General features: G+C 53.5%; 46 protein-coding genes (1 of these 46 running past the window's edge). 38 read left to right on the top strand and 8 right to left on the bottom strand.

Translation table 11 applies throughout. The features are described from left to right. The 9 genes from A8990_RS22755 to A8990_RS22710 form a co-directional block, all read left to right on the top strand. On the top strand, positions 1 to 170 hold the final stretch of the coding sequence (locus A8990_RS22755; protein ID WP_116191350.1) for a GerAB/ArcD/ProY family transporter. Its footprint begins 928 nt before the window's first position; only the last 170 of its 1,098 coding nucleotides appear in the window; its start codon lies off the left edge, out of view; its stop codon occupies positions 168 to 170. Continuing rightward, positions 167 to 1,261 carry a Ger(x)C family spore germination protein gene (locus A8990_RS22750; RefSeq protein ID WP_116191349.1) on the top strand — a complete coding sequence of 365 codons (1,095 nt, stop codon included), beginning with the start codon at positions 167 to 169 and terminating at the stop codon, positions 1,259 to 1,261. Before A8990_RS22755 ends, A8990_RS22750 begins: the two co-directional genes overlap by 4 nt. Before the next feature lie 153 nt (positions 1,262 to 1,414). Then, positions 1,415 to 3,139 (top strand): sensor histidine kinase, encoded by a 1,725-nt coding sequence (locus A8990_RS22745; RefSeq protein ID WP_116191348.1) that lies wholly within the window; start codon positions 1,415 to 1,417, stop codon positions 3,137 to 3,139. A gap of 7 nt (positions 3,140 to 3,146) precedes the next feature. After that, on the top strand, positions 3,147 to 4,715 hold the full coding sequence (locus tag A8990_RS22740) for a response regulator transcription factor (protein ID WP_181909733.1): 1,569 nt from the start codon (positions 3,147 to 3,149) through the stop codon (positions 4,713 to 4,715). Between the two features lie 805 nt (positions 4,716 to 5,520). After that, positions 5,521 to 6,969 (top strand): ABC transporter substrate-binding protein, encoded by a 1,449-nt coding sequence (locus A8990_RS22730; RefSeq protein ID WP_116191345.1) that lies wholly within the window; start codon positions 5,521 to 5,523, stop codon positions 6,967 to 6,969. Positions 6,970 to 7,054: 85 nt separating this feature from the next. Beyond that, positions 7,055 to 7,927: a carbohydrate ABC transporter permease gene (locus A8990_RS22725; protein ID WP_116191344.1), complete on the top strand. Its 873-nt coding sequence runs from the start codon at positions 7,055 to 7,057 to the stop codon at positions 7,925 to 7,927. Further along, complete coding sequence (locus A8990_RS22720; protein WP_116191343.1) at positions 7,927 to 8,754, top strand: carbohydrate ABC transporter permease; 828 nt, start codon at positions 7,927 to 7,929, stop codon at positions 8,752 to 8,754. The genes A8990_RS22725 and A8990_RS22720 overlap by 1 nt, the downstream gene beginning before the upstream one ends. Positions 8,755 to 8,773: 19 nt before the next feature. Beyond that, entirely contained in the window at positions 8,774 to 9,880 is a 1,107-nt protein-coding gene (locus A8990_RS22715; RefSeq protein ID WP_116191342.1) for a glycoside hydrolase family 99-like domain-containing protein, read from the top strand. A 141-nt stretch (positions 9,881 to 10,021) separates the two neighbouring features. Then, positions 10,022 to 10,978, top strand: coding sequence for a hypothetical protein (locus A8990_RS22710; protein ID WP_116191341.1), 957 nt, complete (start codon positions 10,022 to 10,024; stop codon positions 10,976 to 10,978). 849 nt (positions 10,979 to 11,827) lie between these two features. On the opposite strand, the gene A8990_RS22705 is transcribed toward A8990_RS22710, so the two are convergent. Both A8990_RS22705 and A8990_RS22700 read right to left on the bottom strand, forming a co-directional pair. Then, on the bottom strand, positions 11,828 to 12,835 hold the full coding sequence (locus tag A8990_RS22705) for an NAD-dependent epimerase/dehydratase family protein (RefSeq protein ID WP_116191340.1): 1,008 nt from the start codon (positions 12,833 to 12,835) through the stop codon (positions 11,828 to 11,830). Positions 12,836 to 12,959: 124 nt separating this feature from the next. Beyond that, the gene (locus A8990_RS22700) at positions 12,960 to 14,162 is read right to left on the bottom strand and encodes a ParB/RepB/Spo0J family partition protein (RefSeq protein ID WP_116191339.1); all 1,203 of its coding nucleotides are present in this window, start codon (positions 14,160 to 14,162) and stop codon (positions 12,960 to 12,962) included. Between the two features lie 222 nt (positions 14,163 to 14,384). On the opposite strand from A8990_RS22700, the gene A8990_RS22695 reads away from it, so the two are divergent. The 5 genes from A8990_RS22695 to A8990_RS22675 all read left to right on the top strand — a co-directional run bounded on the left by A8990_RS22695 (position 14,385) and on the right by A8990_RS22675 (position 20,833). Further along, a complete protein-coding gene (locus tag A8990_RS22695) occupies positions 14,385 to 15,218 on the top strand; it encodes a sugar phosphate isomerase/epimerase family protein (RefSeq protein ID WP_116191338.1) in 834 nt (277 codons plus the stop codon). Positions 15,219 to 15,239: 21 nt separating this feature from the next. Next, positions 15,240 to 16,103 carry a VOC family protein gene (locus tag A8990_RS22690; RefSeq protein ID WP_116191337.1) on the top strand — a complete coding sequence of 288 codons (864 nt, stop codon included), beginning with the start codon at positions 15,240 to 15,242 and terminating at the stop codon, positions 16,101 to 16,103. Positions 16,104 to 16,242: 139 nt separating this feature from the next. Then, positions 16,243 to 17,991, top strand: a complete 1,749-nt coding sequence (locus A8990_RS22685; RefSeq protein ID WP_116191336.1) for an ABC transporter ATP-binding protein — start codon at positions 16,243 to 16,245, stop codon at positions 17,989 to 17,991. Positions 17,992 to 18,037: 46 nt separating this feature from the next. Next, a complete protein-coding gene (locus A8990_RS22680) occupies positions 18,038 to 19,882 on the top strand; it encodes an ABC transporter ATP-binding protein (RefSeq protein WP_245996159.1) in 1,845 nt (614 codons plus the stop codon). A gap of 279 nt (positions 19,883 to 20,161) precedes the next feature. Further along, a complete protein-coding gene (locus A8990_RS22675; protein WP_245996157.1) occupies positions 20,162 to 20,833 on the top strand; it encodes a TerC family protein in 672 nt (223 codons plus the stop codon). 100 nt (positions 20,834 to 20,933) lie between these two features. On the opposite strand, the gene A8990_RS22670 is transcribed toward A8990_RS22675, so the two are convergent. Then, positions 20,934 to 21,968 (bottom strand): LacI family DNA-binding transcriptional regulator, encoded by a 1,035-nt coding sequence (locus A8990_RS22670; RefSeq protein WP_116191333.1) that lies wholly within the window; start codon positions 21,966 to 21,968, stop codon positions 20,934 to 20,936. A 334-nt stretch (positions 21,969 to 22,302) separates the two neighbouring features. Between A8990_RS22670 and A8990_RS22665 the strand changes: the two genes are divergently transcribed. Both A8990_RS22665 and A8990_RS22660 read left to right on the top strand, forming a co-directional pair. Then, positions 22,303 to 24,558, top strand: a complete 2,256-nt coding sequence (locus A8990_RS22665; RefSeq protein ID WP_116191332.1) for a hypothetical protein — start codon at positions 22,303 to 22,305, stop codon at positions 24,556 to 24,558. Continuing rightward, positions 24,559 to 25,527: a GNAT family N-acetyltransferase gene (locus tag A8990_RS22660; RefSeq protein WP_116191331.1), complete on the top strand. Its 969-nt coding sequence runs from the start codon at positions 24,559 to 24,561 to the stop codon at positions 25,525 to 25,527. Between the two features lie 4 nt (positions 25,528 to 25,531). On the opposite strand, the gene A8990_RS22655 is transcribed toward A8990_RS22660, so the two are convergent. Then, on the bottom strand, positions 25,532 to 26,524 hold the full coding sequence (locus tag A8990_RS22655) for a LacI family DNA-binding transcriptional regulator (RefSeq protein WP_116191330.1): 993 nt from the start codon (positions 26,522 to 26,524) through the stop codon (positions 25,532 to 25,534). Positions 26,525 to 26,689: 165 nt separating this feature from the next. Between A8990_RS22655 and A8990_RS22650 the strand changes: the two genes are divergently transcribed. The 15 genes from A8990_RS22650 to A8990_RS22580 all read left to right on the top strand — a co-directional run bounded on the left by A8990_RS22650 (position 26,690) and on the right by A8990_RS22580 (position 45,338). Continuing rightward, complete coding sequence (locus tag A8990_RS22650) at positions 26,690 to 27,649, top strand: DUF1861 family protein (RefSeq protein ID WP_116191329.1); 960 nt, start codon at positions 26,690 to 26,692, stop codon at positions 27,647 to 27,649. Positions 27,650 to 27,685: 36 nt separating this feature from the next. Beyond that, a complete protein-coding gene (locus A8990_RS22645) occupies positions 27,686 to 28,693 on the top strand; it encodes a zinc-dependent alcohol dehydrogenase family protein (RefSeq protein ID WP_116191328.1) in 1,008 nt (335 codons plus the stop codon). Positions 28,694 to 28,966: 273 nt separating this feature from the next. Beyond that, a complete protein-coding gene (locus tag A8990_RS22640) occupies positions 28,967 to 29,929 on the top strand; it encodes an MTP-1 family protein (RefSeq protein WP_116191327.1) in 963 nt (320 codons plus the stop codon). Between the two features lie 129 nt (positions 29,930 to 30,058). Then, positions 30,059 to 31,630 carry an extracellular solute-binding protein gene (locus A8990_RS22635; protein ID WP_116191326.1) on the top strand — a complete coding sequence of 524 codons (1,572 nt, stop codon included), beginning with the start codon at positions 30,059 to 30,061 and terminating at the stop codon, positions 31,628 to 31,630. A gap of 242 nt (positions 31,631 to 31,872) precedes the next feature. Beyond that, positions 31,873 to 32,982 carry an ABC transporter ATP-binding protein gene (locus tag A8990_RS22630; protein ID WP_116191325.1) on the top strand — a complete coding sequence of 370 codons (1,110 nt, stop codon included), beginning with the start codon at positions 31,873 to 31,875 and terminating at the stop codon, positions 32,980 to 32,982. Positions 32,983 to 33,047: 65 nt separating this feature from the next. Further along, positions 33,048 to 35,867, top strand: a complete 2,820-nt coding sequence (locus A8990_RS22625) for an extracellular solute-binding protein (protein WP_116191324.1) — start codon at positions 33,048 to 33,050, stop codon at positions 35,865 to 35,867. Positions 35,868 to 35,881: 14 nt separating this feature from the next. Beyond that, positions 35,882 to 36,799, top strand: coding sequence for a carbohydrate ABC transporter permease (locus A8990_RS22620; protein WP_245996156.1), 918 nt, complete (start codon positions 35,882 to 35,884; stop codon positions 36,797 to 36,799). Beyond that, positions 36,799 to 37,671, top strand: a complete 873-nt coding sequence (locus A8990_RS22615) for a carbohydrate ABC transporter permease (protein ID WP_116191323.1) — start codon at positions 36,799 to 36,801, stop codon at positions 37,669 to 37,671. Before A8990_RS22620 ends, A8990_RS22615 begins: the two co-directional genes overlap by 1 nt. A 22-nt stretch (positions 37,672 to 37,693) precedes the next feature. Continuing rightward, on the top strand, positions 37,694 to 39,163 hold the full coding sequence (locus A8990_RS22610) for a hypothetical protein (protein WP_116191322.1): 1,470 nt from the start codon (positions 37,694 to 37,696) through the stop codon (positions 39,161 to 39,163). Then, entirely contained in the window at positions 39,160 to 39,786 is a 627-nt protein-coding gene (locus A8990_RS22605; protein WP_181909731.1) for a YIP1 family protein, read from the top strand. Before A8990_RS22610 ends, A8990_RS22605 begins: the two co-directional genes overlap by 4 nt. Further along, the gene (locus A8990_RS22600) at positions 39,779 to 42,076 is read left to right on the top strand and encodes a DUF5696 domain-containing protein (RefSeq protein ID WP_116191320.1); all 2,298 of its coding nucleotides are present in this window, start codon (positions 39,779 to 39,781) and stop codon (positions 42,074 to 42,076) included. Before A8990_RS22605 ends, A8990_RS22600 begins: the two co-directional genes overlap by 8 nt. 1 nt (position 42,077) lies before the next feature. Further along, the gene (locus A8990_RS22595; RefSeq protein WP_116191319.1) at positions 42,078 to 42,947 is read left to right on the top strand and encodes a carbohydrate ABC transporter permease; all 870 of its coding nucleotides are present in this window, start codon (positions 42,078 to 42,080) and stop codon (positions 42,945 to 42,947) included. A 7-nt stretch (positions 42,948 to 42,954) separates the two neighbouring features. After that, entirely contained in the window at positions 42,955 to 43,953 is a 999-nt protein-coding gene (locus A8990_RS22590; protein WP_116191318.1) for a carbohydrate ABC transporter permease, read from the top strand. Between the two features lie 56 nt (positions 43,954 to 44,009). Beyond that, complete coding sequence (locus A8990_RS22585) at positions 44,010 to 44,243, top strand: DUF1861 family protein (protein WP_116191317.1); 234 nt, start codon at positions 44,010 to 44,012, stop codon at positions 44,241 to 44,243. Positions 44,244 to 44,567: 324 nt separating this feature from the next. Then, positions 44,568 to 45,338 carry a class I SAM-dependent methyltransferase gene (locus A8990_RS22580; RefSeq protein WP_116191316.1) on the top strand — a complete coding sequence of 257 codons (771 nt, stop codon included), beginning with the start codon at positions 44,568 to 44,570 and terminating at the stop codon, positions 45,336 to 45,338. A 62-nt stretch (positions 45,339 to 45,400) separates the two neighbouring features. On the opposite strand, the gene A8990_RS22575 is transcribed toward A8990_RS22580, so the two are convergent. Further along, entirely contained in the window at positions 45,401 to 45,706 is a 306-nt protein-coding gene (locus A8990_RS22575; RefSeq protein ID WP_116191315.1) for a hypothetical protein, read from the bottom strand. 272 nt (positions 45,707 to 45,978) lie between these two features. On the opposite strand from A8990_RS22575, the gene A8990_RS22570 reads away from it, so the two are divergent. Further along, positions 45,979 to 46,269, top strand: a complete 291-nt coding sequence (locus tag A8990_RS22570; protein ID WP_116191314.1) for a MazG nucleotide pyrophosphohydrolase domain-containing protein — start codon at positions 45,979 to 45,981, stop codon at positions 46,267 to 46,269. Positions 46,270 to 46,407: 138 nt separating this feature from the next. Further along, on the top strand, positions 46,408 to 48,873 hold the full coding sequence (locus A8990_RS22565; protein ID WP_147306852.1) for a hypothetical protein: 2,466 nt from the start codon (positions 46,408 to 46,410) through the stop codon (positions 48,871 to 48,873). Between the two features lie 555 nt (positions 48,874 to 49,428). Here the strand turns inward: A8990_RS22565 and A8990_RS22555 are convergent. From A8990_RS22555 to A8990_RS22545, 3 genes are all read right to left on the bottom strand, one after another. Next, complete coding sequence (locus A8990_RS22555) at positions 49,429 to 50,160, bottom strand: Stf0 family sulfotransferase (protein ID WP_116191311.1); 732 nt, start codon at positions 50,158 to 50,160, stop codon at positions 49,429 to 49,431. A 171-nt stretch (positions 50,161 to 50,331) separates the two neighbouring features. Further along, entirely contained in the window at positions 50,332 to 50,598 is a 267-nt protein-coding gene (locus tag A8990_RS22550) for a CD3324 family protein (protein ID WP_116191310.1), read from the bottom strand. A gap of 186 nt (positions 50,599 to 50,784) precedes the next feature. Beyond that, positions 50,785 to 51,618, bottom strand: a complete 834-nt coding sequence (locus A8990_RS22545) for an alpha/beta hydrolase (protein WP_116191309.1) — start codon at positions 51,616 to 51,618, stop codon at positions 50,785 to 50,787. Positions 51,619 to 51,805: 187 nt separating this feature from the next. On the opposite strand from A8990_RS22545, the gene A8990_RS22540 reads away from it, so the two are divergent. The 5 genes from A8990_RS22540 (at position 51,806) to A8990_RS22520 (ending at position 56,547) form a co-directional block, all read left to right on the top strand. Then, positions 51,806 to 52,915, top strand: coding sequence for a Gfo/Idh/MocA family protein (locus A8990_RS22540; RefSeq protein WP_116191369.1), 1,110 nt, complete (start codon positions 51,806 to 51,808; stop codon positions 52,913 to 52,915). 141 nt (positions 52,916 to 53,056) lie between these two features. Beyond that, a complete protein-coding gene (locus A8990_RS22535; protein ID WP_116191308.1) occupies positions 53,057 to 54,112 on the top strand; it encodes an oxidoreductase in 1,056 nt (351 codons plus the stop codon). 65 nt (positions 54,113 to 54,177) lie between these two features. Next, positions 54,178 to 55,011: a sugar phosphate isomerase/epimerase family protein gene (locus tag A8990_RS22530; protein WP_116191307.1), complete on the top strand. Its 834-nt coding sequence runs from the start codon at positions 54,178 to 54,180 to the stop codon at positions 55,009 to 55,011. 233 nt (positions 55,012 to 55,244) lie between these two features. Beyond that, entirely contained in the window at positions 55,245 to 55,574 is a 330-nt protein-coding gene (locus A8990_RS22525) for an MDR/zinc-dependent alcohol dehydrogenase-like family protein (protein ID WP_116191306.1), read from the top strand. Between the two features lie 163 nt (positions 55,575 to 55,737). Further along, positions 55,738 to 56,547: a phytanoyl-CoA dioxygenase family protein gene (locus A8990_RS22520; protein ID WP_116191305.1), complete on the top strand. Its 810-nt coding sequence runs from the start codon at positions 55,738 to 55,740 to the stop codon at positions 56,545 to 56,547. Positions 56,548 to 57,671: the final 1,124 nt, after the last annotated feature.

The following is a 57,671-nucleotide window of genomic DNA, read 5'->3' as shown; positions in this document are numbered from 1 at the left end:
GGGCGATGGTCGGTTTAGCCTTCATCGGCAGCCTTTTCTTCAAGAAACGGAGTACGATTATAAATTTCTCTGACCTGCAGGATATTGGCTCAGTCTTTATGATCATTGCTGTGCCAGCCGTCCTGCTTATCATTTCCGGGCTTCGCGGCGCAGGGAGGAACAGGGCGTGAAGAGAGGATTTGCAGCGCTGATGATGTGTCTGCTGCTTACAGGCTGCTGGGATCAGCTTAGGCTCAAGGACCAGCTGTTTGTCGATATTGTCGGCATCGATTATGTGGGTGACAGCAAGAAGCTCAAGGTAGGCTATGTCATCTCCTCGCTCAGGGAGGCGAGTCAAGGCGGTGGCAAACCGTCCAGCGTTTATATAGAACAACCAGGTGACAGCTTGTACGCTTCGGTGCTTGTGGCCAATAGCTCGATACCCGGATCATTAACGGTTCAGGAAACAAGGCTGTATCTGATAGGCACACGCTTTGCGAAAGATGAGCCGCTGAAATATTTGGATTCCGTGGGCCAGTTCGTATCCAACCCGCTGTATGCCAGCCTTGCGGTTTACGACGGCGATCTCTCGCAGCTATTGTCCAAGAAGAGGATCAAGGACCAGACGACTTCGGATTTCCTGACCGGCATATTAGCCAGTGAGAGGGAGCGGGGGGACATCCCGACGAATAAGCTGCTTCGCTATATCCTTGGGGGAACGGATTATATCAGCGATTTTGCGCTTAATCGATTTGTGCCGGATCAGGAAGGAGCTCGGCTTGCGGGAGTCGCCTTGTTTCATGACGGGAAGTACACGGGCATGAATTTGGATATTAAACAAACCCTGCTGTCCTGCCTAATGGCTGGAACTCCTAGCAGAACCCAGGCTATTACCAGAAAGTTTAACGGTGAAGAATACACGATTCGGATTCGGAACAGCAAGAATGACTATCACGCCATCTATGATAATAAGGGTCTTCGCGAAATGGACATTTCGCTGCGGCTGGATGCCAAGTTGATTGAAAGCGGGCCTTATGTCACGCATACGACTTCAGTGCTGAAGAAAATCGAGAAGCAGCTCAGCGAGAAGCTTACGAAGGAGGCGGAGAAAATCATTGCGACGATGCAGAAAGCGAACTGCGATTATTTTCAACTGGGACATGAGCTTGCAGCCTATCATCCGAACCTGTTCAAAGGGATGAACTGGAGCGAGGCTTACCCGAAGCTTACGATCAACCCGAAGATCAAGGTGACGATCTTGAATACCGGCGTTCTGGATTAGAACTTTATCGACTAGGATATGAAGAGCCTGCGGCGTTACGCGCTGCGGGCTTATTTTGTTTGCACGGACTATTGCATATCTCGGCGTTTATTAGATAATAGAGGCGAACCTCACTATTTAAGCAGCCTAATAACCGAATAGGAGACGTGCTCTATGAAATGGCTGACCACGCATTTGCTTGATCCCATTCGCTCCAGGTTGTTTTATAAGATGCTCATCATTTACTCGCTCCTGACGTTAATTCCGTTAATCATCGTCAGCTCCACCTTCTACATCCGCTCCAGCCACCTTATTGAGAAGAAAGCCGCAGAAGAAGCACAGCAAGGCTTGTCCCGTTCCGCCCAGACGTTCGACGAAGTATTGTATGCCGTGAAGAGCCAGATGCTCCCTATTAGCGAAAATGTGTTCATCCAAGCGATGTTCCGCAATGCGAAGAAGGGCCAGGTGAACGACGCGCTGAACGGTTCCGTAGCCCAGCTGCTCCAGTCGGAGCTTGCGACTGCACGGCTTAAGATCGGCGACTTCGTCGGCACCATCTATGTGCTAGATAAAACCCATGTCCTGTACAGCACCGACCCGGATAAGCGGCTTCTGTACAAAGACGCCTTCTGGAAAATGCCGTTCGAATTCGACCGGATGCCGGAATGGGCGTTCTTCAACGACGATGGGCGGATGGCCTGCGTGGTCAAAATCTTCGACGAGGGCCAGCGTCCCTCCGTCGATTCGGAGATTGGCCGCCTCATTATCACGCTGGATGCCGCCAAAGTGCAGAAGCTCTTCGCCGACTATAACCCTGGCACGTTCTATATTACGAATACCGACAACCAGATCATGACCTCATCCAAGCTCAGCCAGATCGGTCATCTGCTCGACATTCGCGGTCCGCTCAGCGATCTTGTCGTCCGGCAGAAGTCGCGCTACTCGGAGTTTCAATATGTGCTGTTCGCGAACCCGGGCACAGGCGGGCTCGTGCAGAAGCAGGCACTATTCTCCATCGGCGTAACGCTGGCCGCTTGGCTGGCGATCACGATTGTGACGTATGTCATTTTGCGCCGGATTACGATCCCCATTCAGCGGCTAACGCGCCTTATGCGGGCAGCGGAGCGGGAGGAATATCAGCTCATAAGCGGCATTACGTCGAAGGACGAAGTCGCGATGCTCTGCAACAGCTTCAACAGCCTCGTCGCCCGGACGAGCCACCTCATCGAGACGAACTACAAGAACGAGCTTATGATTCGCGAAGCCGAGTTGAAAGCAATCCGCATGTACATTAATCCTCATTTCCTCTATAACACGATGGAGTATATCAGCATCATGTCGCACACGCCGGAGAAGGCAAAGCATATTCCGCAGATGGTGCAGCACTTATCAGGAATATTCCGTTTCTCGATTACCCCTGGCAACGCGTTTGTCGCTTTGGCAACAGAGATGGAATTCGTCCGCAAATACCTCGAGATTCACCGCTATCGTTACGGCGATCGGCTGTCCTATACGATTGACCTGCCGGATATGTACCGCCAAATCGCGGTGCCGAAGCTGCTGCTGCAGCCGCTTGTCGAGAATGCGGTCGTACATGGCATCGATAGTCTGCCGGAAGGCGGAAGCATCGCCATTACGGTAAAGGAAGAGCAGTACGAGCTCGTCATCGAGATCGAGAATAGCTCGCTCGCAGGAAGCTCCTTGCATGAGACGGCAGCAGGGCAAGCGAGTGGCTATCGCCATTCGAAGGGGCTTGGAAGCGGGCTTGAGAATGCGAATGCCAGACTGCGGCTTCATTACGGCAACACGTACGGAGTCACCCTCAGTCACCGCGAATTTACGACCATTACGAAAGTACTTATGCCGATACAGATCTTTCAAGAGAATGAGGGAGGCTGAACAACGCATGCGCCTGATGATTGTAGATGATGAACGCGAAATTCGCGAGTTTCTCGCCTCGATGAGCGGTTGGCGGGAAATCGGCTGCGAGGTGGCATGGACGGCGGCGAATGGCGAGGATGCGCTTGGTTTGCTGCAGCAGGGAGCGCTGCCGGACGTTATTATTACCGATATTCGCATGCCGGTGATGGACGGCCTGACGTTTGCGGAGCGGGTGCGGCAGCGGCATTCGGATATGCCGATTATCTTCCTGACGGCCTATCATGAGTTCGATTATGCGCGGCAGGCGGTGAAGCTCGGCGTGTCGGACTTCCTGACGAAGCCGTTTCTGCCGGAGGAGCTGACGCGCACCGTTGCGACGCTCCGGGTGCATGAGCCGCTGCTCGCAGGTTGGCGCGAGCATGATCAGTTCTTTGAGCTGCTGGCGAACGAGAGGCAGAGCAGCGCGTACAAGCAGGAGTGGCTGCAGGCGCAAGGACTGCGCGACGGCAGCTTCGCGCTGCTGTACGCGGAGCTCGATGCCCCGCGCGCAGCCGAGGGCGAGCACTTCCCGTTCGCGGCGGCGCATGCACGCGGACAGATCGAAGCGGCCGCAGCCCGGAGCGGCCTGCAGGGGCGGACGGCGTCGTCCGCCAGCGGCATTTATTTGTTCGTGCCGCTGCGTGAAGGCGCTGCAGCCGCTGGGCGCGAGCAGCTGCTGGCGTTCGCCAAGGAGCTCGCCGCCGAAGGCGGCGTTAAAATTGCGCGCGAGCTGTCGCTGTCTGTCGGCATCAGCCAAAGCTTCAGCTCGTACTGCCAGCTGCCGGAGGCGCTCGGGCAGGTGAAGAAATGTATGGAGTACCGGATGCTGCTCGGCAAGAATTCGGTCGTCGCTTACGATGCGCTGGAATCGTTCCTGTCCGAGAAGGAGAAGCAAACGGATGCCTCGCTCGGCCAGATCGCCGATGCGCTGCGTCAGGCAGACCACGAGCCCATTCGGGCTCTGCTCAAGGACTCGTACCGCAGCATGCTCTCAGTCGGCGCGAGCAAGAAGGATATGCAGCACTACGCGCTCGGCGTCATCGAGAAGGCGGAAGCGGCGCTGGCGGACTTCGGCATCAAGCCGTCGCACGGCATGAGCGTCGATATCCGCGAGAAGCTGATCCATGCGGTGCTGCTGACCGACATTATGAAGGAGCTGGAGAAGCAGCTCATTGCGTACCAGGAGCTCATGCGTCAGGAGCTGCAGGACTCGCCGCTGCAAGTCATCGCAGGCGTGCGGAAGCTGATCCGCGAGCGGTTCACAGAGGATCTGACGCTGCAATCGGTCGCGCAGAAGCTGAACGTGAACTACTCCTATCTCAGCCGGCTCATCAAGAAGGAGACCGGATACAATTTCACGGACATGCTGTGGGATTACCGCATCGAGGCGGCGAAGAACAAGTTGCTGCGCGAGGACTTGAAGAGCTACGAGGTGGCGTACGCGGTCGGCTTCAAGGATACGGCGCATTTCAGCTTCATGTTCAAGAAGAAAGTCGGCCTCTCGCCAAGCGCGTACCGGGCACAGGTTAGAGGCGGAAGCGGGGCCGGCGAGTAGGAGTAGGAGTTGGAGCTGGCTGGTTTGAGGAGCTGAGAGAGCAAATTAAGCTCTCTCGTTGCCAGAAACGCGTGAAATGGTGGGTGAGAGAGCAAATTGGGATCTCTCAGCATCATGGTGGCGGGTAACTGGCTGGTTTGGAAGCTGAGAGAGCAAACTGGGATCTCTCCGCATTAGATACGCGTGAAATGGTGGGTGAGAGAGTAAATTAGGATCTCTCAGCATCATGGTGGCAGGTAACTGGCTGGTTTGGAAGGCTGAGAGAGCAAATTGGGATCTCTCAGCATTAGATACGCGTGAAATGGTGGCTGAGGGAGCAAATTGGGATCTCTCAGCATCATGGTGGCGGGTAACTGGCTGGTTTGGAAGGCTGAGAGAGCAAATTGGGATCTCTCAGCGTCAGATACGCGTGAAATGGTGGGTGAGAGAGCAAATTGGGATCTCTCAGCATCAGATACGGGCGAAATGGTGAGTGCGAGCACATAGGTGTGCTTTCGGTATCGTGCCTAACATGTAACTGGATGGTGTGTGGGATTCTCTACATATATTGGTTGGCTGTAAGCGAGAAAAGCCTCTCTCGGCGCACGGAACCAGCCAAAGTCGAGCTGAGAGAGGGAACCCCTCTCTCAGCTGCGCAGAAGGTGGACAATCCTCCCGCTACGGCCGAACCGTTCGCAACACCCCGCATCAAGTTCGTCAATTCCAACACAGAAACGGTAAAATGCAGCTATCCTCTCGGATTTATGTAAGCGCTACACTTAACTTGTGAGTGAAACTAGAGACGAGAAAAGAGGGTGTTGTGGCAATGAAGCTCAAAGGATTATCAGCGCTTGCCAGTGTACTGCTGCTGACGACTGCGGTGTCGGCGTGCGGCGGCTCGAACAACGGGAATAACCAGGGCAACTCATCTTCAGACACGAGTACGAATACGAGCAGCAACTCCAGCACGAACAGCAGCGGCAACAACGCAGCTGCTACGGACGATACCAGCTCGAACGCATCGACGGATAACTCCGGTTCGAATGCCGCGGCAGCGGGCAATGACAAGGAGTTCACTATCCGCGTCGGCGCTTGGTTCCTCGATGACCGTCCATACATGGTTCAGTTCAAGAAGGACGTCGAAACCGCATACGCGAAGCTGTATCCGAAGGCGAAGATTCAGTGGGACGTCGTGCTCGGCGCGACTTACTTCGATAAGCTGAAGGCGCAGTTCGCATCGGGCTCCGCACCGGATGTCGTGTTCTACCAAGGGGTTGATTTTGCAAAATCCGGCAACCTGCAGGATCTGTCCGCGGAGCCTTGGGTAGCGCGTCTCAATACGGGCGGCCAGAAAGACTTCCAAACGCATGCCGACGGCAAAACGTTCGGTGTGCCAATGGGGCTCTCCATCGGCGGCGGCGTCTGGTATAACAAGAAGATCTTCTCCGATCTCGGCATTCAGGCGCCGAAGACGACACAAGAGCTCATGGATGCTGCCGAGAAAATCAAGACTTCTGGCAAAACGCCGATTACGCTCGGCTTTAAAGACCAATGGACAGCCAGTCTGTTCTACTTCAACTGGCTGAATTCGTACCAGCTGAACGATCCGACACTTGGCCAGAAGGTTTACAGCGGAGAACAGAAGATTAATGACGACGCGCTCATTCAGAAGGTGTATCAGAACTTCGAGCAGATGAAGTCGAAGGGCTACTTCAATAAGAACGCGATCAGCATCGACTGGCCGCAATCGGGTCAAATGTTTGCATCCGGCGAAGCGGCGATGATCGTTCAAGGTCCGTGGATGCCAGGCGCGAACGCCGACAATATCAACAAAGGCGGCTTCGAGAAGTTCGATATCGGTTACTTCCCTCTCGCCAATGACGATGGCAAAGTAGCAATGGGTCTGGGCAGTAACGAGGCGCTTGGTGTAAATGCGAAGACAGAGCTCATGCAGGAGTCCAAGGATCTTGTGAACTTGATTACTTCTGCGGACATTATAAGCCCGTTCATGAAAGGCGACGGCGCACTGACTTCCTTCACAGACGTAACCGTACAATATGACGATCCGGTTATGAACGACGTTCAGGCAGCGGTGGATAACAGCACGGTCGTCACATCGAACTTGACGAATTTTATCCCAGCGAGTGCGGCTACCAACATGCTTGACTTGCTTACAAAGGTTGTTTCCGGCGTCAAATTTAATGCGGACGATCTGAAGCCGGCGCAAGCCAGCTTCGATAAAGACAAAGCAACGGTATCGCCTCCGGCGGAATAACGCCGCCACATAACGAGTTCACGTTCAGCCGCAGCATTTGCGGCTGAACGTGTTTTATGAACGAAGGTAGGTGACGAGAGTGAGTTTGAGCCGCAAGCAATATTGGATCGCCTGTCTGTTTCTTTTGCCGGCTTTTGCGATATTCGGCATGTTCTTCTTCTATCCGTTCCTGCAGAGTATCTACTACTCCTTCACGGAATGGAACGGAATTAAAGCGCCGCGGTATATCGGGTTCGATAACTACCGCTATCTCTTTCAAGATGTGCAAATGCTCGATGGGATGAAAAACACGCTGAAAATGGTTGTCTTCGGCCTCGTCGTGCAAAATCCGCTCGCGCTGCTGCTGGCGGTGCTGCTAAACCGCAAATTCCGGACGCGCGGCTTCCTGCGCACGTCGTTCTATCTTCCTGTCATTATCAGCCTTGTCGTCACCTCCGTCGTCTGGGGCGAGATTCTGAAGTTCGACGGATTCGCGAACGGCATTCTCACGCATATCATTGGCGAAGCTCGTCTTCAGGACTGGCTGGGTACGGTGTACACCTCGTTTCCAACGATTATTCTGCTGACGCAGTGGCAGGCGATCGGCTACTGCGCCATGATCTATCTCGCCGGGCTGCAAGCTATTCCGACCGATATCTATGAGGCGGCGGATATTGAGGGGGCGAAAGGGTTCGCGCTGTTCCGCCATGTGACGTTCCCGATGCTGATGCCTTCGGTGACGATTGTGCTCTTCCTCACGATCGTCGGCGCGCTTCGCCTGTTCGATCTGCCATTCCTGCTTACGAACGGCGGGCCGGGCTCATCCTCGTATACGCTGTTCCTCGCCGTTTACAACGCGGCGTTCAAGAACCAAAGCTACGGCTACGCAACTGCTGGCAGTATCGTGCTGACGCTCTTTATCATTATCGTCACGGTAATCCAGCTCGGCATCACGCGCAGAAGGGAGGTCGAGCTGTAATGGGATTAAACAAACGTCCGTCACTGCTGCTCGAAGGAATTCTTTTTCTCGCTGCGCTCGCTTTTCTATTCCCGGTCGTCTTCCTCCTGGAGATGAGCTTCAAGGAGCCGCGCTACTTCTTCAAGCCTTTCGAGCTGCCGCATAGCTTGTATCTGGATTACTATAAGTCGGCTTTCCGCGATATGGACTTCTTCCAGGGACTGTCGAACACGGTGCTCATTACGGCGGGCGCTCTGCTGCTGACTATATTTGTGGCATCGATGGCCGGCTACGTGCTGTCACGTCGGACGGAGCGGCTGTTCCGGTTCGCATACCTGTTCTTCCTGTCCGGTATGATCATCCCAGGGGTGGGCTCGCTCATTCCGCTCTTCAGGATGGCGGTCGACATCCACCTGATGAATACACGGACGCTGCTCGTGCTCATCTACACGGCTGGCTTCATCCCGTTCGCCTCGTTCCTCTATGCGGCGTTCACGAAATCGATTCCGCGCGAGCTGGAGGAGTCGGCAAACCTCGATGGCTGCGGGCCGCTGCGTCTGTACTGGCTGATCATTTTCCCGCTGCTGCTGCCGGCGACGGGGACGTTTATTGTGACGAACGTGTACGGGGTTTGGAATGATTTTCTGACACCGCTGATCTTCTTGAACAACCCGAACCGAATGACGCTGATGCCGCAAATTGTGCAGTTCATGTTCAACAAGCAGTCGGTGAACTACGGTCCTGTATTCGCCGTAAGCGTGCTCGCGGTTCTGCCGCTCATCGTGCTGTTTGCATTCACGCAGAAGTATATGCTTCGGGGGCTGACGGCCGGGGCTGTGAAAGGTTAGTCAGTAGGATGATGAGGAGATGATGAATGTGAGCGAGCCGAATAGGGCTTATGAAGTGGCGGTGTATTATTTTCCCCAGTGGCATCCCGATCCGAAGAATGAAGCGGTAAAAGGAGAGGGCTGGACGGAATGGCCGTCGCTGCGTGACGCCAAGCCGCGCTTCCCAGGGCATGAGCAGCCGAAGGTGCCGCTCTGGGGCGAGCTGGACGAGTCCGATCCCGCCGTATCGGAGAAGCAGATTGCTGCCGCAGCTGATCATGGCATCACTTCTTTTCTCTATGATTGGTATTGGGATCTTGGAGGCGGCGAGGGACCGTTCCTGCATCGGGCGCTTGAGGACGGGTTCCTGCAGGCGAACAACCGGAATCGGCTGCGCTTCGGCATCATGTGGGCGAACCATAACGAGGTGTCGCGCGAGCGGTTTGATGCGATGACGGATTATTTAATCATCAAATATTTTAATGAGCCTAACTTCCTGCGGATAGATGGCAAGCTCTACTTCTCCATCTATGAATGCCACACGTTGATCAAAGGTCTCGGCAGCATTGAAGCGACGAAGGCGGCGCTGGAGTCATTCCGTAAGAAGACGCGGGAGGCTGGCTGCGGGGAGCTGCACTTGAATCTCGTCGAGTGGGGGCTGAACGATCAGCATCGAGAGGTCATCGGGGCCGACACTAATGCGCTGGTTGCCGAGCTCGGCATCGACAGCGTGACGTCGTATGTGTGGATTCATCATGCGGAGCCGGACGCGTTCCCCTCTGCGCCTTATGTGGAGTGCGCGGAAGAGGCGATGCGGCGATGGCCGCGGTTTCGCGATACGTTCGATGTGCCGTATTATCCGAACGCAACGATGGGATGGGACCCGAGCCCGCGCTGCAGCTGGGATCAGCCTTATGTGAAGGGGGAGTATCCATATTCGCCGGTGTTGACGGGCAATACGCCGGAGGCGTTCGAGGAGATGCTAAGGCAGATAAAGGAATACCTCGACACGTCCGATCTCGCTCTGCGCATGTTCACGATTTATGCGTGGAACGAGTGGACGGAAGGCGGCTATCTCGAGCCGGATACGGTTCATGGGATGAGGTATCTGGAGGCGATTCGGAACGTTTTTGGACGCGACAGCTAGTTGGCAGCAGAGTTGGTAGCAATGCGGATTTGCAGAATCCCTGCCTGCTCATTTGAGCGGCGGGGATTTTCTTGTTGTTCGCGAGCCGCTGGCGGGCGATTTGTGATAAAGTGAGAGAAATAATCGAGGGGGATGGTCGCGATGGAGAAGGGGATTGATGGCGTGGAGGATCAGGGACGCGGGGAGTTGAACCGCATTCTGCTTGAGCTTGGGCACCGGGAGCTGGTGGCGCTGCTGGCAGAGGAGCTGTCCGGAGCGGATTTCAATACGCTCATGCTGGAGGTGTTTCGCCGGCGTGCGGCGGATAAGCGGCCGAGCGAGCTGCTGCGCAGCTACCGGGAGAACCGCTTCGTGAAGCCGGCGGTTGTCGATTCTCTTGCGCTCAAGCGGCTGGAGCTTGCGCTGCTCGCGATCGCGCAGGAGCGTGGCTATGCGCCGGTGCAGCTGTCGCCGGTCGCGCCGCTCGGCTCTTGTTCGGTCGTGGCGAAGGCCGACCAGAACAAGATCATCTCCGCTCTTCGCGGCACCGAAGTCGTCGCCGATGTGACCAATCTGCTCGCGCTGCATATTGCCGACGGCGTGCAGTCCGGCGCGCTGCGCAATCATCCCGAGCCGGTCAGGCTGTCCACGACGCATCGCCATGTCAGAGCGCAGAAGTTCCCGGACCTGCCGGGATTTCTAACGCATTTTGCGCTGTACGCGATGGTGACGGCGGGCAGGGACAGCGGCTCGTACGGGTTCGAGAAAGAAGCGGTATGGGAGCATGTCTCGATGTACCGCGACATGTTCGGCGAACAATTCGGTGCCGAGATCGAGGTGCTAATTAGCGGCCGCGGCGGGTATAAGGACGGCGAGGGGCTGATCGAGCGGACAGTTCAGTTCTTGGGCGAACGTGCGCCGGAGCTGGTTGTGAAGGTTGTGCCGCCGAAGGACAACGCCTACTATCTCGGCTTGCAGTTCACGATTATGACGACCATCGCCGGCCGCGAGCATTTCATCGGCGACGGCGGCTTCGTCGACTGGACCCAGCAGCTGCTCGGCAGCAAGAAGGAGCGCATGCTCATCAGCGCGATCGGGCTGGATCGGCTGCTGTTGTAGTGTTTGTGGCGGCGGGGAGAGTGAGGCTGGTGGGTGAGAGTGGCAAAATGGACCTCTCGGCGCCGGAATTGCGAGTAACTGGTTGGTTTTGAAAGCTGAGAGAGCCAAATAGGGACTCTCAGCGGCAGAGATGCGCCGAATGGTAGGTGTGAGTGCCCAAATGGATCTCTCAGCGTCAGAGTTGCGAGTAACTCGTTAGTTTGGAATGCTGAGAGAGCTACGTGGGATCTCTCAGGGTTAGAAATGCGCCGAATGGTGGGTGAGAGAGCTGAAGTGGATCTCTCGGCGCCGGAGTTGGGAGTAACTAGTTAGTTTGGAATGCTGAGAGAGCCAAATACGGACTCTCAGCGGCAGAATTGTACGGAATGGTGGGTGAGTGAGCCAAAGTGGATCTCTCAGCGTCGTCCCCCAAGTAACCTGGAGTTTGGAGCAAGCTTCCTCTCCCATGTAGAAAGTTGAAAGCGGGAAAACCCTCTCTCTCAGGGCGAAAGTGGGGGCAAGTCGGGCTGAGAGAGGGAAAAGCCTCTCTCGTAGGGCGAAATGGGTAGTTAGAGCAGTAATTAGTGGTCTGAAAGCGGGAAAAGCCTCTCTCATCGCGCGAAAGTGGGGGCAAGTCGGGCTGAGAGAGGGAAAAGCCTCTCTCGCAGGTCGAATTGGGTAGTTGGAGCGGTGGTTAGTGGTCTGAAAGCGGGAAAACCCTCTCTCATCGCGCGAAAGTGGGGTATCGTCGGACTGAGAGAGGAAAAAGCCTCTCTCGTAGGTCGAATTGGCTAGCACAGTGGCAGCCAGCACTTGGCGCCACTCCCCCAACAAAAAAGGGACGAAGCCCAGGCTTCGTCCTTTTCTATATTATGCTTTGGCAGCGGAAGCGAGAGAAGCGAACGCGCGGTGGTGCGCTTCGATGATTTCGTCTTCCCATGTCTCGTTGTCGGAGTTCGGGATGCGGTCGCCTTGCTTCATCGCTTCGAACACCTCGATCATACCTTCCTCGAGCGAGATTGTCGGCACGAATTCAGGCACATCGCGCATCAGGCGCTCCGAGCTGTAGTACACGTTATGCGCAAAAATCTCATTGCAAATGCCGAAGCGGCCTGCATCGATCGAGTTGAGCGTATCCAGCGACACGCCAACGAGCTCGACTTCCCGGCCCAGCACCTTCATCGCGAGCTTGTGGTGCTGCTCCCATGTCGTGAAGCTGCGCGGAACGACGTTGTACGTTTGGCCGATGCAGTGCGCTTTGCCGAGAACGCCGGCGAATGCTTTTGCCGCATCGTCAACGTGCATGAAGGAATGGAGCGCCTTGCCGTCGCCGCAGATGAGCAGCGGCTTGCCCTTCAGAATGCGATCGATCCATGTGAAGTCCCAAGCGACTTGACGCAGGATGCCGCTTTGCGGACCGTACGTTGTCGATGGCTTCAGAATCGTAACCGGGAAGCCTTCGCGGTAGTATGCTTCCAGCAGCAGCTGGTCCGCCTCCGCCTTGCCGCGGCCGTAACCGCTGATTGGTCGAAGCGGGTGATCCTCCGTCACTGGCATCCAGTCGTAATCGACGCCATATGTACACACGGTAGAGCATTGGACAAAATGCTTCACGCCGCGGAACGCACGCAGGCTGCTTGCCGCATCTTCCTTGTCGAAGCTGATCATATCGATGGCTGCATCAAACTGCTCCTGCTGCATCGTTTGCTCGAACGTTTCACGATCTTTGCGATCCCCGTTAATAACACGAACGCCCGCAGGGAGATCGCTTCCACTTTGACCGCGGTTATAGCAAGTGACCTCGTGTCCCTGAGCCACCAATAGACGAACAATGCTTGTACTAATGTTGCCGGTACCGCCTAGAATCACAACTCTCATACGTAAACACCTTCACTTTCTCGCGCAAAGTCTGTCAAACAAAAAACCTCCTGCTTATAGTAATACAGCAGAAGGCTCGATTGTGAATCCGGGAGAAGTTCACCAGATTTCACTAAAAAAATGATTAGTTTACACGTGTTTCAGCAAGGTCGCGGACGGCCTGAAGCTCTGAAGACCGCAGCTCCAGCGCACTCAGCAGCTGGTCGATGCTCCCGATCACGGCTTGCAGCTCGCCTGCGTCCGTGATACCAGCGAGCAGCTCGGCAGGCGCCGCCGACAGAACCGGCAGGGCGCTCAGCAGCTGCTGCAGCTCGGCGAGCACGCCGGCGGCCGAGCGCTCCGCTTGCGTCGTCAGCACGCCAGCCACCGCGGCTTCCAGCGCGGCGCCCGCTCGCGCGCTAAGCGCTCCGCCAACGCCGCCCGCACCCTCGCCAATCACGCCCGCGCCAACGCCGCTCACACCAGCACCGCCCGCGCTCACGCTCGCACTCGCGCTCGCCGCCCCCGCGGCTGCTTCGCGCTCCGCGGCTTCCGCCGCGAGCCGCGCCTTCTCCGCCTTCGCCGCGGCTGCGCGCTCGGCTTGCTCCGCCTTCTGCTCCGCGGCCCGCTCGCGTTCCGCTTTATTTTGCTGCACCGTGGACCAGGTTTGCAGCAGCTCGTACCCGTTCTTGTACAGCAGCTTGTCCTTCGTGCCCGAGGAAATCTCCTTGTCCTTGAACAGCTTCGCGATCTTCTTCACATCGCTGACGGGCAGCGCATCGCGCGCAATAATATGCGCGAGCGGATCGCGATGCTCGATCGGCAAATCCTTGATCGGCAGCAGCTGATCCTCGGTCAGCTTGCCTTCGCGGATTTCCGTGCCGCTCACGATCAGCTTCCGCACCGAATTGCCGAACTTGAGCAGCTCGCACTTGTTCTTGATATAGCTCTCCGGCTTGCCAAGCTTGCTCGCGAGAAACTTCAGCGAGCTGTTGAACTTCGATTCATGCATCAGCTTATGAAACGCTTCCGCTTCCTCGATCGGCGAGAAGCCCTCACGCGTCAAGTTCTCCGCGATCTGCTCCAAATAAATTTCCATCTCATCGGTCGCGCTCGACACGATGCAGGGCATCGACGGCTTGCCGAGCATCATGCTCGCTTTGTAGCGCCGGTTGCCGTAAATGATTTTATAGCGTCCGCCCGCCGTCGTCCGCACTTTAATCGGCGAGAGCAAGCCGATCTCTTCAATGCTCTTCGCCAGCTCCTGCAGTGCTTCCTCGTCGAACTGGTAACGCGGCTGGTCCTCGTCCTCATCGATCAAATGAATTGGGATTTGAATAATATCCATATCAGTTCTCCTATCGTAGCTATCTCAAGTGAAGCGCAATCTCTTGATTTCTCTCGTTTTCCGCTTTAAGTGTGCTAGTCAACCGTATTATATACCAGGATGCTTTTTGTGAAAATATTACCCTTCATGTCGCTTTCTTGAAATTGGTAAATGAACTGGAATGTGATACCATAAGGACATTTCCTGTATACCGCTTTCATTCAGAACGAGGAGGGCTTATCAATGTCTTATTTGTCCATTAGTACGTGGAGTTTGCATCGCCTGCTTGGCCCGCTGCGCTTTACAGCATGGAACGCGGAGGCGAAACAGCACGAGACGCATGTGACGGAACAGCCGCAGGTGCTGACACTGCTTGAATTGCCTGCGGAGCTGGCAAGAAGAGGGTACCAGGCGGCGGAAGTATGTCACTTTCACTTTCCTTCTACAGAACCGGCTTACCTGCAGGAGCTGAAGGAAGCATTCCAATCAGCGGGCATCAAGTTCGATACGCTCCTGCTCGATTACGGCGATCTGACGAACGCGGATGAAGAACGCCGCGAAGCGGACATTCGCTGCATGCAGCAGTGGATCGACATCGCATCGCTTGCCGGCGCGAAACAAATCCGTATTGTTGCTGGCGAAGAGGCTCCGGATAACGAAGAAGCTATCCGTCTATCCGCAGATGCGCTCAACCGGCTTAGCGAGTACTCGCAGTCGCAGAGCAAGAACGTACGCATCATCTCGGAGAACTTCAAGTCGCTCACTTCGACAGGCGCATCCTGCGTGAAGCTGCTTGACCTTGTCGGCAACAATGCGGACTTCATCACAGACTTCGGCAATTTCAAGTTCAAGGCCAAATATGACGAGTTCCCGCTCACGCTCCCGCGCAGCGTGTCCGTACATGCCAAAGCGCAATATGACGATCAGGGCTACCCTGACCATGACGAATTTATAAAATGTTTAAATACCGTTCGTGCTGCCGAGTTTAACGGCGCCATCGTACTCATTTATGACGGACCTGGCGATATGTGGGCTGGACTTGATCGCATTAAAGCCATCGTTGCCGACTATCTATAACATAGTGGGAGGTGGCGGAAAATGTCATCAGCAGCAGCTATAGCAGCTGAAACTCGGATTGGGCTTGTGCAGCTGCGGGTAAGTGACTTGGAGAGATCGATCCGCTTTTATTGCGAGATCGTCGGGCTTCAGCTCATCGACCGGCAGGAAGGGACAGCGGCGCTCGGCGTGCCTGACGCGAGCCAGCCGCTTCTACAGCTGCGTGAAATTCCGGGTGCAATGCCGCGTCCGCGCCGCTCTGGCGCGGGCTTATACCATTTTGCGCTGCTTGTGCCGGACCGGAAGTCGCTTGGCCTATCGCTGCGCCATCTGCAGGGTACCGGCATTCATATCGGGCACTCGGATCATCTTGTCAGCGAAGCGCTCTATATCGCCGATCCGGATAACAACGGCATCGAGATTTACCGCGATCGTCCGCGCAGTTCTTGGAAGTGGGATGAGCAAGGTCATGTGCAAATGGGCCTCGATCCAATCGATCAAGAGGGCTTGCTGGCAGAAGCAGGTGACTCGCCTTGGAACGGCCTTCCTGCAGGCACGACCGTCGGGCATATTCATCTTCATGTGACGGAACTGCCGACGACCGAGCATTTCTACATCGACGTGCTTGGTTTTGACATCGTCGCTTCTATGCGCGATTCGGCGCTCTTTATCTCGGCTGGCGGCTACCACCATCACATCGGCCTCAATATATGGGCCGGCATCGGCGCACCTTTGACTCCGGCGAACGCGCCGGGACTCGATTATTACCAAATCGTACTGCCTTCCGAAACGGCTCAAATGGCCGTTTTTGCACGTTTACAGGCTGCCAGCGTTCCGCTACGCACGCAGGGCGGTACGCTTATTACGCATGATCCATCGGGCATCGAGGTCCATTTTGTCGTATAGTAGTTGTGTGAGAATCGTTAATCTCAAGTGTGAACGGTAAATGCAATTAGCGCGGTACAGGTTGATTTTGGAAGAAATCCGCTTGTATCTCGCTGTGTGTATATATGCAAATATTGGATATCTGAGAGGGGCGATCCAGTTGGGCAGTGGCAGGGGCCTATTAACGTCGTATATCCGGGACAAATGGTACATTTACGCATCAGGCATTACGTTTACAATCGCAGCGAACTTATTTCAATCCTATTATCCGAAGGTGCTTGGCAACTTCACAGATGAGCTGCAGAAGGGCGGACTGACGAAGGAAACCGTACTCGATGCCAGTCTAGCGCTTCTCCTGATCGGTCTCGCATACGGGATACTCGGCGGCATCGGGCAGTTCCACATCATGTACGTCGGCAGGACGTTCGAGAAGTTTACTCGGCAGCGGCTGTTCGGTCATTTCACCAAGCTCGGCGAGCAGTTCTACTCCAAGAACGGGGTCGGCAAGCTGCTGAGCTATGTGATGAACGATGTGACCACCGTTCGCGAGTCGATCGCGATGGGCGTCAACCAGACGGCGAACGCGACGATGCTGATCTTCTCCGCCATTGCGGTCATGCTGCTTAGCGCTATTCCTTGGTATTTAATTCTGATCTGTATTTCTCCACTGCTCTTCATTCCGTGGATTGTGGTGCGCATCGGCCCTACGATCCGCAGCCGTTCCAAGGATGTGCAGGAGTCGCTCGGCGCGATGACGGAATCAGCGGAGGAGCAATTCGGCGGCATTCGCGTTACGAAGAAGTTCGCCGTCGAAGACATTATGAATCTAAGATTCGGTCGTACGGTTGACCGGATCAAAGACAATCAGCTTCGGCTGGTGCGGATCTCGTCTTATTTTCAAGCGCTGATACCGTTTCTTGGCGCCTTATCGCTAGTCGTGACGCTCGCATTCGGCGGTTACATGGCGTTGTCCGGGCGGCTGTCGCTCGGTAACTTCGTTGCGCTGACGCTGTATGTTCGGATGATGGTTAACCCCTTGCAGGCGATCGGCAACGTCATCAATACGATTCAGCGCTCCCGTGCATCGCTCGAGCGGCTAAATGATTTGCTGGCGAAGCAGCCGGAAATTGTCGAGAAGGAACTCGCGGCAGACGTGGATTGGCAGAATGCCGTACTTACTGTGAATGATCTCTCCTTCACATATCCGGATTCACCGAAAGAAGCGCTGCAGCATATTTCGCTTCGCCTCGAACCGGGCAAGACGCTCGGCATCGTAGGGCGAACCGGCTCTGGCAAAACAACGCTCGTGAAGCTGCTGCTCCGCGTCTACGATCCTCCTGCAGGGGCGGTCGAAATCGACGGCAGAGTTGTGAGCGATATTTCGCTCGAAAGCTTGCGCGCCGGCATCGCATACGTGCCGCAGGACGGGTTCCTGTTCAGCACGACGATCCGAGACAATATCGCGTTCTACCGGCGGACCGCCGATCTGGCGCTTGTGGAGAAGGCTGCTCACGAGGCGCAAATACACGAGAGCATTATGGGCTTTCCCGACGGCTTCGATACGAAGCTCGGGGAGCGCGGCGTCACGCTATCCGGCGGTCAGCGTCAACGGACTGCGCTCGCGCGCGGGATGATGATGGAAGCGCCGATTCTCATTCTGGATGACAGCGTGAGCGCGGTGGACGCCGTCACGGAAACGGTCATTATCGATACGATCCGCCGCGTGCGGGAAGACAAGACGACGATTATTATCGCGCACCGCATCAGTGCGCTGAAGCATGCCGACGAAATCATCGTGCTGGATGAAGGCCGTATCGTGCAGCGCGGCACGCACGAGACACTGCTTGCGCAGGAGGGCATCTATGCGATGCTCCATGCCATTCAGGAGGAGGGAAGCAGCGTTGGCTAAAACGGTCGATTACAATGCGAGCAACAAAGTCGCTTACAAAGGTCTCATGTCTTACGCCAAGCCGCATACGAAGACGTTCCTTGCGGTGTTCGGCTGTATTATCGTCGCGATTACGGCAGATCTGCTGCAGCCTTACTTGGTTAAGGTCGCGATCGACGATCACCTGATGAAGGGCGATAAGAGTGCGAGTACGCTTCTTGTCATTGCCGGTATTTACTTGCTGTTATCGGTGTGCGGATTCGTCTTCACCTACTTGCAGAACAACTTCCTGCAAAATGCCGGCCAAAGCATCGTCGCCGCCATTCGCAAACAGCTCTTCCGCCATATCACGAGGCAATCGATGTCGTACTTCGACCGCGTGCCAAGCGGCAGCTTGATTACGCATGTGTCGAGCGACACGGAGACATTGAACTCCTTCTTCAGCCAAGTGCTGCTGAGCGTGCTTCGCGACGGGCTGACGCTGGTGTTCATTATCGCGCTGATGTTTCACCTGGATGTGCGGCTGACGCTGTACTGCTTGATTTTGATCCCGATTATCGCATTAATCGCGATCTCGTTCCGCTCTTATATGCGCATGACCTATCAGATTACGAGAACGAATCTATCGCGGCTCGTAGCATTCGTCGCGGAGAACTTGTCCGGCATGCGCATCATTCAAGTGTTTCATCAGGAGAAGGAGCAGCAGCGGCAGTTCGATGACCGTAATCAGACCTATTTCAAATCGAACATGCGCGAGATTCGCACGAACGTCCTGTTCAACCGTTCCTTCGATATGCTCGGCAATTTGTCGGTCGCCTTCGTCACGTGGCTCGGCGGCAACGCGGTGCTGGGACATATGATTCCTTTTGGCGTACTGTTCGCGTTCATCACGTACATCCGGCAGTTCTTCCAGCCGATCAACAGCATTACGCAGCAGTGGAATACGCTCCAGTCCGCGACGGTATCGATGAACCGGATTTGGTCGATCTTCGAGACGAATCCCGAGGTGCAGGATGCGAAGGGAGCGCGCGAGGTTGATGCTTCGCAGGTGAGAGGGAAGATTGATTTTGACCGTGTGAAGTTCGCATACAGCGACGGCGTTCCGGTTATCCACCACCTCGATCTGCATGTGAAGGCTGGCGAAATGATCGGCATCGTCGGTACGACCGGCGCGGGCAAAAGCTCGCTCATCAGCTTGCTGTGCCGCTTCTACGATGTGCAGCAAGGGAGCGTCTCGATCGACGGGACGGACGTGCGGAACATCCCGCAGCATACGCTCCACCGGCTGATTGGGCTTGTGCAGCAGGAGCCGTATCTGTACTCGGGCAGCATTATCGACAATGTCCGGCTGTTCGATGAGACGATTTCCCGCGAGCGCGTCATGAAAGCTTGCCGCATGGTTGGGGCCGATACGCTCGTGATGCGGATGAAAGACGGGTACGATACGGTGCTGTCGGAGCGGGGAAGCGGCTTGTCTGCGGGCGAGCGGCAGCTCATTTCTTTTGCCAGAATCATCGTATTCCAGCCGAAAATCCTCATCCTCGACGAAGCGACGGCGAACCTCGATTCTCACTCGGAGCAGCTCATCCAGCGGGCGCTTGCGGTCGTCTCCGAAGGGCGGACGACGCTCGTCATTGCGCATAGGCTGTCCACGATTATGAATGCGGACCGTATTATTGTGATGCGTCAGGGCGAAATTGTAGAAGAAGGGACTCATCGCCAGCTGCTTGCGCTTGGCGGGTACTACGAGGAGCTGTACCGGCATTCGCAGGGCGAGCATGAGGAGCATGAAGAACTGGAACTGGATGAGCTCGAGGATTTCGATGATGATGAGCCGTCGACAGCGAATGCTTCAGCTGGAGGTATTGCCGCAGCGGCTTCTCCAGGCGGAGGTTGTAGTTCTCGGCGGTAGGTGGGTGTGTGGTGCGCTTGTTGTCCACAGATTATGCACGTTCTGTGGATGACTTGTGTACAAAACTGTGGATAAGGCTGTGGCTATACGCTTCAAGCAGCAGTCTCATGCACATAGACAATCCCATTCGATCTATGCGATAATGGGCTATTACTAACATTCTAGAATTTATATGCTTCACTTGTATGAATTTCTGTATGTCTCCGCGAAACGTAAGCTTTTGCCTTAGGGACGGCGGCAGCCGTTTACTCTTGTGACAGACTGTTTGAGGTGTGAATCATGGAATTACTCGTATTGCTGGCAGAAATCATGCTAGTCAATATTGTGCTTAGCGGCGATAACGCTGTCGTCATCGCCATGGCAAGCCGCAATTTGCCGCTGACGCATCGGAAGAAAGCGGTGTGGTGGGGAGCGCTTGCTGCTGTTGTTCTGAGGATTATTTTAACGGTCGTAGCCGTTTATTTGCTTAAAATTCCGTTCATTCAGATCGCAGGAGCGCTGCTGCTGTTCTGGGTTGCGATTCAACTGCTGAAGGACGAAGGCGACAGCAAAAATATCGATGGCGCGCAGTCCATCTGGAAGGCGATCCGCATCATCGTCACCGCCGACTTCGTCATGAGTCTCGATAATGTGCTTGCGATCGCAGCGATTGCGAACAACAATATCTGGCTGATGTCGCTCGGCGTTGCGCTCAGCATTCCGGTCATCGTCTGGGGCAGCCAGCTCATTATGGCGCTGCTTCACAAGTTCCCGATCGTCATCTACATCGGCGCCGGCATTCTCGGCTACACCGCAGGCGAGATGCTCGAGGACAATGACACGCTCAAGAAGTTTCTGCATAACGCCGGCGAATGGGTAGACGCGTTGTTCCCGTTCGTGTGCGGCCTGCTCGTGATGGGCATCGGCTACCTGCTGCAGCGCCGCGGACGTTCGCGCGTGCAGGAGGCGTAATAGAAGTTTACGGAGGGTTCCCTTGCGAGGGAACCCTTTTTTTGTGTTTTCAGCTTCTCGATATAAGAAAATGGAGGTCGGTCGCCCTCCATAACGTGTCTTACCTTATGCTTAATTGCTCAGCAGCGATTCGCTTCACAGAATCGCGCCTGACGAGCCAATTGTTAATGAGATCGGTCTGCGGCTCCATGCTTGGTTGTTTGATGCGATGCAGCATGCGCTTGAACGCCTTCAAGGAGATGTCCGTCTTGCTGATGTTGATCGTCGTCAGGCTGGGGCTAATATTCTGACTCAGCTCGGTGTTGTCGAAGCTGATAAGTGAAACCTGGTCAGGAACGACAATTCCTTTCGATTGAAGCTTCAACAGCAGGTTATGGGCAGCCATGTCGCAATGGCAGACGAAGGCGGTCGGCAGCTTGTCCGGGAGCGAGTAGTCGATTGTGTATTTGCCCAGTCTATCGTTGTTGATTAAGTGCCAATCTTTGTTGAAGGCAAGCTGATTCTGGATGAGAGCTTTATTGTAGCCACAGAAGCGGTCCAGCACGTTCGTCGTGTAATGAGGGTCGCCGACAAAGCCGATATCCCGGTGCCCCATATCGATTAGATATTGTGTGACCATGGTGCCGGATAAAAAGTTGTCGGTTACGATCGAATCGATCTGCAGATCGACATCGTAAAAATCAATGGCGACCACGGGAAGCTTCGATTTCAGCACTGCGTTCAGCATATACCTGCTAGGAAGCTGTCCGGCAATGAAGAAGCCGTCAAGAGCGTTTTGATCCTGCTGCAATGTAATAGGAAGCTCGCAATTCTCCTCTTCATCGGAAGTAAGAATATACAGCGAGATGTTGATATTGTGAGCTGCGCACTCGCGGCTTAAATGATAGTAGATGTTCGTGTAGAAATTGTCCGTATCGAGGAAAAAACGCTTCGCAACTAGAAAGCCGAGCTTAATACTCGTGTAGGTATTGCTGGCGGCTTTTGCGACATAGCCGAGCTCGCGGGAAACCTGGAGGACTCGTTTTCGCAGCTCCTCGCTAACGCCAGGCTGGTTTTTTAACGCTTTGAAGACAGATACTTTCGTGGTGCCGATTTCGTTCGCGATTGTTTCCAATGTTACTTTTTGTTTTTTCATAGGGTGCTCCTGACGTAAGCAGAGTGCATAATGTTTCTTTCAATATAATTAACTTTTAAGTAAAAAGTCAACGAATGTAACTAACAAATATAAATTTGTAATGTAATTTGTGGCCAGGAAGGGACCGTTTCTCTGTTCCTGTAATTAAAATAATAGGACTCTCGGAAGGATTTACTCCAGAATTCGTTTTGGAAACGCTTAAATTTCGATTGACTTTTCAGTATCGTTAAATTAATAATGTAAGTAATTAATGAAGTAATTATCTTTGTAACGTTACAAATAAGTGGACCTGCCATTATAAATGGTTCCCGAATCAGGAGGCTGGATGGAAACAATGATTTCATTTCGAGCAAGCGGCAATGCGAGCAGTGGCTTTTATACGGAAATTATGCACGACGGCAAAACATTGGCTCGACATAATAACAGCGGCGAGCTGAGCCTCCTGCTAGAGAACGGTGATCGCGCCGATCGTGAGGAAATTCACTGCTGGCGGGCGGAGGAGGCAGTTGAAACCGAAGGCGGCCTGCTGCTTCGCGGCAAAATGCGGCTTAACCGCTTCAGCGCTGATTTGGGTGTAACCGTGCATTACGAGCAAGTGACGGACCGGGTCATTAAGAAGACGGTTCGACTGCATCAGAACGATATCCCGCGTTTGTACGTCGCTATGCGCAACTCGCTCGAGCCGGCGCGGACGCCGCGATCTTATTGGTCATTCGATCATAACGAACATCATGGCGGTCCCGCATACGGCATATTGGCCGAGGATGTGTATCCGGCGGCGGGGTTTGTCAGCGAAGACGGCCTGATGGTCGGTCTTCTGACGGACTCCGGCTGGAGTAACAAGTGGAGCCGTCTCGCTTGGCGCAGGACGAGCCGCGGCAATACGGCCGCCATTCAAGTGACAGACCCGGCCATTCTGCGCACGGCTACTTTGCAGGAGCGCGCGGAAGGGCGGCACCATGTAACGCTTGCCTTGGGCGAAAGCTACGGTCATGCGCGCATTCCATACGAGAACGGAGGCAACGGACGCTACGCATTTTTAGGCAGGCGAGGGTACCGTTATGCGATTGCGATGGAATGGCGCGGACAGGGAGTGGGAACGGTCGTTCTATGCGATTGCGACGGCAATTCGCTGAGCAAACTTGACGATGATAATTTGTTCGCGGGCGGCAGAGAGAATTGGCAATCTTATGTCGGACGTACCGGCGAGCTGCACGAGGATGGACACTACTCCTTCTTCGTAGATGAGTCGAGTGGTCTTGACAGCCGCGAGGTGCGCATATTCGAATCCGCTCCCGAGACTGTACCTTGGCACGAGCTGCGCCAAGGCGAAGACATGGTGCGGACGGCCTTCATATTTGCCGAGCAGTGCGACGCAACGCCGCGAGATGTACGGCTTCACAGCCAACTTAAGCTCGCGGAGGGTCTCGGCTTTCAAGGAAGCGATCTGGAGAAGGTGCTGTACGCCGATTTTAAGATGCTCACCTGGGTAACGGAGCCTGGCGTCGATGAGCCATTGGTTGTGCCGAGCACGTTTTATTTCGAGATGTACTTCCGGGACGTATTCTGGATGCTGAACGGCTCCAAAGATGCGTTTCTTAACGAAAATATATTGCGGAGAATCGGCGAGACGATGAATGAGCGCCATGAGGTCGACAATATTATAACGGGTTACCACGGAAGCATCGAGCATACGGATAACGAGATGTCCTACATTTATTTGATTTGGAGCTATTTGAACCAGAAGCGCTTCGGCATTGCGCCTGATATGGAAAAGGTGAAGCAAAGTTTTGATTTGATTACGGGCAAGTTCGACCCTGACGGTGACGGCGTTATTGTGACGAATAACCCGCAGTCAGCTATGGACATTATGTGGCAGAACCACAAATGCAGATTCGCTTCGAGTCAGGGCTATTATGCGGTAGCTTTAATGGCTGCGCAGAAGCTCGGCATTCCGGTCGCAGACGCGTATATCCAATCGGCTGTTGAGGCATACCGGGGCTATTATGCGGAATACGGCTCGGACGGCAAATTCGTGCATAACTTCCCGGACAACCAGCTAGGCAAGCACGGAGAGGCGGCAGGGATCATCGCGAATATTGATTTGGAGCCGGAATTTTTAAGTGCTTATTTGTTTGACCGTCCGATGCTGGACAGTCAGATGGTTATCGATACGCTGGAGAAATATCCGGTATCTCCCGAAGGATTGATGCCGAATTTATGCAAGGTGGATGGGACAAGGTTCACGAAGGATGTGAATCCGTTCAACGGAGGACACTTCTGGCCGTACGGCATCTATGCGAACGGAGCGAGTTGGCTGCGAAAGCAATATATTGTGCTCGCCGCAGGGAAATATCATGGCTGGACGAAAGCGGACGAAATTATGAACAAGCGGTGCGAGGCCGAGCTGAATTTCGACGCGGACCAGCCGCTTAGCCGGGAGTATTTGTCCCTTACGGGAGACCCGAAGCAGTCTGCGCCGCATCGCGTGTTCGGCTGGAATCTTATTGTGCTGTCTATTCATGAGTGGTTTGGCTCGCGCAAGCCGGATTGGGACCCGGATTTCTCGCCAAGAAAGGAGACGGCATAATTGATAGAATATCGTTCGCTGCAGCCCGCCGAGCTGGATGCCTGGTTCGACCATTGCGCCTGCGTATTCGGGGGAGCTGCTGATTGCGAGCTTAGAGGACTGTTCGTGAATCACCATTATATGGACCCGGACAGCGATTCGGCGGACATTATTGCAGCCGTTGATAACGGGCGGATTATTAGCGCGCTGAAACTGTTTAACAGAACCGGCTACTTCTTCGGCGATGAATTTACGATTAGCGGAATCGGAGATTTTGGCACAGTCCAGGAATACCGGGGGCAGGGGATTTCCTACCGCTTAATGGAGCGCGCCGTTAAACGGATGGAGGAGCGGGAGATCGACATTTCGATGCTGCGCGGTACGGAAAGGATGTACGACAAGCTCGGCTGGAGAAATGTTCGGACATACACTCAAATTTCTACAGCAGAAGCAGGTATCGATAAATGGGCGTATAGCCTGCGGCCGGCTGATCTCGAGCAGGATCTGCCTGCGCTCAAAGGAGTTTACACCGGCTTTTCAAGCCGTTTCAACGGCCCGTTTGCCCGAAACGATGATTTTTATTGGCGGTACTGGGTGAAGTTCGAAGGCGCGAATGTGTGGGTCATAGAAGATGGTGCTGGAGCTGTGATCGGCTACGTCGGCTTTACATATAGGAACGGCGGTCTGGACATTGGTGAATTTTGCGTCCAGCCCGCACATGAAGGTATTTTCGACAACGTTGCTGCCAGGCTTGTCGCCCTGACCGGGCGCCTAGAGCTGGAGGTGCGGTTCGACAGCTTGATTCCTTCGCGGCTTGCGCCGAATCGTTTTGAGGAGCAAAGCTACATTATGTACCGTTTGATGAAGCCACTAAACGTAAATGGGCGCGAGATTGAGAACACCGAGCAGCTGCTCGAGCTGCTCGCTGCCCCGCAGTTCGGTGACGTTCCGAGATCCGACGTATTGTTCTGGGGAGTAGACAGCTTCTAAGGCTTCACTGCGGCGCTCTTGTTGAATGCCGGACAATCAGCTTGGTCGGCAGCAAAATTTCCATAAACGGCTCCGCTTGATGGTTCATCCGCCAGAGCAGCTGTTCGAGCGCCCGTTTGCCATAGTTTTTCAAGTCGATATCGACTGTCGTTGTCGCGGGTATCGTAATTTGCGACAGCTGGCCGTTATCAAAGCTGCAAATCGAAATCTCGTCGGGAATTCTGAGCCCAAGCTGCTGCAGGGAAGAGGTTAACAGGAAACCGAGGGCGTCGTTCGCGCAAAACCAGGCATCGGGCTGCGCTTCCATGCCGGACAGTCGTTCGATGATCTTTCCCGCATCTTCAGCTATATCGTTCAATATCCATTTCGGTTCGACGGGCAGCATGGCATCCTCCAGCGCCCACAAGTAACCTTGCAATCGTTCGTAGTAGCTGGGCGAGAAGGAAATGTTGCCCACAAACCCGATACTTCGGCAGCCGAGGCAGATTAAGTATTGAACGGCTTCGAAGCTTCCGAAACGGTTGTTCGTGAGCACGCAGTCCGTTTGTATACGCGGGTGATGATGATCGATCAGCACGGTAGGAATGCCGGTTTCCAGCACTTTATTAATGTAGTCGTTGCTGATGTGGGAGAGTATCAGGATGCCTTGGACGCTTTCGTTTTGCAGGATTGGCGGCAATGTCAGTTCACTGCACATCGTGGAATCGACAGGTTGAATGTGCATCGTCAATCCGTGCTTGGAGCATTCCCTTTCGATGGCCAAATAAATTTCGCCGAAGAAGCTTCTCTGGGAGAAGGCATACTCTGAAGCAAGCAGAGCGATGCTGCGAAGCGGTCCATCGGCCTTGTTCTTGTAAGGCTGGGCGTATGTATACCCGAACCGCTTGGCGGTTTGGATAATTAACTGCCGTGTCTCTTCGCTCACTCCGTCCTTGCCGGAAAGCGCCTGAGATACGGAGTTTTTAGAAATATTCAAGGCGTCTGCAATGACTTGCATAGTAACCTTCTGGTTCGCCAAGCATATCGTTCCTTTCATGTTTGCGTCGTATCAAATTATACCTTAAGGAGGAATGGAAGTGAACGTCTGTCAAATCGGGCGTTAACGCTATGTTGGGAAAAGAGATTTTCGGTAAGGTGCCTAGTAAAGGAGTGCGTGATGATAATGAAAATAACAAAGGGTGAAGTAAGAGCCTGCTCGCAGCTTCTGGATTCCTATCGGTCGCAAAACAGGCTTGCCGAAAGCCCTGTGAAACTGAAGTTCGCCGGCATAGGCGATTGTGATGTGTACAATATTACCGCTCCCTTTGAAGATGAGGGGGAACTGGTCATCGCCGGCCGCGTCGAGCCGAGAGACAGCGAGCATTCGCATGTGCTCTTCTTCATGGAGCAAGGCGGCGTGTGGTCGCCAAGTCCGGATCTGCCGAGACTGGAGCTGCAGGACCCATTCTATACGCGAATCGGGAACGAAATCGTCGTCGGCGGCGTGCAGATCTTTCCGCATCCTGTTCATGAGGGAGGTCTCGCGTGGAGGACTGTCATGTATAAAGGGGATCGGCTGCGTGAGCTGAAGCCATTCTTTACCGGTCCGGACGGCATGAAGGATTTACGAATCGCCGAACTTCGCGGAGGTGATATTGCTGTGCTGACGAGGCCGCAAGGCGAGAAGGGCGGCAGGGGCAAAATCGGCTTTACGCGCGTCTCTTCGCTAGAAATGCTGATGGTTGAGCGGGTTGAGGAAGCTCCTCTCTTAGAGGGACAGTTTATCGATGAAGAATGGGGAGGCGCGAACGAGCTTCACCCGTTGGCAGGCGGCCTGCTCGGGGTGCTCGGCCACATTTCCTGCTTCGATGCTGCGGGAGACGTGCATTACTACCCGATGGCATTTGTCATCGATCCGTACACGGGACGGTTTACGGACATCGAGCTCATTGCGGTGCGCAGCCGGTTCTTGCCCGGTGAAGCGAAGCTGGAGCGGCTTGTCGACGTCGTGTTTAGCGGCGGGCTTGTGCGGCGCGAGGACGGCACTGCTGAGCTGTACGCCGGAATTAGCGACGTTGAAGCACAGTGTCTGACAATTAAGGATCCGTTTCTTCATTATGAGATGATTGAAGCGGAGTGGTAGCAGCAAATTGGACATGTGCAAAGGAGTGGCAGAGCGATGAAAGCTGCTGTGTTTCATGGTAAGCATCATATTTCAATCGAGCCTCAGGAGCTATCGCCGCTTCAGCCTGAGGAAGTGCGGATTCAGGTGGCGGCTTGCGGGATCTGCGGAACCGACCAGCATATTTATCACGGGCAGCCGGGATCCGCTGCGGTGCAGCCTCCGCTCGTGCTCGGCCACGAATTGTCGGGTGTAGTCGTAGAAATCGGCTCCGCTGTAAAGTCGCTGAAGCAGGGCGACCGTGTTTCTGTCGATCCGAATATGTACTGCGGTAATTGCGTTTATTGCCGCAGCGGTGCAGTGCAGCTGTGTGATCATTTGCAGGCGGTAGGTGTTACCAGAGGGGGCGGAATGGGGCAATACTGCAACGTGCCTGCGTCCAATTGTTATCAGCTCCCGGACGAGCTGAGCGATGTGGAAGGCGCACTGGTAGAGCCGCTCGGCTGTGTGCTGCACGGCTGCAAAAAACTCGATATTCGTCCGATCCACAGCGTTCTCATCATCGGGGGAGGCTTTATTGGTCAGTTGTTTCTGCAGCTCATGTGCAGCCGTGCGGTCAAAGAAGTGGCGGTATGCGAGCCTGTCGAGGCAAAGCGCCAAAGCCTGCTCAGGCTCGGCGCGAGCGAGGTGTTCTCTCCGCAGAATGAGGAAGAGAAGGCGAGCTGGTATGACCGAGCGGACATCGTTGTCGAATGCGTTGGCCGCAAGGATTCCATGGAGTTTGCGGTTCAGGCTGCAAGCAAGGGCGGCCAGGTGCTGCTGTTCGGCGTTGCTGCTCCGAGTGCTGAAATTTCCGTTTCGCCTTATCTCCTTTTTACGAAGGAGCTGAAGCTGATGGGCTCGTTTATCAATCCGCATACGCACGAAGAGGCCATTGCATTGATACGCAGGAAAGTAGTGGAGGTTGAAGGGCTGGTCAGCCATCGCTTTGAGCTGGATCAGGTGCCTGCCGTGATGGCCTCATATGAAGGTATGAATGTGGCCAAAGGGGTTATCGTTTATTAGCTGAAATTTGTAACGTTACAATATTAATATAAGTCATGAGGAAGCGAAACTGAAACCGAGTGATAATGATGGAATACAGGGGAAACTGCGCCAATTTGTGATTTTTATCGAAAAACGAGTATAAATGGATAGAAATCTGTTGGAAATACAGTTTTGTAAAGACAGTGTTAGTTAAAAAGTAAATAACATATTGTCTTAGTAACGTTACGGATGTATAATCATGGTGCGTTTGTAATCTATTAAATTTACTGCGGCTTTAGAAGGGGTGGCACAATGAAGGCATCTGTTATTGACCAAAGAACGGAATTTGAACTTACGAAGCCGATTTATGAAAGCGTTAAACTAACGTTTGACGGTGTCGATGGCTATGACGTCTATAACCCTTCGATCCCGTTTGAATGGCAAGGGAAACGATATATTTTCGGACGTGTTGAAAGAAGAAGCGAATGGGCGCGTTCCTGGGTAAGGCTGTTCGAGCAGACGGGAACGGATGAATGGACGCTTGTTCCGGACTCCATGATTTATCAGCTGGAAGATCCTTATGTCAGCAAGATCGCAGGTCAGCTCGTTCTAGGCGGTACGCATGTGCGCTACCGGCAAGGAAAAATCGACACGTTTTACGGTTACTTCTATAAGGGAACGGACATTCATGACATGTACTACTATACAACAGGCCCGGATTATATGAAGGATATCCGTCTCGTGGAGTTGGCGGACGGCCGAATCGGCGTCTTCTCGCGGCCAAGAAACGAGGAAGTGCGGAAGCAGTACGGCAGCGAATCGATCGTTGGCTTTGCGATTATCGAACGGCTTGAGGATTTGACCGCTGAAGTGATTGAAAACGCTTCATATATTCCAGGGCTTTTCGATAATGATGAGTGGGGCGGCTGCAACCAGGCTTATCTGCTGGATAGCGGCATGATCGGCGTCATCGGCCACAAATCGTACAAATGGGTCGACGAGCAAGGCGAGCTGATCCTGACTTACATGAACTTCTCCTTCGTATTCGACCCGGTCATGCACGAGGCTAGGGATATCAAGCTGATCGGAACGCGTTCGAGCTATCCTTCGGGTCCTGCGAAGAAGCCTGATCTTGTCGATTGCGCGTTTACGTCCGGTATCGAAATGAGAGCTGACGGTAAGGCGGATCTGTACAGCGGTATCGGCGATTGCGAGGCAGGCCGGATCGTCATCGATTATCCGTTTGAAGGCTACGGAAGCATTGTCAGCTTGTAATTGCGGATGAGATTGATACAAGGAGGTGCCGCCCGGAGGTATCGTCATGTAATCGTACAGTAGGAATAAGACATCAAGGCAGAGCTGCGACCAGAAGCAACCATCACTCATAATGGGGGAAAAGAAGGCATGAAAAAACAAGCTGTTTTTCTTGTAGTAGCTATAATCTTTATCCTGTCGATCTTTCTGACTGCTTGTTCATCCGGCAACGATTCTTCAAACTCGAACAATGCGGCCAACAATGTGGCTAGCAATGCAGCGAATAACGCGGCAAACGACGCGGCGAACAATGCAGCGAGCGATGATTCGACATCAAACAATGCGTCCGCAACAAATGCGGCGGCGAACAATGGCGACTCGGCGACAACTGTAAGCGCTGAGGAAGCTGCGCATAGAAAAGAACTGAAAGGTACGCTTAACATTTGGATGCGCGCAGGGGAAGGCGTTGGCGGCAAGCCGGGTGACCCTTTCTACGAGTACATCCATAACGAGTTCCCGAACGTTGTGCTGAACGTGCAGCCGGACAAAGATTGGAAGGACATTACAAAAGGGCTGGCGAGCGGCGATTTACCTGATATTTTCTTCTGGGAAGGTCCGGTTCCGGGCATTCTGCAAACGCTCAACAAGAACCAGTACGTAGAACCGCTCGACAGCTATCTGGATAAAGATCCAGACTACAAAAACAGCTTCATCCCTTCTCTGCTTGAGCAGCATAAAGTGGACGGCGTGACATACGGCATTCCTTTCGATCCGATGCCGGTTGCTATCATCGCCAACCTTGATTTGTTCGACAAAGCGAACGTGCCTTATCCGACGAACGACTGGACGATCGACGATTTCATGAGCGCGGCGCACAAGCTGACGAACAAGAGCGATCCGAAGAACATGACCGCAGGACTTGCACGGAACATTGATGTGGAAGATTATCCGCGGATGCTGAATTTCTTCCTTCAAGCCTATGGCGTCAAAGGCTACAAGGAGGTAGACGGCAAGAAGGTGTCCAACATGGCTGAGGACCCTAACGCGATTACGGCTATCGAGAAGTATCTGGAAGTGTACGGCAATAACTATGCGGCAACCCTCTCCGAGGATCAGAAGAAAGCGATGGGATTGGATACTTCGATCTGGGACGTGGACTGGGAGAAAGGCGTGTCCGCAATGTTCGTAGCGAGTTCGTGGGCAGTTCCTTATGATCAGGCATCCAAATCCTATCCGTTCAAAGTCGGCGTTTATAATGTGCCGTCCGGTCCAGGCGGCCGCGGAACGCTGATTGACGAAATCGGATACTCCATCTATAAAGGCAGCAAGAACAAAGACCTTGCATGGGACGTTCTGAAATTCATGACAAGTCAGGAATTCCGTAATAACGCTTATACGACGAACCCGGATTCGGGCGATAAAGTATTCCCGTTCAAGTATGACGAGAACCGCTACTCGTTCTCGATGACGCTTGGCAATGACTACTACGGTTATGGCATGCCGCCGTTCTCGACGAAGTACAGCCTGAACGAAGAGTTCCAAACGCTGTACGACGGCTTTGAAAGCGCATCCCAAAATACGAACAACTCTTACGTGACGCCTGACCTGCTCAAGCTAACGCAAGAGGTGAACAGCGGGAAGAAGCAGCTCGTTGACGCACTCAAGGAATACGATAACAAGGTGAACGCGAATAAAGTGCTGGACAACCCTCCGGCGTGGTAAGCGCAATCGCATAACAAAGAACCGAGCATACAAGGACTTTCTATCGCGGTATAGGCAGTCCTTGTATTCGGTTTACCGCCATATCCGCCGGGCATAGATGAGCGTTGATCGCAATTTCTGTCAAGCATAGGGACTTACTGCCGTCAAGCTGTTCAAGCTGGGCCAACCGGTAGGTTCCTATCCTTGGGAGATATTCTGTTTGCACACACTACAGGATTGATAAACAGAGGGAGAATGCGCATATGGCAAAAGTATCGATACGAGGCTTATTCAAGATGTACCCGAATGCCAAGGATGTAGCTCCGGCAGTCCATGACTTCAATTTGGAGATCGATGATTCTGAATTTATCGTGTTCGTCGGTCCCTCCGGCTGCGGAAAAACGACAACTCTGCGAATGATCGCCGGCCTTGAGAGCATCTCGAAAGGCGAAATTTATATCGATGACCAGATCGTCAATAACTTGCCGCCCAAAAACCGCAATATTGCGATGGTTTTTCAGAACTACGCCCTCTATCCCAATTTATCCCTGTTCGAGAACATGGCATTCAGCCTGCGGCTGAAGAAGATGGAGAAGTTCGAGATTAACGAGTCGGTCAAAAATAAAGCGAAGAAGCTGCAAATCGAGCATTTGCTGGACCGCCTGCCAGGGCAAATTTCCGGGGGCCAACGGCAGCGCGTCGCTCTCGGGAGAGCGATCGTCCGCGACCCGAAAATCTTCCTCATGGACGAGCCCCTATCCAATCTGGATGCCAAGATGCGCGTCCGCATGAGAATGGAGCTCATTAAGCTGCAGCGGGAGCTGGGCGTTACTACGATCTATGTGACGCACGACCAGATCGAAGCGATGACGATGGGCGATCGGATCGTCGTTATGAACGGCGGTGTCATCCAGCAGGTCGACACGCCCGAGAACATTTACAACTACCCTGCGAACCGCTTCGTAGCCGGCTTCATCGGCTCGCCGCCAATGAATTTCATTAAAGGGAAGCTGGTCCGCCAAGACGGGAGGCTGCTGTTCGCGCATGACCGGTTTGCTCTCGAAGTGCCGGCGGACACGGCCGGCAGGATCGACCTCAAATATAAAGACGTGTATGGCGGCATTCGGCCGGAGAATATGACCATTAAACCGTATGACGGCGGCGATGTTGCCGGTCCGTCCTTCAGAGGCACAATCGAAGGAGCGGAGCTGGTCGGTGCGGATAGGTATGTATACGTACGATTCGGCGGCGACGAGGTGATCGTGCGCGTCGATGCGAGAGAAAGGCACCAGAACGGCATGGAAGTGCTTGTTTCGCTTGAGATGGACCGCTTTTTATGTTTTGACCTGCATTCGGAGCACCGTATTTCATAAGCTCTGATGCCAAGCAAGTCGAATTCTTTGAGGAAGGTGAAAATGTGTTGTCAAGCAGGGGCATCATGAAGCAGCTACGGCCGTTCTTCGCAGGCGGCTTTTCATTCATCCTGTTCCTCTCCCTTGCGATGAATGGCTATGCGGCGGAGGACGCGATCATCCGGCATTATGCAGATGTAGAGGAGAGCTGGAGCAAATCGCAGGTCAAGGACGCAGATGGCATCCGGCTTGAAATCGCAGCAGCGGATTTCACGGCGAAGTCCGGTGATGCGGATATCAGCGTCGGAGCGGTAGGCGGCAAGCAGGGCGCGGTGATCTGGAATAACGACAGCGGGCAGCTGAACTACATTGCCCGCGTCCCAGCCGGCGGCCTGTATGAAATCGCCGTGGAATATTATTCAATTGACCCTGTGCAGCAGCCGGTCGAACGGGGGCTTCTTGTCAACGGAAGCCTGCCCTTTGCCGAGAGCGGTAACTTCTTGTTTGAACGGAGGTACGAGAAGGACCGGTATCCGTTCCCGCTGGATGACGGAGGGAACAATATCCATCCGAAGTTCAACGAAGTGAAGCAGTGGACGCTGATGCCGCTGTCGGACCGGAACGGCGGTAACGCCGAGCCGCTGAAGTTCTACCTGAAGCAAGGCGACAATCGCCTGACGCTTACGGGCTTAAACGGCAAGCTGGCGATAGGCAAGCTTGTCGTACAGTCTCCCGAGAAGCTAGAAGATTACGATGCCTATCAGCATCGCTTGCCGGCTGCTTCTGGAGATGATGCTTTCGTGAGCAAGCTGGAAGCAGAGAATACAGCCGCTCAGTCGGGCACGAACATTCAGCTATTGAATATCGCGCAGCCGGGCTTGACACCGCAGCAGAACGGGAAGCGCCTGTTCAACGCCGTAGGCGGCGAAAACTGGTCGAGCGCGCATGACTGGATCGAGTGGAAATTCGATGTTCCGCAGGACGGCATCTACAATATTGCGCTTAAATATGCACAGAACATCAATGCCGACATCAGCTCGTACCGCACCATCGCTATCGACGGCAGGACGCCTTTTCAGGAGCTGCTGGACGTCAGCTTCCCCTACGGCGCTTCGTGGCGGTCGAAGGTGCTGGGCGGCGATAAGCCATATGATTTCTATCTGACCCAAGGCACACATACGCTGCGTCTGACGGTAACGAATGCGCCTTACCGCAATGTGCAGCAGGAGCTTCAGGACACTGTCCGCGGGTTGCGGGAACTGGACCTGAAGGTGCAGAGCATCGTTGGCGTGAACAACGTGGACGTCTATCGGATCTGGAATCTGAAGCAGTACATTCCCGGCATTGACGCTGATCTGAAATTGTATTCGGACACGCTCCGGAAGCAGGCTGAAGCAGTTAGCCGCTTGACGGGCGTCAAAACGAGCGCCTATGGGGAATTGCTGACGGCAGCAAGAGATTTGGACAAATTGTCGCAGCGCGTGGATGACATTCCGAAGCGGGATGACGCCTTAAGCGCCATCTATACAAGCGTCACAGACTGGGCGAATAAGCTGAGCAAGCAGCCGCTTACGCTTGACAGCGTAACGATCAAGAGCAAGAATGCGGCTTTCCCGAGCATTAAAGTGGGCTTTTTCCACAAACTGATATACTACGTGAAACAGTTCTTCGCTTCGTTTGCGGGCGGCGGCACTGCCGTAAAATCCAATGATGCAGATACGATTCAAGTGTGGGTACAGCGCAATAAGAACTACGTCAATCTAATGCAGGATTACGCCAACGAATATTTTACGCCGATGACCGGTATTAAGATCAATGTCAATTATTGCCCGCCGGGCGGCAATCTGCTGGTGCTCGCGAATGCGGCAGGCAAGCAGCCCGACGTAGCGACGGGCGTCGATGCTTACACGGCCTATGCGTTTGCAGAGCGGGATGCGCTGGTGAGACTCGATCAGCTTCAGGGCTTCGGCGATTTGAAGGCGGGCGTCGTGCCTGGCGCGATGCTCCCCTATAGCTTCAAGGGCGGCTACTACGGCCTGCCGGAGGAAGTTATCTATAATGTCCTCTACTACAGAGAGGATGTGCTGAAGCGGCTTAATATCTCCGTCCCGCAGGATTGGGATGACGTCGTTAAGGACATTGCGACGCTAGAGCAGCAGAATTATAACTTTTTCTATCCGTACGGCGATTTCCAAACGTTCTTCGCCCAGCATGACGTGCCGACGTATTCGGAGGACGGCAAGAAAGTGGCGTTCACGACACCGGAGGGCTTCAAGGCATTCCAGTTCTGGACGGACCTGTATATCAAGTACGGCATGCCGCAGCAGATGGCTAATTTCTATCAGCATTTCCGCCTGGGCGATGCTCCGGTCGGCATTGCAGGCATCGACCAATATATCTTGTTCAAGCTGAGTGCGCCTGACATTTCGGGGTTGTGGAATATAACGCTTGCACCAGGGACGAAGGATAGCAGCGGCAATATACAGCGCTGGGAAGCGGGCACGCAGAACGGCGTCATGTTGTTCAAGTCAAATCAGGAGAGACAGGATAAAGCGTGGCAGTTCACGCAGTGGTGGCTCTCGACGAAGACGCAGACGAATTTCGCCAACGATCTCAGCAATTATTTCGGGCCAGAATTTATGTGGTATTCACCGAACCCGAACGTCATTGCGCAGCAGAACTTCTGGAGCAAGGACGTCAAGCGGACTCTCAGTGAGCAGCTGAATTGGTACAAGCCAATTCCGTACGTGCTCGGAGGCTCCTATATGACGCCGAGATCGCTATGGAATGCATGGACAAGCACGGTCATCGACAAGAAAAATTACAGGCAGCAGATGGAATTGGCTGCTAGGGACATACAGGCGGAAATGGACGTAAAGCAGCAGGAGTTCGGCGATAAGCGATGAGAGAGGGAACGAGAGTGAGCAGAAGCACGCACATATGGAATGAGCTGAAACGAAGCAGAACCGCCTATTTATTTCTTGCTCCATTTATGATTTGTTTTATCGTCTTTATCGTAGTTCCCGTATTTACGGCTGCGCTATTGTCCTTTACATCCTTCAATTCCATTCAGCCTCCGAAATTCGTGGGTTTGCTCAATTTCAAAATTATGCTGACGCGCGATTCGGTGCTGATGAAATACGTCATTCCGAATACGTTCAAATTTGCGGTGTTTGTCGGGCCGATCGGCTATGCGATGCAGTTTTTGCTCGCATGGCTGATCAGTCAGCTGCCGAAGCGGCTGAAGAAGGTCTATGTCATGGCGATCTACACGCCGTCAATCGCGGGCGGCGTATTGATCTCCACCGTATGGGTCGTCCTGTTCAGCGGAGACCGTCTCGGCTATCTGAACAATGCGCTCATCAATCTTGGCCTGATTTCACAGCCAATCGCGTGGACGCAAAGCGCAAGCTATCTGCTTGGCATAATGATCTTCGTTACGATTTGGGGCAGCATGGGAGTCGGCTTCCTGTCTCTGTTCGCCGGTCTGCAAAATGTGGACCCGACCTTGTATGAAGCCGGCAAAATCGATGGAATCAAAAATAAGCTGCAGGAGCTGTGGTATATTACGCTGCCTTCCATGAAGCCGCAAATGCTGTTCGCTGCGGTGATGTCGATTGTCGGAGCCTTGAATGCAGGGCAGATCGGCGTCCAACTCTCAGGGCAAAACCCGACGCCGAATTATGCCGGCCAGCTGATTCAAAACCATATTGATGATTACGGGTTCATACGATACGAGCTTGGCTATGCAACGGCGCTTACCTTTATGCTGCTTGTGGCAGCTTATTCATTCACTAGACTAACCTGGCTCGTGCTCGGGAATGAGGATGACAACTGATGCCGAAGAAACTAAGGGTCAAGAGGCTAAGCCGGCTGACCGGATTCGATTATAACAATCTATTGATATTGACTTTGTTCGCGGTCGTATCGATTTTTCCGATTATCTTTATTATCAACAACGCGTTTAAGCCATTATCGGAACTGTTTATGTTTCCTCCCAAGTTTTTTGTCAACAATCCGACGCTGCAAAACTTTGTCGATCTGCTGTCGGTCATGGGCGAATCGCTGGTGCCATTCTCCCGATACGTGTTCAATAGTACCGTCGTCACGATATCCAGCGTGCTGCTCACGATTATGTTCAGTTCGGCGGCGGCTTTTGCTTTCTCAAAGATGGACTTCTTCGGCAGCAAATTCATGTTCAAGCTGATCGTCGTTTCATTGATGTTCTCGCCGGCGGCGGTAAGCATTACCCGTTATCTGGTCATCAGCAAGCTCGGTTTAATCGATTCGTACGCAGCGCTTATTTTGCCACAGGTTGCTTTGCCCGTCGGCGTCTTTCTGATCAAGCAATTCATGGATCAGCTTCCGAAGGAGCTGCTTGAGGCGGCAAGAATGGACGGAGCGAACGAATGGATGGCATTCTACCGCATCGTTATTCCGAATGTGAAGACGGCCGTCGGCACGGTCATGATTCTGTCCTTCCAGTCCGTATGGGCGGATGCGGACAGCTCGACGCTGTATATGATTAGCGAAGCGAAGAAGACGCTCCCCTATTTCGGTGCGACGCTAACGAACGGGTTGACCACTTCGGTCGCCAATCAGGGGGCTTCGGCGGCGATTGCTCTTCTGCTGTTCGTGCCGAATTTCATCATCTTCGCCATTATGCAGCGGTCGATGATCGAGACGATGGTCAATTCCGGAATTAAATGACGGCGGGAGGAGAACAGCAGCTGTGGGACGCAAAAGTATAATAATCATTCCGATTCTAGTGCTCGTATCGATGTTGGCTGGCGCCGGTGCCGTCTTCGCGCAAGCCCCGTATCCTTCTTACGGCATAGGACCCGACAAGCACCTATTCCGCATTCAAACGCCATACATGCCAGTGCGGGTTCTCGGCACCAAGCTGTACGAGAAGAACGAAACGGGGATGCTGACGGACGCGTCGGGGTTGAACAATCCAAACGATATTTTTATCGACGGAAGCGACAGCATCTACGTAGCGGACAATTACAACAACCGGGTTGTCAAAATAAATGATGAAGGCCTCATCCTGCAGCAATTCGGAACAGGAGAAGGCAAGCAGAAACTGAAGGCTCCCGAGGGCGTATATGCGTCGGACAACGGCGACGTCTATGTCGCTGATACCGGCAATCAGAGGATTGCGGTCTACAGCGCCGACGGCCATTGGCTCAAGGAGTACAAGAAACCTGGCGACGTCAGCCTGAAGAACGTGATGTTTGCACCGATCCGGGTTTCGCTCGATGCCAGAGGATTCCTGTTCGTCGTGCTGAAGGGCTCCAATCAGGGCATCGCCGTCCTATCGCCGGAAGGCAAGTTTCAAGGGTTCTTCGGACGGAACAAGACGGAGATGACGCTGATCGATAAGCTGAAGCGCAAGCTCTATACGCAGGAGCAGGTGGAAACGAGCAGCAATCAGGAGGCAGCCTCGGTAAGCGACCTGTTCATCGGCAGCGATCATTACATCTATACCTGTACGCTGAATGTAACCGAGGGGCAAATCAAGAAACTCAACACGAAGGGCGAGGACTTGTTCAAGGATGTCGATATGAAGGTCAGCAGCCGGTTTATCGATGCAAGCGGCGGACTGTCCATCGGCGATATAACGGTGGACAGCAACGGCATTATCTATTCGTTCGACCGCAACAGCGGGCTCGTACTCGTGTACGATAACGACGGGCAGGTGCTGGCGGCTTTCGGCACGAAGCTGACGGGCAACAACTATATTATCGGCAGCTTCGGCGTCCCGGTCAGCATTGCGGTCAATTCCAAAGGCATGATATATGTCGCTGACCAGACTTATAACGGCATTCATGTCTTCAAGCCAACGGAATTTATGAACAAGGTGCTGACGGCGACCAATCTATACAATAACGGCGACTATGCGAAAGCGAAGCCGTACTGGGAGGACCTGCTGAAGCGGAACGTGTTCTATTATAAGGCGCACCTTGGTCTCGGCGGGATTTACTATGAGAACGAGCAGTGGGCCAAATCGATGGAAGAGATGAAGATTGCCGAGAATCAACAGTTGTTTTCCGATGCGTATTGGCAGCTGAGAGTGATTTGGATTCAGCGCAACTTGAACGCCATAGCCGCCTCTTTTGTTCTGCTGGCCGTGATTTTCTATCTCCTGAACAAATGGAAGAGAGGCAAATTAAAGAGAATGAAAGAGGAGCAACCATGAGGGAGCTAATGAACCAGCTGAAGTATTCGTGGAAGGTGCTGCTGCACCCAATCGATGGGTACTACGAGCTTCAGTATCAGGGCAAAGGAAGCATCCTGTCCGCGAGCATTTTGTTCGCGGCCTTCTATGTCTGCGAAATTGCGGTCAAAGCGTTGACCAGCTTCATTTTCAATTTATCTGGGCTAAAGGGTACCTCTCCGCTTCAGCTGCTGGTTTATACCGCAGTTCCGCTGTTCATCTGGATGCTGTCCAATTATTTGGTTGGCGCGATTACGAACGGGCAAGGGAGCTTCAAGTCGCTCTATATCTCTACCGCCTATGCACTGCTGCCGTATATTATTCTCTCGATTCCGCTGGCGCTTCTGTCAAATGCGCTTACCGATGCAGAGCATTCCATCTACAGCTTCTTTCATTTCGTCATCATGGCTTGGGTCGTCGTGATGTTCTATTTGCAGGTGAAGGAAACGCAAGGCTACGAAATCTTCGAAGCGCTAAAAAATATACTGCTCGTACTGTTTGCCGCGGTGCTGATCGTCGTATTCGCGGTTGCACTGTACGGGATATGCCTGCAATCCTACAGCTTCTTAATTGAATTTTTTAGAGAGGTGTTAGCGTTTGATTAAGAACTTCTTGCTCAAAGTCATCAAAACGACGGCAGCCCTCGCTATGATTGGCGCTATTATTTTAGCTTTCCGATATATGAACGGCTCTCATGGGAATGCGGGCGGGACAAGCATAGATGCGAGCGAACCAATTGTTAAAAATTCACAATTGAAGAAGCTGAGTGGAACCGGCCTGCAGAAGGTGGCGGAGAACGACCGCTTGATCGTCAGCATCGACTTCAAGGACGGCAACATCGAGGTGGTTAACAAGCAAAGCGGTTATGTATGGAGAAGCAGGCCGACAGATGCGGAGTTGGCCAAGGAGAAGAGCAACCGGCTTTGGAAGGACACCATCAGCTCGCCGATCGTGTTCAGCTACGTCAACGATTTGAATTCGGCCAATCCGTCCATTGGCAACGTTGCGAATCAGAAGACGAAGATTTCCATCTATCAGCTTGATCATGGCGCAAGAGTATTCTTCACGTTCGCCAAATCCGGCGTTCGGATCGCGTATGACGTTACGCTGAAGGACGATCAACTGAGCGTATCGCTGCCGTGGTACTTGATCCGCGAGCCAGGCGTGACCTATATCAAGAACAAGCTTGGCGCAAACAAAGTGGATAAGGGCAAGACGGTGCTTCTCACCGACATCAGCGTGTTCCCCTTCCTTGGCGCAACACGCAATGATATGGGCGATGACGGGTATTTGTTCGTCCCTGACGGTCCCGGCGCCTTAATCAAGTTTGGAAGCAATAACGGCTTGAACAGCCAATTTATCGGCACGGTGTACGGTGAAGACCTAACCTACTTGAACAACTATGACAAAACGCTTATAAACGCCATGCAGCAAAGCAAAGTGCTGTACCCTGTGTTCGGCATCGTTCGGGAACATAATTCGCTTACTTCCATCATTGACAAAGGCGATACGAATGCGGATATTATCGGCTCCCCAGCCGGCGTTCAAACTGGATTTAATACAGTGAACGCCCGGTTCACCTATCGGAAGAAATATAAGGTCATTACAAGCCCGACGGACGGAAACGGCTATTTCCGTTACGAGGATAAGGGAATCAGGCTGAGCAGGTCGGTCGACTATTTCTTCGGCAGCGGCGATCAGGCGTCTTACGTCGGAATGGCGAAGACGTACCGCAATTATTTGATGCAGTCGAAAGGGCTCAAGAAGCAGGAAGGCTCAGCTGTCGTGCCTCTGCAGCTTAACATTTATGGTGGAACAACCCTGAATACCTTCACTGGGCAATCGTTTGTCAGTATGACTAGCTTCAGGCAGGCGGAGCAAATCGTCGATTATTTCAAGGAGCACGGAATAAACAATGCGGACATCGTCTATGAGGGCTGGGGCAGCAAGGGCGACCCGGTCGGCCAGCCATACCGGTTTCCCCCTGCTTCCGACCTTGGCGGCAATGCGGGCTTGACGGATTTTGTTAAGCATGCGCATAACGCAGGGTACAACGTTTACCTGGAAGACAACAGCACCGTGGCCAATTCCCGCAAAGGAATTTCGCTCGGCAAAGACGCCGTAACGGATGTGCTCGGTAACCCGTTTGATTTCGGTTACTTGGACGACCACTCCTACTTGCTGAACAGCAAGAAGATGATGAAGAGCATCAACAGCAATATTAGCAAATACAAGAAGCTCGGGATCGACGGCATCTCCGAGAACGGCATCGGTATGATGATGAACACGGACTTCAGCAAGAGCGGCTATGTCAGCAGAGCCCAGACGGAAGTAAACTATGCGAAAGCGCTCGATGCGCAGCGAGCTCCGTTCAAGCAGGTGAGAATCGCCAATGCGGCGGCTTTCGCTCTGGCAAACAAAACAACGATCGAATATATGCCAACGGACGGAAGCTATCTGACCGTGCTTGATGAGACAGTGCCATTCTATCAGATTGCGCTTCACGGACTCGTGCCTTACGTACTCGGCAATTACAATACGTTCAGCGAGCCTGCCGTACAGCTGCTGAAGGGGATTGAACTAGGAGGGAATGTCAGCTTTACGGTCACGGCAGAGCCTACGCAGCGGCTGAAGAACAGCGATAACAGCTACTTCTACAGTACGGAGTTCAACGTTTGGAAGGATACAATCGTCAGCGAATACAAGCGCGTGGAGAACGTGCTGAACGCCGTGAACGGTCAATTTATGACCGATTACCGGCAGCTGGCGCCGGATGTGACAGTCATGTCTTATGAGAATGGCGTCAAAGTGGTGTGTAATTATACGGACCAGCCGTTCAGTTATGAGGGCAAGACGGTTCAGCCGAAAGATTTCATACTGGTAAAGGGATCATGACATGATGAAAAAAACGATAACGATTGAAACGAGGAAGAAATTCGTCGGGCTCGCATTTATAAGCTTATGGCTTGTCGGGCTCATTCTGTTCTGGATTTACCCCCTGGTCTATTCCTTGTTCATGAGCCTTAACAAAGTGACCATAATGACAGATCATCTTCAGTTTGATTTTGTCGGCTTCGCGAATTTCAAGAAAGCGCTGACGCAGGATGCGGCGATCCCGAATACGTTTTTGCAATTCATACAGCAGACGGTCCTCATTATTCCGATCATTGTCGTGTTTTCCTTAATTATTGCGCTGCTGCTCAATCAGAAGTTCAAAGGAAGAGGACTTATCCGCGGCATCTTCTTCCTGCCTGTCGTGCTGACAAGCGGTAATTTGATTAACACGCTCGTCGGGCAGAAGCAGGGAAGCATTAGTTTTCTTGTCTCGGTGACGGCGCGGGATACCTTCTCGAGCCTCGGACCGACGTGGGGGGCGACAGTCAATAACATTCTGGCCAATTTCCTTATTATTCTGTGGTACTCCGGGGTGCAGATGCTAATCTTGATCGCCGGCCTTCAAAGCATTAGCCCAAGCGTCTACGAAGCGGCAAAAATCGACGGTGCGAACGGCTGGGAGGCGCTATGGAAAATAACGCTGCCAGGCATCACCCCGTTCATCTTCATCTCGACGGTATACACGATCGTCGACCAGTTTACGCTGACCTCGAATCCGATTCTGAAGATCGTCAACGATACGATATTCGGCTCGAATATGGGGTTTGGCTACGCAAGCGCGATTTCCTGGCTCTATTTTATCGTCATCACGCTGTTCCTGGCCGTTTCGTTCTTGATCTTCCGAAATTCGCTGCGGGGCATGAGAAGGTAGGTGCACTATGAGCAAAATCAAACAGTCGATGGAGCAGCTGGCGCGCCATGACCTCCGGTCAGGCTTCCAGTCGTTCATGCAAGCATTAAGGGGCATCCTGTTCGGCACGAACCTGGAGAAGGGAGGGCTGCTTGGCAAGGCCGTCATTTATTTCCTGCTCGTGACGTTTGCCGTGCTGTATCTGGAGCCGCTCGTTTATATGATCAGCACCTCGTTCAAGGGCTTCTCCGATTTCACCGACCCGACGGCTAAATGGATTCCAAAGGACCCAACCTTCGTCAATTTGAAGTATGCGTTCGACAAAATGAATATTAAACCGATCTTCGTCGAAGGGAAGACGCTCTGGCAAAACCTGTGCAGCTCCACGCTGTTCAATACGGCGACGATCGCTCTGCCTTCCGCGGCGATTCAGGTGTTTACGTGCGCGATTGCGGGTTATGCATTCGGGCGTCTGGAATTTCCGTTCAAGAAGACGATGCTTGTGTTTCTGGTACTGACTTACATCGTACCGCCTAATACGGTATTTATTCCGCTGGCATGGATCTACAAGCAGTACAATCTGCTGAACAGCCCGTTCTGCTTCATTGCGCCAGCGATCTTCGGACAGGGTCTGCGCAGCGGCTTGTTTATTATCATTTACATGCAGTTCTTCCGGAAAATTCCGAAGGAGCTGGAGGAGGCTGCTGCGCTCGACGGGATCGGCTCATTCCGCTTCTTCTGGAAGATCATGTTCCCGCTGGCGAAGCCGGCGATGATTACGGTATTTCTGTTCTCGCTCGTTTGGCATTGGAACGAAACCTACTTGTCCAGCCTCCTCTATACGACGAACACGACGCTGTCGGTGCAGATTGCCAAGGCGAGCATTCCGCCGAACGGAATGGAACTGAACCTGCAGCCGGTGCAGATGGTATCTGGCCTGCTGTTTATCCTTCCTAATCTGCTGATTTATTTGTTTACGCAGCGTTTGTTTACAGAGAGTATCGAGCGGACAGGGATCGTCGAGTAAGCGAAAACCTTATTCGCCGTTTATTTGAGGAGGAGGGTACACGTTAGCGATCGACACTGGTATTTGCTTTTGATCCGGTGACTGAAGTGCATACGCCAATCCGGCTGATTGCAAAACGGGTTGACTTTCTTTCGGGCTCGGCAAAAAGGGCGGATTTGGTCGATGTTGTGTTCAGCGGCGGGCTCGTTCGGCTTCAAGGCGGCAAGGCTGTCTTGTATGCGGGTATCAGCGATGCAGAAGCCCACAGGATCGAAATTCCAGATCCGTTCCTAGCATACGAACAGCGCTAACAATTCAGAGATAAGCAGGCTGGAGCATCAGTTATCGGGCTTCCTGTGGAGATCCAAGTTGAGAAGCTAGGAGTTTTCTCGACTGTCTAAAGGTTTCTGCCGGACTCTCGATCCTCAGCGTGCGTTTCCTCTAGACGCCTGCACCAACCAGCCTGTATAATTGGGTTAATTTTACAAGAGGGCGAGTGGTTTATATGCAAACACGTCAATCGATTTTCTCTGCGAGCACAAAGGTACGGAAGGGATAACCGCGAGCTGAGGTAGTTTGGACAATGCCAGGGGATTTCCTTTCGTGGCCACAAACCACATTTGGAGGGAAAGCGAATGACTTTTAGCCGCTATGGCGCTTTATGTACAGAGGTTTATGATCATACGAAGAAGGTCGGTCAGTCGATCGGCGGAGATATTGAATACTACTCACAGAGGCTGCGGGACTGTGGAGGCGGGCGCTTACTGGAAGCGATGGTCGGCTCAGGGCGCATCATCGTTCCGCTGCTGGAAGCGGGGCTTCAAGTAGACGGAGTCGATGCTTCGCCGGATATGCTTGCATCTTGCCGGAAGCGCTGCGAAGAGCGCGGACTCCTAGCTAATCTCTACCAAGCCGAGCTGCAAGAGCTCGAGCTGCCTAATCTGTACGATGCAATCATCATACCGGCCGGCTCTTTCTTGCTGATCGAGGACCGGGAGCAGTCGATTGCGGCGCTGAAGCGGATGTATGCGCATTTGAAGCCTGGCGGCCGCTTGATGCTGGACTTGTTCTTGCCAGACGCCAACTTTGAGCTGGGCCATTTTGCAGGGACATCGGTGTTCCATATGCAGGATGGCGACCTCATTACAATGGAAGGCAAGCTGATCGAAACAAGCTTCCTGCATCAACACAAAGTGTCGCTGATCAAATATGAGAAGTGGCGCGATGGTGCGCTGATCCAGACGGAGCTGCAGCGATTTGCTTTGCGCTGGTACGGGGTGCACGAATTCAAGGACGTGCTCGAGAGCTGCGGCTTCACGGACATCGTCATATCCGCGGATTTCGAGTATGGCAAGGTGCTCACAAGCGACAAGCAGCAGTACGTATACGAAGCCATACGGCCATAAGAAAAAGGGGCATCCCGCGCATCCATCCAAGACGATGGCATGAGGGGATGCCCCTTTTCTCATTAAGACATAGGGGTGAGGCCCGGAATAGACGTAAACTCCGCAGGCGTGTAACGCCGGTCGGTTACGAGGTTGCCGAACTCATCGATGCCGAAGACCGATACGACGACATTGTTCAAGACAGGGTCAATGACGCTGTACTGAACCTCATATGCGACGTTGCCGCCGATGAAGAAAGTTGTAATTTCAGTCTGATTAGGCGCAAGTATGAACGACTCCGCATAAGCAGGAACGAAGCTGGACGAGTCTACGGAGCTGAACACAAGAACGACGATGGTCGCTGTATCCTCCGTGCTTTCGTTCTTCATGCTGACGACGATGTTGGACGCAGCTGTGCCGAAGTCTCTCGTTTCGTCACAATTCCAGTAGTAAAGGGCATTTTGTGCAACACCTCCTTCCTAAACTCATCAGTATATGGATGGAGGAAAGGATGTCTTGTGCATATGCAACAATGGAAACTATTAATTTTTAGTAGAGTCCGCAGTGCGTCATTTACGAAGAATACAAGTCATTTTACATGCAAAAATGTTATGCTAGTTAACAAAATCAAGGCTAGAACAAGTGAAATGAGGTTAACGCAGTGAATATAGCCGAATTGCAGCATTATGTACGTGAGTTCAGCAAGGCGAAGGACTTTGATAAAAGCACGATCGAGCAGCGGATGCTGTATTTGATGACCGAGGTCGGCGAGCTGTCCAAAGAGGTGCTGTCGGTCTCCTTCCATCCCGACCGGGAGCGGAGCGAGAACCTCGGGCACGAGATGTTCGACGTCGTCTGGAACTTGATGGACCTGGCGAACAAGCTCGGCGTCGACTTGAATGAAGCCTTCGAAGCGAAGATGGCGATTAATGACAAGCGCAGCTGGGGGTAATTGTGGAGGCAGGCCCATGACCGTATTGGTTGTGGGCTTTTTTATTCAAAAGGCCTAAATCGTAGAAACATTTCCCAGCCCAGAGCGTCCAATGGTTAGGGGGAAATAGAGACGGGTGAAGAGGTGGCTGCTATGGGGATGAAGTCGCGAAAACGTGCATTCCTGATGGGGTTCGGCTTATTTGCAGTACTGTTGGTTGCAGGGCTACTTCCGGGTTACGGCGGCAGATTTACCGCGCATGCGCCTGAGAAGCAGCCAGTTCCGGAGAGTGTGCCAGTCACTTCGAACGAAGCAGCAACAGCAGCTAAGATGACCGAGTCGCTAGCCGTGCCAGAAGAGGCTCCGCTCACGCATTCGTTCCAAACGGATTCGGCAGAGAAGCAGGTGCTGTGGCAGGACGGCAAACAGGCTATTTTCGTGCAAAATGGGCAGCTCATCAATACGGCAGGCACCGAATCAGCGGCTGAACAGACGATCTATACTTGGCCAGCGCCATCCTCCTCGCAAGCATGGTTGAACGGGGAATATGCGCTAATTGGCACGCAGCTTATCGCAAGTAAGGACGGCAACCGCGGCTCATGGCTCCTTATCCGAATTGCAGACCAACCCGCTATACTCGGGGAGCAAAAGATGTTCTTCGGACCAGACGATGTGCTCGCAATGGGTTCGGCGAAGGAACCGCGGCTCTTCTTCGCGCAATGCCGCAATGCGGAGTCAATCAGTGAGTATGTGCTCGATCCATCGCGCAAGCAATGGGAGCGGGTAGAAGGCGGCGACTTCTTGGCAGGAGCGGTGAAGCGCACCGGTGCCGTTCCCTATCAACTGGACGCCCCGAAGGTCATTCAGCTTACAGATCAGTCGACAGTTGACGTGTTCACGGAAGCATCGGGCAGTATTGTGTACTATACGATGCCCTATTTTATGGTGAGACGATATGACGGGTTTGAGGTGCTGGACGCGAAGCTGATCCCTTATCTGGATGGTCAGCCGCCGCAAATTCTTGGACGCCTCAAGGATCAGTCGGGCCATGCATGGTTGTCGTTCCTCAATAGCGACCCGATGCCGATTCTGCTTCAGCCGGATGATCGGCTGTGGGAAGGCGAGTGGCGGGCATTGGATGGCAAAACATTCACGCGTGCCTCAGCGAATCGGCTGGAGGTGCTTCAATACGGGCAGGGAGACGACGCGAAGGCTGGAATTCCATCGAGCTATCGCCAATTCGCGACTGCTGGCGCTAAGCTCGTGTCCGCTGCCCAGTCGCTGCTCACCTATGAGAAGGATGACGGGAAGAAGCGCCTGCTCGATTGGCGCGATGTCGTCTATTCTGCCGGTGCGCCGCAGGAGCAGGTATGGGCGTCCCCGCTGCAAGAGAGCATGGATTTTATCGTGAAGCAGGAGCCGCGACCGTCGTGGGATACAGCGATCAAGAGCCACAAGGTCGTTGCGCCCAAAGCGGAGGAGCTGAATACGAATGCATCGGTTCCGGACGATCTCCTCGCTGCGCTGGATCAAGTCAACCGTGAAGGGGACTATGCTGCGGCCAAAACCTTTCGGAAGTTCGGTTCGGACTGGTACGTGCTGGTCGATCGCCAATTGTATGCCTATCAAGATGGACAAATGAATTTGCTGGGCGAGATGCCGGTTACGGTTGTGCATGAGATCGGGGAAGGCGTGAGCGGACATGGCGCGCGAGATTTCATTCGGCTTGAGGAGGGCTGGATCGTTGCGGATACGGAGGGCTCCAGAGTGGTAAAGCTGGATGACCGGCTGCAAGTGATGGCAGAGCTTGAGGTGCCGCAGCCTTACATGCTTGATCTGCGGGAGAACCGTCTGCAGATCGCTTCTTATGCCAAGACAGTAGTAACCGATCCGACGCTGAAGAAGAGTCGCTCGGTCACGCAGTCATTCCAGTCTGCTGCGAAAGGAGATCAGGCTGCGCACGACTTCTGGCCGGATGAATGGTACCGCGACTTGAAGAGAGGACTGACGTGGTATTACTTGGACGGATTTCTGTATCAGTTTGAAGAGCGGAGCGGGCGATATCGTGCTTTCTACTTGGGCGTCAACATCAATGCGAGAGCACATGTACATATCATTCCGTATAACGGCGAAGTGAATGTGCTGCTCGACCATCGGTTGGAGCGTTTCGACCGCGGAGGCAAGTGGCTGGGCACATTGCCGTTCCCGCGCGGCAACCCGGACAGCATCTATGACCGGACGCCGCAAGGCGAGAATTCGCTCGTTATGGATGAAGCATCGGACAGTCTTTATCTCGTGCAGGGCTACCGCATTCTTCGCATTGATCTGAAAGAGCAGACGCTGCAAATGGTATTCGGACAGAACGATGCGGATATCGGCAAGCTGATGCCATATAAGGGCAGATTGTATGCGGTACTGCACAGCAATCAGGCCGACATCGACCGTCACCTGCAAGAAGGGGATGCCGCGACAACGAGTATGAATACGGAAATCGTGGAGATCGATCCAGCGAAGAAGAGCGTACATCGGTATATCGTTGAGGGTTACTATGACGCAATCAGAGTCGGGCGCGGCTCGGAATCTGCGGTTCATATGGACCTGATTCAGTATACAGCGTCGAACTAATCAAGTGAACCTGATACATTGAGAAAGGCTGTCGAGATGGTTCTCGACAGCCTTTGGATTGGGAAGAAGTCCAGCAGACCCGCTACATTCGCTGAAAATTGCTCAAAAGAGTGGAAGAAGTCCAGCAGACTAGCTGAGAGTCGCAAAATCCGACTCTCGGAAAATAAAACCGCAGCGTTTAGTGCTGAGAGACGGAAAACTCGCCGTGCTTTCCGCACTGCCATCTCCGCTATATTGGATATATCCACTCATTTTGCTGTTTTAGACGAATTGCAGCAGCTATGTTGGATTTATCCACTCATTTTCGGCTAGAAGCGCTCAAAAGGGCGATTTCGGACAGAAATGAGTGGATTTTTCCATTATAGGTCGCGATTTAGGTCGTTTTGGCCATGCTACGTTGGATTAATCCAATGTAGATGGGGCAGGGGCGAGAAGGAGCGGGAGTAGGAGTAGGGGTAGGAGTAAGAGTAGGAGTGGAAGTGGAAGTGGAAGGGCGAGCGGAAGTAGGAGCAGAAGCTGCCACCAGCGCCATCTGCGCCACCAGTGCTGCCTTATTTACCAGCGCACGTTTTGCCAGTCACGCTGGCTCTCTTCACGAAACCGCTGCACCCATTGCTCCGCGACATCATCAGCCAGCTTGTCGAAAGCCGGCGGGGCGATGCTCACATGCTCGGAAGGCACCTCTAAGAACTCCAACACATTCCGAACCGTACCTTCATAGTCCTGGATGAAATCCTCGTACACAATCGTCAGCGGCATCATGTTTGACTCGGTGAAGAAGTCTTCCATCGCTGCCTCGCACATCGTACTCTCGAGAACAAGATGCCGAATCGCATCGTAATTATACTGATCGGCAATATCGACCTCCTGCGGCTTTTCCCCGAACCTGCGATGCCATTCGCCGGATACGATTGCACGCCACCAAGAGACGGCCAATCTAACTTTGTTGCGGCGTGTCATATAAATATGCTTGGAGCAATTCGGGAATGCCGTGCTCCATACTTCTGCTCGAGACGTATGCTCAGGCAGCTCGAACATTGTGCGGAATGTATCAATCCATCTCTGCTCGAAACCGATTTTGATCCCGAAAACACCATTCGTCGATGTGCCTTCCTCCCATTTCTGTTCAAGGTCCGCTCGCGTCATCGTCGCGGGGTCATTGTACTCGTAATGCAGCCATTCAGCCGGATTGCCTGCCACTCCAGTCGAGGCGAGCGCCTCTCCTAGCAATGTGCTTCCCGTACGCTGCGAGAACCAGATGGTATAGCTTAATTTAGGTTTTGCCATAAGATAATTGCACCTTCTTTCTGTTGTAAGGCTATTCTAGCAACTTGCCCGCCCTGCATATAGGCAACGAACAGCTTAGAACGATTCTTTACCCATCCAAGCAAAAGGCCACACTAGACATTCATCTAATGTGACCTCGTATCTTGCATCTTGTATCTTGCATGCTGCAGCTTATTTCATTTTCCCATACACGATCTTCCTAATGCTCTCGCAGGAGAGGAAGAACTGCTCCGCGAGCTGATCGACCGCAGCGCCCCCTGCGAAGCATTGGCGAATTTCGATGTTTCGTTGCTGTATATAAGCTCTGCTGCCAGAGTTCACGCCCCAGCCCTCGCGTTCACCTTCAGGCTTAGGAATGTAAACCATAGCACCATGGATATACTTCTGAACTTCCTTCAGTAATTCATCTGGTAAAATAGCTGCGTTCACGTATTTCACGATCACTCTACCCCTTAAATGATAGTGATTTTTAAGGAAGCAAAGTCGCATTATAAATACCATTTGGGTGTTCAAAGACGGTCTCTAAACTTTCGCTCTATACAAACAACCGTCGTTGTTTATAATGCAAACTTTGCATAGAGCGACTTCTCTTTGTCATCGAGCATGCCATAGGCCCCCTACTCCTTAATGCTTCTCAAGCCAATCCAGCATCACGGCAAAAACCTCATCGCGCTTCGTTTCATTATGCAGCTCATGCTTGTAATCCGGCCATTCCATGAAGGTGCAGAGCGGTCCGGCCGCCTTGGCGAACTGCCTGCTCGCATGGATGGAGGTTACTTTATCGTTGCCGCCGTGCATGAGCAGGAGCGGCAATTTCCATTTGGACGCATGCTTCAGCGCCCACAGTCCGGCGCTTTGCACGCTGAAGAAGAACCTCGCGGTAATCGCCCCGTGACCGAGCGGATCTTCCTGATACCGCTTGATCATGACCGGATCGCTCGTTAAATGATCGCCCTTCATCGGGCGTGACGTCGTATACGCGGGGAACAGCCGCTGAACAATGCGCGCAGCGACAACCTGCAGCGGCGGCGGGTTGAAGGCGAGCTTCAGCCACGGTCCAGTGACGATCGCCCCTGCAATGTCCGGCTTCCGCCGCAAAATATAATTCAGCGCGACATTGCCGCCCATACTGTGCGCGAGTATATAAATAGGCACCCCGGGATATTGCTTCCGGGCTTCCGCAAGCATGGCGCCAACGCCGTCCAAAAGCCCATCATAGGCAGCGGTATGTCCGCGCTTGCCTTCGGTGCGGCCGTGGCCGAGCTGGTCGAAGCCGAACGCGGCATAGCCGGCGCCGGTAAGCACCTCCGCAACATGCGCATACCTGCCGAGATGCTCGCCCATGCCGTGCACGATGGCAACGACACCTCGTACCGGCTCATCGCCAGTCCCTCGCCATTCTGCTGCAAACCTCCGCGTACCATCCTCGCATACGAGCTCAAAGTTGCGCTCATTCATTTAGGCAGCACCTCCATAAGCTAATGGCAACCCTTATTGCAAACTTTACCATACCAAGGCGCGTTTTAAAATTGACAACCGAATCCGCTTTCACGAAAAGAAGGAAATCGCCCCTCCGGGGATGAAATGGTTAATGGAATCCATGCTTCACATTATGCGGCAAGTCATGCTTAGAAAGGTGAGTGTTATGCAAAAAACGAAGATCGGCATCATCGGCTGCGGAGCCATCAGCAGCATCTACCTGGAGAATTGCACGAAGACGTTCGCGATACTGGAGGTTGCGGCTGTAGCCGACTTGAACCTCGAGATGGCGCGCAAACGCGCAGAGGAGTACGGCATCCCGAAGGCATGCTCCGCCTCGGAGCTGCTCGCTGACCCGGAGATTGAAATCGTGATCAATTTAACATCCCCTCATGTCCATACGGAAGTGAACCTGCAGATCCTGAACGCGGGCAAGCATGTATATTCGGAGAAGCCTTTTGCCTTCACGAGGGAAGATGCGGACAAGGTACTTAACCTCGCGAAGGAACGGGGACTTCGTGTCGGCATCGCGCCTGACACCTTCCTGGGCGGCGGGCTGCAGACAGCGCGCAAGCTGATCGATGACGGCTGGATCGGCAAGCCTTACATGGCGAGCGGCCTCATTCTGATGGGCAACGCTTGGGATGGCATGCATCCGAATTTCCACCACTATTTGCAGACGGGCTGGGACCCGATTTTTGATATGGCGCCTTATTATTTAACGGCATTCGTTCATTTGCTCGGTCCGGTTCGCCGCGTCAGCGGTTCGGCAGGCTCGGTACACAGCGAGTACACGGTGGGCAACCCGCAGTCGCCGCGTTATGGGGAGACGGTTCCGGTTGGCGCGCCAATGCACGTGTCGGCAACGCTGGACTTCGAGAATGGAGCAATGGCGAGCCTGCAAGTGGCAAAAGAAAGCTTCGGCTACACGCCGCGACTGGAGATTTACGGTACGGAGGGCATCCTGCATGTGAACGATCCGAATATGTTCGACGGCGCGATCACGCTGCAGCAGCGTAACGGTACGGTGAAGGAATTCCCGTATTCGCACGGTTTCTCACAGAACTCCCGCGGTATCGGCGTTGCGGACATGGCGTATGCGATCCGTTCCGGCAGAGCGCACCGCGCAAGCGGAGAGCTGTCGCGTCACGTGCTTGACGTGACGATCGGCATTCTGGAGTCGTCGAAGACGGACAAGCATGTGTATATGACAGCGGGCTGCGAGCGTCCTGCACCATTGCCGCTAGGACTCATTTATAACCAGCTCGATCAATAAGGAACGAACCGCAACGGATTATAACAAAAGTAAACATATTCTAACGTCGAACGACGTGAACTTGTTGTATACTGGAGTATAGAAGCAAGCACGGTAGAAGCTTCACACCACAACGATACAAAATATGGGGGTTATTGCATTATGAATCAAACACTCCGTGTTGGCCTGATTGGTTACGGCTTCGCTGGAAGCGTATTTCATGCACCAGTAGTCACCGCAGTTCCGGGACTCGAATTAGCCGCAGTCGTCGAGCGTCGGAGCGCGCATTCCAAAGAGCGTTTCCCATGGGTTAATGTCGTTAAAGACGTTCGCGATTTGTATGAAGATCCTTCGATTGACCTTATCATTGTGACGACACCGAGTACGGACCACTTCAACTTCGTGCGGGATGCGCTGCTTGCCGGCAAGCATGTCGTTGTAGAGAAGCCGTTCACGCCGACAGCTGCCGAAGCGGACGAGCTTATCGCGCTCGCGAAGCAGCAGGGCAAAGTGGTCAGCGTCTTCCATAACCGACGCTATGACGGCGATTTCCTAACGCTCAAAGAGCTGCTGAACCAAGGCATGCTCGGCGAAGTAAGAGAGTGCACGTTCCGCTGGGACGGCTTCGATCCGGTGCTGACGTCCACGAACTGGCGTGAAGGAGCAGCTCAGGGCAACGGTGTATTCTACGATCTTGGCGTTCACCTTCTTGATCAAGCGCTTACGCTGTTCGGCAATCCGGATGCAGTAAGCGGAGACGTTCGCAAGCAGCGCGAAGGCGCACAAGCGCATGATTACTTCGATGTGACGCTGTTCTACGGCGATCATCTGAAGATTAATTTGCGCTCGTCCCGTTTCGTGCGTGAAGCGACTCCGCGTTATGTGCTGCACGGTACGAAAGGCACGTTCATCAAGTACGGCGTTGACCCGCAGGAACCGGCGCTTATTAACGGCGGACAACCGAATACGCCGCATTGGGGCAAAGAGCCGCGCGAGCTGTGGGGCAAGCTGAACACGTCGATTGGCGGCCTTCATGTTGAAGGCGTTGTCGAGACAATTGCAGGGTCATATGCGGATTATTATAAAAATGTTTACGAGCACATTATTGGGCAAGCGGAGCTGGAAGTGAAGCCGGAGCAAGCAAGAGATGCGATCCGCATCATTGAGCTGGCGCTTCAAAGCAGCGAGGAAGGCAGAAAGCTGCCGATCACGCTGTAACAGCTGACCGCAGCGGCTACGGCTCGGCTCGGGCCGGGGCTGTCATTAGGAGAGGAGTGCAGGCGATGTTTCCGTTTCAAACGTCATTAAACGCATCAACCTTGTTTCCTTATAAACTGAATGTACTGGAGCAGATCGCGATTGCCGGGGAAGCGGGCTATGAGGGGATCGAGCTGTGGGTGTCCGAGATCGAGAGCTATCTCGCCGGCGGCGGCACCGCAGAAGCGATTCGCGAAGCGCTGTCCGGCCATAACGTCGCGTTCGTGAATGCGATCGCCTTCTTCAAGTGGGCGGACGAGAACGAAGCCGTGCGGGAGGAAGCCTTCGCGCAGGCGGAGCGTGAGCTTCGGATGCTGGCTGAGCTCGGCTGCCGCGCTGCGGCTGCTCCGCCTTTCGGCGATGTGGCGAACGTCGGCCTGGAAGATATGGGCCGCCACTTTGCAAGACTATCGGCGCTTGCTCGTGAGATCGGCATCGACGTATATGTCGAGTTCTGGGGCCGCGCAAGCCAGCTGTACACTGCTAATCAAGCACTTGAAGTGATGCGCGCATCAGGCTTGGCAGATGCGCAGATGCTGCTCGACCCGTTCCACATGTACACGGGCGGGAGCGCTGTCGATGATCTGAAAGGTCTGAAGGGCAGTCAAATTGGCATCATGCATGCCAATGATTACCCGGCGTCGCCGAGCCGCGAGACGATTACGGATGCGGAGCGGGTATTCCCGGGCGAAGGCATTGCGCCTTCGAAGGAAATTGCCGAGACGCTCTATGCGTCAGGCTACCGCGGCTTCCTGTCGCTGGAGCTGTTCATTGCGGACTTCGGCTCGCAGACCGCGCTGGAAACAGCGGTGAAGGGACTGCGGACGCTGAAGGAAACGTATCAGGTTGCAGGCGAATAACACGTTGCGATGGAAGTGAACCGAACTTTAAAACTGGGCGTTTTCGGCAGGGTGCCGGCGCTCGGTTTTTTATTTTTCTTGCATATTTACAAGTGTGTCATCGATGACATATAATCGCGGCACTGAAGAACCAGCGAACAGAGAAGGACCTTAAGGCTTAATGTGACAACGATGAGATACATACATCAGATTATGCTCCTGTCTTACAACGACGATGATGGTGGTCATATCTAGTGAAAATCGTAACGTACACAGTGCCGAAAACGATGGTCGTGGAAAGCAACGATCTGTGGCAGTATTCAATCCGCAGCTGCGATCCGGGTGTCTGGTATATGGGCTGTTCGAACGTTGGCCATGTTGTTGAAATTGGCAGCGCTGTCACGGAGCTTGCGGCAGGCGATCTGGTCTATTCGAGCGGTCCGCATCAGTCACACCTTGTTCGTCCAGAGCGAGACTTCATCCAGCTGCCGGATACGGTGAAGCCAGAGCAAGCCATCTTCTTCACGAATCTGATGACAACGTATAACGGAATGAAGTCCGAACGTGAAGGTCGTATTCGATAGTTATCATCAGCAAATCATGGAGGGCGTTACATGGGACTGGAATATTTCCCGGTTCAGGAGCCGGCAGTCGGTTTAAAAGAAGCACTTGGATCATAGGTTGTGATTGAAACGAAGTGATTGAGTTGGAGTGACTGAAGCGAAGTGATGACGAGGAGTGGGATGAATGGAGCTTACGAAAGAGCAGCTTGCGTTCTTTGACACCTTTGGGTTTATCAAATTTTCCGGCCTGCTGAAGGCGGACATCGCATGGATTACAGAAGAGTTCGAAGCCGTCTTCCCGATGTTTGAGGAGAAGCATGACGGGTCGCGGAGAACGATGATCGTGCCGTTCGTCGATCAGCGCGAGCAGCTGTGCAGCCTCGTGGATGATGCCCGGATTGCGGGCATTGCAAGGTCCCTGCTCGGCGACGATTTCAACTACATGGGCAGCGACGGCAACTATTACACCGGCGATACGGGCTGGCACCGGGACGGCGAAAATCGCGCGCGCAGGCATATCAAGATCGCGCTCTATCTCGACACACTCGACGGATCGAATGGCGCGCTTCGTGTCATTCCGGGCAGTCATCGGCTCGATGACCAGTTCGGCATCGAGGTTAGGCAGGTGAGCAAGTCGCAGGCAGCGCTTGGCATTGCGGGACCGGATGTGCCTGCGGTGGCACTCGATGTCGTACCGGGCGACGTGCTGGTGTTCGACCACAATCTGTTCCATGCTTCGTTCGGCGGCAGCACGCACCGGCGCATGTTCACGCTGAACCTGTGCGAGCGGTTCAAGAGCGAAGCGCTGGAAGAGCTGCGCGCTTATGTGTTGTTGCACTCGCACTATCGGCGCGAGCATTATTACGGCTCCGCGATGCTGCGCAGCGCCGGACCCGCGCGGATGGTTCATCTCGAGCAGGTGGATGCCGCTTGCGGCGACTACGCCGAGCGCACGAAGGACCTGCCGCAGCTGCCGCTGAAGGCGCTGATTTAGTTTGGAAGGGGCGATCCCGGAGATGGGGGAGCCCTTTTTTTTTTGTTGTGGAGGGAAGGGTTGGAGGCTTTGAGGCAATGTGTATCCTTGGGGGATACACATTGAGGAGGACCGGCGGTTTTGAGGAAAAGTGTATCCCTGAGGGATACACTTCGAGGAGAAATGGTGGTTTGGAGATGAAGTGTATCCCTGAGGGATACTCAGCTAGGAGAAATGATGATTTCGAGATGAAGAGTATCCCTGAGGGATACACATTCAATTGGAACCAGCCGAAGAAATCCAGCAAACCAGCTAGATTGCCAAAAGTGACTCAAACCAGCCGAAGAAGTCCATCAAACCAGCTACATCCGCCAAAAGTTACTCAGATAAGTCGAAGAAGTCCATCAAAGCAGCTACATCCGCTGAAAGTTACTCAAATTCACCAAAGAAGTCCATTAGACCAGCTACATCCGCCAAAAGTTACTCAAACTAGCCAAAGAAGTCCAGCAAACCAGCTAGATGAACGCTAGTCCCAAAAATGTAACACAATTGAAATCCTATCTTTAGGTTAGTTTTAGGTAGGGCGTATATAATTAATTTCGACCCCCTTTATTAAATATACCTTAGACCCGCAGCCCGTTGCTGTGGGTCTCTTTTTTATGAAGAATTAGCTCTCAGCGGCGGAATAAGCGGTAGGCGGGTTTCCAAAGTATCGGCCGTCAGCGTCAGATAGATGCTTTCTTGCAGAAGTAGCAGTTAGAGTAGGGGCGGTTCCCGGCGGACGGGATCCGCCTTTTGTGCGCTTGGCAGCGCAATCGACTAAGGAGTGAAAGTCTCTAGCACACCGCGAGGTGGCGGAAGTGCATAGCTGACGCATAGTGCTTTGTCCGCGAGGAGAGGTGCGGAGGATGCGAAGGCAAAACCCGGAACAGGCGGCATACCAAGTTGGCTGACAGAGCCGGATAACCCTGCAAAAGAAGGGGAGGTCCAATACCACCAGTGGCTCTGGAAGTTAGGAGGACTGGTTTCGGGGGAAAGTCGGTTGACGTGACCCAAGGAGATCTCATCGTCTCCGCTAAGAAGCGGTAACCCTTGTTCGAAACCGTGACGGTTAAGGCGAGGTTATGGAGGGTGAGAAGTCAGAC

The organism is Paenibacillus taihuensis, from assembly GCF_003386535.1.
In the GTDB taxonomy this organism is placed as follows: Bacteria; Bacillota; Bacilli; order Paenibacillales; family Paenibacillaceae; genus Paenibacillus_Z; species Paenibacillus_Z taihuensis.
The sequence above is the reverse complement of the archived record's forward strand: the minus strand, read 5'-3'. Positions and strand labels throughout refer to the sequence as shown.

Coding starts and splice junctions, on each gene's coding strand:
- A8990_RS22635 (WP_116191326.1), top strand. CDS start 30,059: ATGAAAAAACAAGCTGTTTTTCTTGTAGTAGCTATAATCTTTATCCTG.
- A8990_RS22530 (WP_116191307.1), top strand. CDS start 54,178: ATGTTTCCGTTTCAAACGTCATTAAACGCATCAACCTTGTTTCCTTAT.
- A8990_RS22675 (WP_245996157.1), top strand. CDS start 20,162: ATGGAATTACTCGTATTGCTGGCAGAAATCATGCTAGTCAATATTGTG.
- A8990_RS22670 (WP_116191333.1), bottom strand. CDS start 21,968: ATGAAAAAACAAAAAGTAACATTGGAAACAATCGCGAACGAAATCGGC.
- A8990_RS22595 (WP_116191319.1), top strand. CDS start 42,078: ATGATGAAAAAAACGATAACGATTGAAACGAGGAAGAAATTCGTCGGG.
- A8990_RS22680 (WP_245996159.1), top strand. CDS start 18,038: ATGTCTTACGCCAAGCCGCATACGAAGACGTTCCTTGCGGTGTTCGGC.
- A8990_RS22700 (WP_116191339.1), bottom strand. CDS start 14,162: ATGGATATTATTCAAATCCCAATTCATTTGATCGATGAGGACGAGGAC.
- A8990_RS22645 (WP_116191328.1), top strand. CDS start 27,686: ATGAAAGCTGCTGTGTTTCATGGTAAGCATCATATTTCAATCGAGCCT.
- A8990_RS22705 (WP_116191340.1), bottom strand. CDS start 12,835: ATGAGAGTTGTGATTCTAGGCGGTACCGGCAACATTAGTACAAGCATT.
- A8990_RS22540 (WP_116191369.1), top strand. CDS start 51,806: ATGCAAAAAACGAAGATCGGCATCATCGGCTGCGGAGCCATCAGCAGC.
- A8990_RS22520 (WP_116191305.1), top strand. CDS start 55,738: ATGGAGCTTACGAAAGAGCAGCTTGCGTTCTTTGACACCTTTGGGTTT.
- A8990_RS22580 (WP_116191316.1), top strand. CDS start 44,568: ATGACTTTTAGCCGCTATGGCGCTTTATGTACAGAGGTTTATGATCAT.
- A8990_RS22625 (WP_116191324.1), top strand. CDS start 33,048: ATGAAGCAGCTACGGCCGTTCTTCGCAGGCGGCTTTTCATTCATCCTG.
- A8990_RS22665 (WP_116191332.1), top strand. CDS start 22,303: ATGATTTCATTTCGAGCAAGCGGCAATGCGAGCAGTGGCTTTTATACG.
- A8990_RS22565 (WP_147306852.1), top strand. CDS start 46,408: ATGAAGTCGCGAAAACGTGCATTCCTGATGGGGTTCGGCTTATTTGCA.
- A8990_RS22720 (WP_116191343.1), top strand. CDS start 7,927: ATGGGATTAAACAAACGTCCGTCACTGCTGCTCGAAGGAATTCTTTTT.
- A8990_RS22730 (WP_116191345.1), top strand. CDS start 5,521: ATGAAGCTCAAAGGATTATCAGCGCTTGCCAGTGTACTGCTGCTGACG.
- A8990_RS22605 (WP_181909731.1), top strand. CDS start 39,160: ATGAGGGAGCTAATGAACCAGCTGAAGTATTCGTGGAAGGTGCTGCTG.
- A8990_RS22545 (WP_116191309.1), bottom strand. CDS start 51,618: ATGAATGAGCGCAACTTTGAGCTCGTATGCGAGGATGGTACGCGGAGG.
- A8990_RS22710 (WP_116191341.1), top strand. CDS start 10,022: ATGGAGAAGGGGATTGATGGCGTGGAGGATCAGGGACGCGGGGAGTTG.
- A8990_RS22575 (WP_116191315.1), bottom strand. CDS start 45,706: ATGAAGAACGAAAGCACGGAGGATACAGCGACCATCGTCGTTCTTGTG.
- A8990_RS22535 (WP_116191308.1), top strand. CDS start 53,057: ATGAATCAAACACTCCGTGTTGGCCTGATTGGTTACGGCTTCGCTGGA.
- A8990_RS22615 (WP_116191323.1), top strand. CDS start 36,799: ATGCCGAAGAAACTAAGGGTCAAGAGGCTAAGCCGGCTGACCGGATTC.
- A8990_RS22590 (WP_116191318.1), top strand. CDS start 42,955: ATGAGCAAAATCAAACAGTCGATGGAGCAGCTGGCGCGCCATGACCTC.
- A8990_RS22650 (WP_116191329.1), top strand. CDS start 26,690: ATGAAAATAACAAAGGGTGAAGTAAGAGCCTGCTCGCAGCTTCTGGAT.
- A8990_RS22695 (WP_116191338.1), top strand. CDS start 14,385: ATGTCTTATTTGTCCATTAGTACGTGGAGTTTGCATCGCCTGCTTGGC.
- A8990_RS22715 (WP_116191342.1), top strand. CDS start 8,774: ATGATGAATGTGAGCGAGCCGAATAGGGCTTATGAAGTGGCGGTGTAT.
- A8990_RS22555 (WP_116191311.1), bottom strand. CDS start 50,160: ATGGCAAAACCTAAATTAAGCTATACCATCTGGTTCTCGCAGCGTACG.
- A8990_RS22655 (WP_116191330.1), bottom strand. CDS start 26,524: ATGCAAGTCATTGCAGACGCCTTGAATATTTCTAAAAACTCCGTATCT.
- A8990_RS22745 (WP_116191348.1), top strand. CDS start 1,415: ATGAAATGGCTGACCACGCATTTGCTTGATCCCATTCGCTCCAGGTTG.
- A8990_RS22740 (WP_181909733.1), top strand. CDS start 3,147: ATGCGCCTGATGATTGTAGATGATGAACGCGAAATTCGCGAGTTTCTC.
- A8990_RS22630 (WP_116191325.1), top strand. CDS start 31,873: ATGGCAAAAGTATCGATACGAGGCTTATTCAAGATGTACCCGAATGCC.
- A8990_RS22690 (WP_116191337.1), top strand. CDS start 15,240: ATGTCATCAGCAGCAGCTATAGCAGCTGAAACTCGGATTGGGCTTGTG.
- A8990_RS22640 (WP_116191327.1), top strand. CDS start 28,967: ATGAAGGCATCTGTTATTGACCAAAGAACGGAATTTGAACTTACGAAG.